The 56,187-nt window shown below is 61.1% G+C and carries 53 protein-coding genes and 1 other RNA gene (1 of these 54 only partly in view); 35 read left to right on the plus strand and 19 right to left on the minus strand.

The features are described from left to right. Positions 1–41: 41 nt before the first annotated feature. Positions 42–494, minus strand: a complete 453-nt coding sequence (locus U862_RS0119790; RefSeq protein ID WP_025111999.1) for an EVE domain-containing protein — start codon at positions 492–494, stop codon at positions 42–44. A 197-nt stretch (positions 495–691) separates the two neighbouring features. Here U862_RS0119790 and U862_RS30930 point away from each other — a divergent pair, with 197 nt between their 5' ends. Next, complete coding sequence (locus U862_RS30930; protein WP_003229308.1) at positions 692–847, plus strand: hypothetical protein; 156 nt, start codon at positions 692–694, stop codon at positions 845–847. Between the two features lie 35 nt (positions 848–882). Here U862_RS30930 and U862_RS0119800 read toward each other — a convergent pair whose 3' ends face one another. The 4 genes from U862_RS0119800 to U862_RS0119810 all read right to left on the minus strand — a co-directional run bounded on the left by U862_RS0119800 (position 883) and on the right by U862_RS0119810 (position 2,301). Then, complete coding sequence (locus tag U862_RS0119800; RefSeq protein WP_025112000.1) at positions 883–1,488, minus strand: 5-formyltetrahydrofolate cyclo-ligase; 606 nt, start codon at positions 1,486–1,488, stop codon at positions 883–885. A gap of 80 nt (positions 1,489–1,568) precedes the next feature. Beyond that, positions 1,569–1,747, minus strand: a non-coding RNA gene (gene ssrS / locus U862_RS29725) — 6S RNA. 30 nt (positions 1,748–1,777) lie between these two features. Beyond that, positions 1,778–2,095 (minus strand): cell division protein ZapA, encoded by a 318-nt coding sequence (locus U862_RS0119805; RefSeq protein ID WP_008055229.1) that lies wholly within the window; start codon positions 2,093–2,095, stop codon positions 1,778–1,780. Further along, positions 2,092–2,301 (minus strand): TIGR02449 family protein, encoded by a 210-nt coding sequence (locus U862_RS0119810; protein ID WP_025112001.1) that lies wholly within the window; start codon positions 2,299–2,301, stop codon positions 2,092–2,094. Before U862_RS0119810 ends, U862_RS0119805 begins: the two co-directional genes overlap by 4 nt. A gap of 130 nt (positions 2,302–2,431) precedes the next feature. Between U862_RS0119810 and U862_RS0119815 the strand changes: the two genes are divergently transcribed. The 9 genes from U862_RS0119815 (at position 2,432) to gcvH (ending at position 11,886) form a co-directional block, all read left to right on the plus strand. Beyond that, positions 2,432–3,001 carry a YecA family protein gene (locus tag U862_RS0119815; protein WP_025112002.1) on the plus strand — a complete coding sequence of 190 codons (570 nt, stop codon included), beginning with the start codon at positions 2,432–2,434 and terminating at the stop codon, positions 2,999–3,001. A 27-nt stretch (positions 3,002–3,028) separates the two neighbouring features. Beyond that, positions 3,029–4,363, plus strand: coding sequence for a Xaa-Pro aminopeptidase (pepP, locus tag U862_RS0119820; RefSeq protein WP_025112003.1), 1,335 nt, complete (start codon positions 3,029–3,031; stop codon positions 4,361–4,363). Next, positions 4,360–5,547 (plus strand): 2-octaprenyl-6-methoxyphenyl hydroxylase, encoded by a 1,188-nt coding sequence (ubiH, locus tag U862_RS0119825; protein ID WP_025112004.1) that lies wholly within the window; start codon positions 4,360–4,362, stop codon positions 5,545–5,547. Before pepP ends, ubiH begins: the two co-directional genes overlap by 4 nt. Next, positions 5,540–6,025: a DUF4442 domain-containing protein gene (locus tag U862_RS0119830; protein ID WP_025112005.1), complete on the plus strand. Its 486-nt coding sequence runs from the start codon at positions 5,540–5,542 to the stop codon at positions 6,023–6,025. Before ubiH ends, U862_RS0119830 begins: the two co-directional genes overlap by 8 nt. A 9-nt stretch (positions 6,026–6,034) precedes the next feature. Then, positions 6,035–7,252: a 2-octaprenyl-3-methyl-6-methoxy-1,4-benzoquinol hydroxylase gene (locus U862_RS0119835; protein WP_177327354.1), complete on the plus strand. Its 1,218-nt coding sequence runs from the start codon at positions 6,035–6,037 to the stop codon at positions 7,250–7,252. Between the two features lie 221 nt (positions 7,253–7,473). Beyond that, positions 7,474–8,478, plus strand: a complete 1,005-nt coding sequence (locus U862_RS0119840; RefSeq protein ID WP_025112007.1) for an extracellular solute-binding protein — start codon at positions 7,474–7,476, stop codon at positions 8,476–8,478. A 119-nt stretch (positions 8,479–8,597) separates the two neighbouring features. Then, positions 8,598–10,214: an iron ABC transporter permease gene (locus U862_RS0119845; protein WP_025112008.1), complete on the plus strand. Its 1,617-nt coding sequence runs from the start codon at positions 8,598–8,600 to the stop codon at positions 10,212–10,214. A 156-nt stretch (positions 10,215–10,370) separates the two neighbouring features. Beyond that, complete coding sequence (gene gcvT / locus U862_RS0119850; protein ID WP_025112009.1) at positions 10,371–11,453, plus strand: glycine cleavage system aminomethyltransferase GcvT; 1,083 nt, start codon at positions 10,371–10,373, stop codon at positions 11,451–11,453. A gap of 49 nt (positions 11,454–11,502) precedes the next feature. After that, complete coding sequence (gcvH, locus tag U862_RS0119855) at positions 11,503–11,886, plus strand: glycine cleavage system protein GcvH (RefSeq protein ID WP_025112010.1); 384 nt, start codon at positions 11,503–11,505, stop codon at positions 11,884–11,886. 54 nt (positions 11,887–11,940) lie between these two features. Here gcvH and U862_RS0119860 read toward each other — a convergent pair whose 3' ends face one another. Beyond that, positions 11,941–13,083 (minus strand): DegT/DnrJ/EryC1/StrS aminotransferase family protein, encoded by a 1,143-nt coding sequence (locus U862_RS0119860; RefSeq protein WP_025112011.1) that lies wholly within the window; start codon positions 13,081–13,083, stop codon positions 11,941–11,943. A 156-nt stretch (positions 13,084–13,239) separates the two neighbouring features. Between U862_RS0119860 and gcvP the strand changes: the two genes are divergently transcribed. Then, positions 13,240–16,113 carry an aminomethyl-transferring glycine dehydrogenase gene (gene gcvP / locus U862_RS0119865; RefSeq protein WP_025112012.1) on the plus strand — a complete coding sequence of 958 codons (2,874 nt, stop codon included), beginning with the start codon at positions 13,240–13,242 and terminating at the stop codon, positions 16,111–16,113. A gap of 175 nt (positions 16,114–16,288) precedes the next feature. Here gcvP and U862_RS0119870 read toward each other — a convergent pair whose 3' ends face one another. From U862_RS0119870 to U862_RS0119880, 3 genes are all read right to left on the minus strand, one after another. Beyond that, on the minus strand, positions 16,289–16,606 hold the full coding sequence (locus U862_RS0119870) for a DUF2388 domain-containing protein (RefSeq protein WP_025112013.1): 318 nt from the start codon (positions 16,604–16,606) through the stop codon (positions 16,289–16,291). Between the two features lie 70 nt (positions 16,607–16,676). Next, positions 16,677–18,461 (minus strand): GspE/PulE family protein, encoded by a 1,785-nt coding sequence (locus U862_RS0119875; protein ID WP_025112014.1) that lies wholly within the window; start codon positions 18,459–18,461, stop codon positions 16,677–16,679. Between the two features lie 90 nt (positions 18,462–18,551). After that, complete coding sequence (locus U862_RS0119880) at positions 18,552–18,890, minus strand: hypothetical protein (protein ID WP_025112015.1); 339 nt, start codon at positions 18,888–18,890, stop codon at positions 18,552–18,554. A 126-nt stretch (positions 18,891–19,016) separates the two neighbouring features. Here U862_RS0119880 and U862_RS0119885 point away from each other — a divergent pair, with 126 nt between their 5' ends. Continuing rightward, a complete protein-coding gene (locus U862_RS0119885; RefSeq protein ID WP_025112016.1) occupies positions 19,017–19,487 on the plus strand; it encodes an Lrp/AsnC family transcriptional regulator in 471 nt (156 codons plus the stop codon). A 99-nt stretch (positions 19,488–19,586) separates the two neighbouring features. Here the strand turns inward: U862_RS0119885 and U862_RS0119890 are convergent, their stop codons facing one another. Then, complete coding sequence (locus tag U862_RS0119890; protein WP_025112017.1) at positions 19,587–20,957, minus strand: inorganic triphosphatase; 1,371 nt, start codon at positions 20,955–20,957, stop codon at positions 19,587–19,589. 156 nt (positions 20,958–21,113) lie between these two features. On the opposite strand from U862_RS0119890, the gene argE reads away from it, so the two are divergent. Together argE and argA are read left to right on the plus strand one after the other, a co-directional pair. Beyond that, entirely contained in the window at positions 21,114–22,268 is a 1,155-nt protein-coding gene (gene argE / locus U862_RS0119895; protein WP_025112018.1) for an acetylornithine deacetylase, read from the plus strand. 266 nt (positions 22,269–22,534) lie between these two features. Continuing rightward, positions 22,535–23,836 (plus strand): amino-acid N-acetyltransferase, encoded by a 1,302-nt coding sequence (gene argA, locus U862_RS0119900; RefSeq protein WP_025112019.1) that lies wholly within the window; start codon positions 22,535–22,537, stop codon positions 23,834–23,836. Positions 23,837–23,886: 50 nt separating this feature from the next. Here argA and tauA read toward each other — a convergent pair whose 3' ends face one another. Then, a complete protein-coding gene (gene tauA / locus U862_RS0119905; RefSeq protein WP_029977741.1) occupies positions 23,887–24,879 on the minus strand; it encodes a taurine ABC transporter substrate-binding protein in 993 nt (330 codons plus the stop codon). Between the two features lie 366 nt (positions 24,880–25,245). On the opposite strand from tauA, the gene U862_RS0119910 reads away from it, so the two are divergent. From U862_RS0119910 to U862_RS0119945, 8 genes are all read left to right on the plus strand, one after another. Continuing rightward, entirely contained in the window at positions 25,246–26,571 is a 1,326-nt protein-coding gene (locus U862_RS0119910) for an OprD family porin (protein ID WP_025112021.1), read from the plus strand. A gap of 294 nt (positions 26,572–26,865) precedes the next feature. Further along, the gene (locus U862_RS0119915; RefSeq protein WP_025112022.1) at positions 26,866–27,504 is read left to right on the plus strand and encodes a peroxiredoxin; all 639 of its coding nucleotides are present in this window, start codon (positions 26,866–26,868) and stop codon (positions 27,502–27,504) included. A 323-nt stretch (positions 27,505–27,827) separates the two neighbouring features. After that, positions 27,828–28,421: an NADPH-dependent FMN reductase gene (ssuE, locus tag U862_RS0119920; protein ID WP_025112023.1), complete on the plus strand. Its 594-nt coding sequence runs from the start codon at positions 27,828–27,830 to the stop codon at positions 28,419–28,421. A gap of 88 nt (positions 28,422–28,509) precedes the next feature. Next, positions 28,510–29,505, plus strand: coding sequence for a sulfonate ABC transporter substrate-binding protein (locus tag U862_RS0119925; RefSeq protein WP_025112024.1), 996 nt, complete (start codon positions 28,510–28,512; stop codon positions 29,503–29,505). Positions 29,506–29,530: 25 nt separating this feature from the next. After that, entirely contained in the window at positions 29,531–30,679 is a 1,149-nt protein-coding gene (ssuD, locus tag U862_RS0119930) for an FMNH2-dependent alkanesulfonate monooxygenase (RefSeq protein WP_025112025.1), read from the plus strand. 8 nt (positions 30,680–30,687) lie between these two features. Beyond that, positions 30,688–31,470, plus strand: a complete 783-nt coding sequence (gene ssuC / locus U862_RS0119935; protein WP_025112026.1) for an aliphatic sulfonate ABC transporter permease SsuC — start codon at positions 30,688–30,690, stop codon at positions 31,468–31,470. Then, entirely contained in the window at positions 31,467–32,273 is an 807-nt protein-coding gene (ssuB, locus tag U862_RS0119940; protein ID WP_025112027.1) for an aliphatic sulfonates ABC transporter ATP-binding protein, read from the plus strand. The genes ssuC and ssuB overlap by 4 nt, the downstream gene beginning before the upstream one ends. A gap of 106 nt (positions 32,274–32,379) precedes the next feature. After that, complete coding sequence (locus tag U862_RS0119945) at positions 32,380–32,595, plus strand: molybdopterin-binding protein (RefSeq protein ID WP_003229256.1); 216 nt, start codon at positions 32,380–32,382, stop codon at positions 32,593–32,595. Between the two features lie 161 nt (positions 32,596–32,756). Here U862_RS0119945 and U862_RS0119950 read toward each other — a convergent pair whose 3' ends face one another. Beyond that, positions 32,757–33,389, minus strand: a complete 633-nt coding sequence (locus tag U862_RS0119950) for a TetR/AcrR family transcriptional regulator (protein ID WP_025112028.1) — start codon at positions 33,387–33,389, stop codon at positions 32,757–32,759. 248 nt (positions 33,390–33,637) lie between these two features. Then, positions 33,638–35,014: a glutamine synthetase family protein gene (locus tag U862_RS0119955; RefSeq protein ID WP_003229254.1), complete on the minus strand. Its 1,377-nt coding sequence runs from the start codon at positions 35,012–35,014 to the stop codon at positions 33,638–33,640. Between the two features lie 730 nt (positions 35,015–35,744). On the opposite strand from U862_RS0119955, the gene U862_RS0119960 reads away from it, so the two are divergent. The 7 genes from U862_RS0119960 to U862_RS0119990 all read left to right on the plus strand — a co-directional run bounded on the left by U862_RS0119960 (position 35,745) and on the right by U862_RS0119990 (position 44,104). Further along, the gene (locus U862_RS0119960) at positions 35,745–37,103 is read left to right on the plus strand and encodes a glutamine synthetase family protein (protein ID WP_025112029.1); all 1,359 of its coding nucleotides are present in this window, start codon (positions 35,745–35,747) and stop codon (positions 37,101–37,103) included. A gap of 56 nt (positions 37,104–37,159) precedes the next feature. Next, a complete protein-coding gene (locus U862_RS0119965; RefSeq protein WP_025112030.1) occupies positions 37,160–38,524 on the plus strand; it encodes an aspartate aminotransferase family protein in 1,365 nt (454 codons plus the stop codon). A gap of 171 nt (positions 38,525–38,695) precedes the next feature. Beyond that, positions 38,696–39,805: a polyamine ABC transporter substrate-binding protein gene (locus tag U862_RS0119970; RefSeq protein WP_025112031.1), complete on the plus strand. Its 1,110-nt coding sequence runs from the start codon at positions 38,696–38,698 to the stop codon at positions 39,803–39,805. 187 nt (positions 39,806–39,992) lie between these two features. Beyond that, positions 39,993–41,090: a polyamine ABC transporter substrate-binding protein gene (locus U862_RS0119975; protein WP_025112032.1), complete on the plus strand. Its 1,098-nt coding sequence runs from the start codon at positions 39,993–39,995 to the stop codon at positions 41,088–41,090. A gap of 67 nt (positions 41,091–41,157) precedes the next feature. Beyond that, the gene (locus U862_RS0119980) at positions 41,158–42,300 is read left to right on the plus strand and encodes an ABC transporter ATP-binding protein (protein WP_025112033.1); all 1,143 of its coding nucleotides are present in this window, start codon (positions 41,158–41,160) and stop codon (positions 42,298–42,300) included. 35 nt (positions 42,301–42,335) lie between these two features. Further along, positions 42,336–43,217 (plus strand): ABC transporter permease subunit, encoded by an 882-nt coding sequence (locus tag U862_RS0119985; RefSeq protein ID WP_174823756.1) that lies wholly within the window; start codon positions 42,336–42,338, stop codon positions 43,215–43,217. Next, positions 43,214–44,104, plus strand: coding sequence for an ABC transporter permease subunit (locus tag U862_RS0119990; RefSeq protein ID WP_025112035.1), 891 nt, complete (start codon positions 43,214–43,216; stop codon positions 44,102–44,104). The genes U862_RS0119985 and U862_RS0119990 overlap by 4 nt, the downstream gene beginning before the upstream one ends. Positions 44,105–44,255: 151 nt before the next feature. Here the strand turns inward: U862_RS0119990 and U862_RS0119995 are convergent, their stop codons facing one another. Next, positions 44,256–44,897 (minus strand): HD domain-containing protein, encoded by a 642-nt coding sequence (locus U862_RS0119995; RefSeq protein ID WP_025112036.1) that lies wholly within the window; start codon positions 44,895–44,897, stop codon positions 44,256–44,258. 313 nt (positions 44,898–45,210) lie between these two features. Between U862_RS0119995 and U862_RS0120000 the strand changes: the two genes are divergently transcribed. Beyond that, positions 45,211–46,176 carry a GlxA family transcriptional regulator gene (locus U862_RS0120000; RefSeq protein ID WP_025112037.1) on the plus strand — a complete coding sequence of 322 codons (966 nt, stop codon included), beginning with the start codon at positions 45,211–45,213 and terminating at the stop codon, positions 46,174–46,176. A gap of 114 nt (positions 46,177–46,290) precedes the next feature. Here the strand turns inward: U862_RS0120000 and U862_RS0120005 are convergent, their stop codons facing one another. After that, positions 46,291–48,702, minus strand: coding sequence for a penicillin acylase family protein (locus tag U862_RS0120005; protein WP_025112038.1), 2,412 nt, complete (start codon positions 48,700–48,702; stop codon positions 46,291–46,293). A gap of 102 nt (positions 48,703–48,804) precedes the next feature. Beyond that, the gene (locus U862_RS0120010; protein ID WP_025112039.1) at positions 48,805–49,383 is read right to left on the minus strand and encodes a DUF6436 domain-containing protein; all 579 of its coding nucleotides are present in this window, start codon (positions 49,381–49,383) and stop codon (positions 48,805–48,807) included. Positions 49,384–49,482: 99 nt separating this feature from the next. On the opposite strand from U862_RS0120010, the gene U862_RS0120015 reads away from it, so the two are divergent. Further along, a complete protein-coding gene (locus U862_RS0120015; protein WP_025112040.1) occupies positions 49,483–50,430 on the plus strand; it encodes an alpha/beta hydrolase in 948 nt (315 codons plus the stop codon). 107 nt (positions 50,431–50,537) lie between these two features. Here the strand turns inward: U862_RS0120015 and U862_RS0120020 are convergent, their stop codons facing one another. Next, positions 50,538–51,290, minus strand: coding sequence for a DUF2059 domain-containing protein (locus U862_RS0120020; protein WP_025112041.1), 753 nt, complete (start codon positions 51,288–51,290; stop codon positions 50,538–50,540). 108 nt (positions 51,291–51,398) lie between these two features. Between U862_RS0120020 and U862_RS0120025 the strand changes: the two genes are divergently transcribed. Next, complete coding sequence (locus U862_RS0120025; protein WP_025112042.1) at positions 51,399–52,031, plus strand: 2OG-Fe(II) oxygenase; 633 nt, start codon at positions 51,399–51,401, stop codon at positions 52,029–52,031. A 1-nt stretch (position 52,032) separates the two neighbouring features. Next, the gene (locus U862_RS0120030; RefSeq protein WP_025112043.1) at positions 52,033–52,518 is read left to right on the plus strand and encodes a DUF523 domain-containing protein; all 486 of its coding nucleotides are present in this window, start codon (positions 52,033–52,035) and stop codon (positions 52,516–52,518) included. A gap of 54 nt (positions 52,519–52,572) precedes the next feature. Here U862_RS0120030 and U862_RS0120035 read toward each other — a convergent pair whose 3' ends face one another. Next, positions 52,573–53,142 carry a transporter substrate-binding domain-containing protein gene (locus U862_RS0120035; RefSeq protein WP_025112044.1) on the minus strand — a complete coding sequence of 190 codons (570 nt, stop codon included), beginning with the start codon at positions 53,140–53,142 and terminating at the stop codon, positions 52,573–52,575. A 135-nt stretch (positions 53,143–53,277) separates the two neighbouring features. Between U862_RS0120035 and U862_RS0120040 the strand changes: the two genes are divergently transcribed. Then, positions 53,278–53,703, plus strand: coding sequence for a DUF4399 domain-containing protein (locus U862_RS0120040; RefSeq protein ID WP_025112045.1), 426 nt, complete (start codon positions 53,278–53,280; stop codon positions 53,701–53,703). A gap of 62 nt (positions 53,704–53,765) precedes the next feature. Here U862_RS0120040 and serA read toward each other — a convergent pair whose 3' ends face one another. Next, positions 53,766–54,995 carry a phosphoglycerate dehydrogenase gene (serA, locus tag U862_RS0120045; protein WP_025112046.1) on the minus strand — a complete coding sequence of 410 codons (1,230 nt, stop codon included), beginning with the start codon at positions 54,993–54,995 and terminating at the stop codon, positions 53,766–53,768. 206 nt (positions 54,996–55,201) lie between these two features. Here serA and U862_RS0120050 point away from each other — a divergent pair, with 206 nt between their 5' ends. Continuing rightward, a protein-coding gene (locus U862_RS0120050) for an FAD-binding oxidoreductase (protein WP_025112047.1) crosses the window boundary here: on the plus strand, positions 55,202–56,187 show its 5' portion. The gene runs 409 nt beyond the window's last position; only the first 986 of its 1,395 coding nucleotides appear in the window; it begins with the start codon at positions 55,202–55,204; its stop codon lies beyond the right edge, outside the window.

Raw genomic sequence — 56,187 nt, forward strand, 5'->3', positions numbered from 1 at the left:
CGGGCTGGCTCGCGAAAGCAATTGATCAGTCGCCCAATGAATCAGGGTTTGAGCGCGATCACTGCCGCCCACTGCTCTGCCGTTACCGGCATCACCGACAGCCGCGAACCCTTCTGCACCAATGGCATTTCCGCCAGCGCCGTCTGCTGCTTCAGATAATCCAGCTTCAACACCCGCACAAACGTCTCGACGTGCTCGACATCAATCGCGCTCCAGGCGTTTTTCTCCGGGGTAGCCTTCGGATCGAAGTAATGACTCTCCGGCTCCAGTGCGGTGGGATCCGGGTACGCCGCCTCGATAATTCTGCCGATTCCGGCAATTCCCGGCTCCGGGCAGCTGGAATGGTAGAAAAAGAACTCATCCCCCACCGCCATCGCCCGCAGGAAATTGCGTGCCTGATAGTTGCGAACCCCGTCCCAGCGCGCTGTGCCAAGTTTCTCCAGACCTTTGATCGAGAGTTCATCGGGCTCGGATTTCATCAGCCAGTAGGCCATGTCTTTTGCTCCTCAAGCGGTCATTGGGCAGGTTGTCGGGCAATTTTATGACAAACCGACGGTCGGTTGACGTCAGTGTTTGCGCCCGGGTTCACGTTGTCGCAAAATGCCGGCCTTTAAAGCTTGACGCTGCTGCACGGCCTACGAACGGAAACCGCTGCTGTCATCGTGATGATGTGCCTTGAGGGGGGCAATCGATGAAACGCAAACCGGATTTGCTATGGACTTTGGTTATTTTGTTCGGCCTGGGCGTCGTGACCACCGGTTATGCGCAAAGTCTGTGGACAAGCAAGACCGATGCTCCGGTTGAAGTCGCGCAACAGGTTCAGCAGTCGACCGCCTTCAAGCGCTGAAACGGCCTCTCCGACGCCGCTGATCTGCGCGGCGTCTAGTCTGCGAAATACCACGCCTTGTCCGTCACCGTGCCCTGCAACGGTACATCCCAGCTTGCCTGCGCCAGGCGTCCGACCTTCTGACATTCATGGGCCAGCCCCAACAGCGTCGGCTTGCGCCAGTTTTTGCGCCGGGCCAGGTACGCCAGGCTGCGGTCGTAGAAGCCACCGCCCATCCCCAGGCGTCCGCCGACATCGTCAAACCCCACCAGTGGCAGCAACACCAGATCCAGCGTCCAGATCTTGCGTTGGCGGGCCAGGTTGGCGCGCGGTTCGAGAATGCGGAAGCGATTGGGCTTGAGCTTGTCGGCGGGGCGAATGCGCTGGAAGACCATTTTGGTTCGCGGCCAGGCGCTGAGCACCGGCAGGTAGGTCGCCTTGCCGCGACGCTGGGCTTCGCGCAGCAGCAGGCGCGGATCGATTTCACCGTCGGTGGGCAGATACAGAGAAATGTGTTTCGCCCGGCGGAAGTGCGGGTCTTGTGCCAGTTGGCGGAACAGGCCTTTGGCGGCCTGACGTTGCTCGCTCGGCGTCAGCGCGCGGCGCGCCTCGCGTAGCAGGCGACGGAGTTGCGGGCGGGGCAGTAGCGCAGGTTCGGTCATGGTTCGGCTTCGGCAGATGAGGGCGAAAACGCACGCATAAAAAATCCGATGCCGGCAAAAACCGGCATCGGATTCGAATCAGGCTCCCCGGATGAACCGCTGTCAACTTAGCCCTTGAACCCGAAAGTTCAAGGTGGAGGATGCAGTAGACTTTAAGGCTTTCCGTCTGGCGGACATGCACACCAGCCCAACGTGCAACCTCCAGGGTAGTGCGAATCGGCTCAGGGACATCGTCAACTGGCAAGCACCCCAGGGAGTGCCGCGAGTATACCTCAAGCGGCCTGGCGAATCAGCCCTTGGTGACGTCCGGATCGGTGGCCAGCACCAGATCGACACGATCGAGCAAGTCGCGCACCTGTTCACGGGTCGAGCCGCTGGCCTGGATGTCCGGGCGCTCTTCTTTGTGCAAGAGGTCATGGGTGATGTTCAGCGCGGCCATCACGGCGATACGGTCGGCACCGATGACTTTGCCGCTGCTGCGAATCTCGCGCATCTTGCCGTCCAGATAGCGTGCGGCACTGACCAGATTGCTGCGTTCTTCCTGCGGGCAGATGATCGAATATTCTTTGTCGAGGATCTGCACGGTAACGCTATTGCTTGAACTCATGAGTCTTGCTCCAGGGCCTTGAGGCGCGAAATCATCGATTCGACCTTACGCCGGGCGATTTCGTTTTTTTCAATGAGGTGAGCGCGTTCCTCGCGCCAGGTCTTTTCCTGAGCTAGTAAGAGTGCGTTTTGACTCTTAAGTTGCTCCACTCGACTAATCAGCAGTTCGAGTCTGGCCATCAGCGCTTGCAGGTCGGTGTCTTCCATTGTGTCCACTGAGTCGGAGTCTGTCTGATGGGATAGCGGGCGGACAGCCTTTAATAGTCTTGGCGAGTCTGTCGATGTAGGATACAAGGCCTTCATTCTAGACATAGCGCCGTCTGGCGCCTAGCTGCCCATGACCATTGCGAATTCCCCGTACCAAGCCTTTGCCTCCCTGCTGACTGCCAGCGGCCACAACGTCTCGCCTGCCGAACTGCATGGCATGCTGCTCGGCCGCAGTTGCGCCGGCGCCGGCTTCGATAACGAAGGCTGGTTGATCGACGCCGCCGAACTGCTCGAAGGCGACATCCAGGACAACGTCCGTAACGCCCTGATCGGCCTGCAAGAGATGGTCAAGGGCGAGCTGACCGGTGACGACGTCACCGTCGTCACCGTCGTTCTGCTGCTGCCGACCGATGACGCCCCGCTGGCTGACCGCGCCGCTGCATTGGGCGAGTGGTGCCAGGGCTTTCTCAGCGGCTTCGGCCTGAACTGCCGCGACAGCAGCATGCTCAGCACTGATGCCACCGTAGTGTTGCAGGACCTTGCGGCCATCTCTCAGGTGCAAGATGCCCTGGAAGAATCCGAAGACGGCGAATCCGACTACATGGAAGTCATGGAGTACCTGCGCGTCGCGCCGCTGCTGCTGTTCTCGGAAACCAAGAAAGCCGACGTGCCGCCAGCCGCCAAGCCGTCGCTGCATTAATCGCGTGCCAGGGAAAGCCATCTGCCCATGACCCATATCCCCAAAGCGGAATACAGCCGTCGCCGCAAGGCCCTGATGGCGCAGATGGAACCCAACAGCATCGCGATCCTGCCCGCCGCCGCGGTAGCGATCCGCAACCGCGACGTCGAGCACGTCTACCGTCAGGACAGCGACTTCCAGTACCTCAGCGGATTCACCGAGCCACAAGCCGTCATCGTGTTGATGCCGGGGCGCGAGCATGGTGAGTACGTGCTGTTCTGCCGTGAACGTAATGCCGAACGCGAATTGTGGGACGGCCTGCGTGCAGGGCAGGAAGGTGCGATCCGTGATTACGGCGCCGATGACGCGTTCCCCATTACCGATATCGACGACATCCTGCCAGGCCTGATCGAAGGCCGCGACCGGGTGTATTCGGCAATGGGCAGCAACCCGGAATTCGATCGCCACCTGATGGACTGGATCAACGTGATCCGCTCCAAGGCGCACCTCGGCGCTCAGCCACCGAACGAATTCGTTGCCCTGGATCACCTGTTGCACGATATGCGTCTGTATAAATCGGCGGCAGAAGTGAAGGTGATGCGCGAAGCCGCACGGATTTCTGCTCAGGCTCATATCCGCGCGATGCAGGCCAGTCGGGCCGGGCTCCACGAGTACAGCCTCGAAGCCGAGCTCGATTACGAATTCCGCAAGGGCGGGGCGAAGATGCCGGCCTATGGTTCGATCGTCGCGGCGGGGCGCAACAGCTGCATCCTGCATTACCAGCAGAATGACGCGCTGCTCAAGGACGGCGATCTGGTGTTGATCGACGCCGGTTGCGAGATCGATTGCTACGCCAGCGACATCACCCGTACCTGGCCGGTCAACGGCAAGTTTTCCGCCGAGCAGAAAGCGATTTACGAGTTGGTGCTGGCCTCGCAGGAAGCCGCCTTTGCCGAAATCGCCCCGAACAAAAACTGGAATCAGGCGCACGAAGCCACGGTCAGGGTTATTACCACCGGCCTGGTCAAGCTCGGGATCCTGCAAGGCGAGGTCGACGAGCTGATCGCGAACGAAGCCTATAAAGCGTTTTACATGCACCGTGCCGGCCACTGGCTGGGCATGGATGTACACGACGTCGGCGAATACAAGGTCGGCGGCGAATGGCGCGTACTGGAGGTCGGCATGGCGCTGACCGTGGAGCCGGGCATCTACATCGCCCCGGACAACCAGAACGTAGCGAAGAAATGGCGCGGCATTGGCGTGCGCATCGAGGATGACGTGGTAGTGACCAAGAGCGGTTGTGAAATCCTGACCAGCGGCGTACCGAAAACCGTCGCCGAGATCGAAGCGCTGATGGCGCAAGCACGGACACACGCGGCATGAGTCGAGTCAATCTGGCAATCATCGGTGGCGGCCTGGTCGGCGCCAGTCTGGCGTTGGCCCTGCAGGCCGGGGCCAAGGCTTGCGGCTGGAAAATCGTGCTGATCGAACCGTTCGCCCCCGGTGACAGCTGGCAGCCGAGCTACGACGCCCGTTCGTCGGCGCTGTCCTTCGGTTCGCGGCAGATCTATCAGCGGTTGGGCGTGTGGCAGGAGATTTCCCGCCGCGCCGAGCCGATCAAACAGATTCACGTGTCCGACCGTGGCCGCTTCTCCACCGCCCGTCTATCGGCGATGGAAGAGGGCGTACCGGCCCTGGGTTACGTGGTGGAAAACGCCTGGCTTGGCCAGTGCCTGTGGCAGCACCTCGATAAAGAGGTGATCAGCTGGCGCTGCCCCGCGGAAGTCACGCGCATGGAGCCGCTGCCCGATGGCTATCGCCTGACCCTCAATGATGAAACCACCATCGAGTGTGATCTGGCGGTACTCGCCGATGGCGGCCGCTCCGGTCTGCGCGAGCAGTTGGGCATCAACGTGCGCAAGCGTCCGTACAACCAGAGTGCGCTGATCGCCAACATCACCCCGAGCGAAGCGCACAACGGCATGGCCTTCGAGCGCTTCACCGACGAAGGGCCGATGGCGCTGCTGCCGCTGCCGGACAACCGCTGCGCGCTGGTCTGGACCCGCCTGGGGATGGACGCGCAACGCCTGGCCGACCTCAGCGAACGCGACTTCCTCAGCGAACTGCAAGGCGTGTTCGGCTACCGTCTCGGCACCTTGAAACAGGTTGGGGCGCGGCATCTGTATCCGCTGACGCTGGTCGAGGCCGAGGAGCAAGTGCGCTCGCATCTGGCCGTGCTCGGCAACGCCGCGCACAGCCTGCACCCGATTGCCGGGCAGGGTTTCAACCTGTCGCTGCGCGACGCCGATGCCTTGGCCGCGGCGTTGCTCGCCAGTGACAAACCGCTGGGCGATTTCGCTACCTTGCAAGCGTATCGCGAGCGTCAGCGTCTGGATCAGGACCTTACCGTGGGCTTCTCCGATCAGGTCACACGGCTGTTCGGCAGCACCCAGCCGCTGGTCTCGCTGGGCCGCAACATCGGCTTGCTCGGCCTCGATCTGCTGCCACCGGCCAAGCGCTGGTTCGCCCGTCAGGCCATGGGGCTGGGAACACGCCCGGATGCTTAAGTGGTTGACCGCGAAATTCGGCAAGGCGCGACTGATGCGCTGGGTGATGACGTTCTACCCGCCATACCTGGGTGCCGGCGTGCGGGTACGACACATCAGCGATGACTTTCGCGACGTGCAGGTGTCGATGGGCCTGGGTTGGTACAACCGCAACTATGTCGGTACCCAGTTCGGCGGCAGTCTGTATTCGATGGTCGATCCGTTCTTCATGCTGATGCTCATGGAAAACCTCGGTTCGCGGTACATCGTCTGGGACAAGGCGGCCGATATCGATTTCATCGCGCCGGGCAAAGGCCCGGTGTTCGCCCGGTTCAACATCGACGACACCCTGCTCGACGAGATCCGTCGGCAGACCGCCAACGGCGAGAAATACCTGCCGCAATTGCAGGTCGACATTCATGACGGCGCCGGCAACCTCGTGGCGCGGGTCGGAAAAACCCTTTACGTGCGGCTCAAGCCGCAAGCGAGACAGGCTTAAAGCATGGAAATGCGCGCAGATCTGCTGATTGTCGGAGCTGGAATGGTCGGCAGCGCCCTCGCGTTGGCGTTGCAGGACAGCGGGCTCGAAGTCCTGCTGCTCGACGGCAGCCCGCTGAGCGTCAAACCGTTCGATGCCGCCGCGCCGTTCGAGCCACGGGTGAGCGCCTTGTCGGCGGCCAGCCAGCGGATTCTCGAGCGCCTCGGCGTGTGGGACGGCATCGCCAAGCGCCGCAGCAGCCCGTACACCGACATGCATGTGTGGGACGGCAGCGGCACCGGACAGATTCATTTCTCGGCGAGCAGTGTGCACGCCGAGGTGCTGGGACATATCGTCGAAAACCGTGTCGTGCAGGACGCCTTGCTCGATCGTTTGCACGACTGCGATCTGGGCATGCTGGCCAATGCGCGACTTGAGCAGATGCGTCGCTCCGGTGACGACTGGCTGCTGACCCTGGCGGATGGTCGTCAGTTGCGCGCGCCGCTGGTGATCGCTGCGGACGGTGCGAACTCGGCGGTGCGTCGCCTGACCGGTGTCGCCACCCGCGAGTGGGATTACCTGCACCACGCCATCGTCACCAGCGTACGCAGCAGCAAGCCGCACCGGATGACCGCGTGGCAGCGTTTCACCGATCACGGGCCGCTGGCGTTTTTGCCGCTGGAGCGTGACGGGCAGCAGGACTGGTGCTCGATCGTCTGGTCGACCACGCCGAGTGAAGCCGAACGCCTGATGGCGCTGGATGAAACTGCGTTCTGCCGTGAGCTGGAGCGTGCGTTCGAAGGCTGTCTTGGCGACGTCATCAGTGCCGACCCGCGACTGTGCGTGCCGCTGCGTCAACGGCATGCCAAACGCTACGTGGCCGAAGGCCTGGCGCTGATCGGCGATGCGGCGCACACCATTCACCCGTTGGCCGGGCAGGGCGTGAACCTGGGTTTCCTCGATGCGGCGGTGCTGGCTGAAGTGCTGTTGCAGGCAGCCGAGCGCGGCGAGCGACTGGCGGACGTGAAGGTGCTGAGCCGCTATGAACGTCGGCGCATGCCGCACAACCTGGCGCTGATGGCGGCGATGGAGGGCTTCGAGCGTTTGTTCCAGGCGGACCCATTGCCGGTGCGCTGGCTGCGCAATGCCGGGTTGAAGCTGGTGGAGCAGATGCCGGAGGCCAAGGCTCTCTTTGTTCGTGAAGCACTTGGCCTTACAGGCGACCTTCCGGCGCTCGCCAAACCCTGACATCTTCATTGAGGCTGATGACCTCCTCGCGAGCAGGCTTACTCCTGCATGGGAACGCATTCCGACTGTAGGGGTGAGCCTGCTCGCGATGGCGTCCGTCCATTCACCGCAGTTTCGGAACTGTGCAACATCTGGTAACTCCTTGGAAAAGAGTTCGATTGAGGTGGTAAATGTGAGTCCTTATCATTTGGCTCACATTTTCCGACCCAGAGATCACTCCCATGTTGGCACCCAAGCGTCTTCTGACCGCACTGGCCCTGACCCTGATCGGCAGCACCACCGCCCAGGCCGCCGACGAGGTGGTGGTCTACTCCTCGCGTATCGATGAACTGATCAAGCCGGTGTTCGACGCCTACACCGCGAAAACCGGGGTGAAGATCAAGTTCATCACCGACAAGGAAGCGCCGCTGATGCAGCGCATCAAGGCTGAAGGTGAAAACGCCACCGCCGACCTGCTGCTCACCGTCGATGCCGGCAACCTCTGGCAAGCCGAGCAGATGGGCATCCTGCAGCCGTTCACCTCGAAGACCATCGACGCCAACATTCCTCTGCAATATCGCTCCTCGACCCATGCCTGGACTGGCCTGAGCCTGCGCGCGCGGACCATCGCCTATTCCACCGAGCGCGTGAAACCGGGCGAGTTGACCACCTACGAAGCGCTGGCCGACAAGAACTGGGAAGGGCGCCTGTGCCTGCGCACGGCGAAGAAGGTCTACAACCAGTCGCTGACCGCGACCATGATCGAGGTGCACGGCGCCGAGAAGACCGAGAAGATCCTCAAGGGCTGGGTCAACAACCTGTCCACCGACGTGTTCTCCGACGACGTTGCGGTGCTGGAGGCGATCGACGCCGGTCAGTGTGATGTCGGCATCGTCAACACCTACTACTACGGTCGCCTGCACAAGCAGAAACCGGAGCTGCCGGTGAAACTGTTCTGGCCGAATCAGGCCGATCGCGGCGTGCACGTCAACCTGTCGGGCATCGGCCTGACCAAACACGCGCCGCACCCGGAAGCGGCCAAGGCGCTGGTGGAGTGGATGACCACGCCGGAGGCGCAGAAGATCTTCGCCGACGTGAACCAGGAATTCCCGGCCAACCCGGCGGTGAAACCTTCCGAGGAAGTGGCAGCGTGGGGCAAGTTCATTGCCGACACCTTGCCGGTGGAAGTGGCGGGCAAACGCCAGGCAGAGGCGATCCGGATGATGGATCGGGCGGGCTGGAACTGAGTCTCTTCCGATAGGCTCGACTGCTTCAAGATCCAGTCCCTCTCCCCAAGGGAGAGGGCAACAATCCCAACCTGAAATACTCAATCCAAGATCACCCCAATCCCTCCAGAGATTCAAAAGTGGCCCACCCCGCTCAACGCCGCTGGTACCCCATCGTCTGCGCCATCGCTGCGCTGGTGCTGTTGCCTCTGAGTGTTCTGCTGTTGTCGTGGCAAACCATCGATCAGCAGATCTGGTCGCACCTGTGGGAAACCCAGCTGCCGCGCCTGCTGGGCAACACTCTGACGCTGGTGCTTGGCGTGGGCGTCGGCGTGACGCTGCTCGGTGTCAGTCTGGCGTGGCTTACCAGCCTCTGCGAGTTTCCCGGCCGTCGCTGGCTCGACTGGGCGCTGATGCTGCCATTTGCCATTCCTGCCTATGTGCTGGCGTTCGTCTTCGTCGGTCTGCTGGACTTCGCCGGCCCCGTGCAAACCCTGCTGCGTGAGTGGTTCGGCAGCGGTTTGCGCCTGCCGCGAGTGCGCTCCACAGGCGGGGTGATTGTGGTGCTGGTGCTGGTGTTTTATCCCTACGTCTATCTGCTGGCGCGCACCGCATTTCTTGCGCAAGGCAAAGGCCTGATGGAAGCTGCGCGGGTGCTCGGCCAATCGCCCTGGCAGGCGTTCTGGCGGGTGGCGTTGCCAATGGCGCGTCCGGCGATTGGCGCCGGTGTGGCGCTGGCGCTGATGGAAACCCTGGCCGATTTCGGGGCGGTATCGGTGTTCAACTTCGACACCTTCACCACCGCGATCTACAAGACCTGGTACGGCTTCTTCAGTCTGCCCAGCGCGGCACAACTGGCGAGCCTGTTGTTGCTGGTGGTGATGCTGGTGCTCTACGGCGAGAGGCGTGCGCGCGGCGCCAACCGGGCGAGCAACGAGCGGCCGCGGGTGAAAGCGCTGTATCACTTGCGTGGATTCAAGGCCTTCGCGGCGACGAGCTGGTGTGGATTGGTGTTCGCCTGCGCCTTCGTCATTCCGCTGCTGCAACTGATCGTCTGGTTCTGGCAGCGCGGCCGTTTCGATCTGGATGAGCGCTACACCGGGCTGATCCTGCACACCTTGTATCTGGGCGGCATGGCGGCGCTGATTACCGTCAGCGTCGCGCTGCTGCTGGCGTTTGCCCGACGACTGGCGCCGACCCGGGCGATCCGTTCCGGCGTCAGCCTGGCCAATCTCGGTTATGCGCTGCCGGGTTCAGTCTTGGCGGTGTCGATCATGCTCGCCTTCAGCTACCTCGACCGCGAACTGGTGATTCCGCTTTCGGGCTGGCTCGGGGGCGCCGGCAAGCCGCTGCTGCTGGGCAGTCTGGCGGCTTTGTTGATGGCCTATCTGGTGCGCTTCATTGCCGTGGCCTACGGGCCGCTGGAAAACAGTCTGGCGCGTATACGGCCATCTTTGCCTGAAGCGGCACGGAGCCTGGGTGTCAGTGGGCCGCGACTGTTTTTCAAAGTGTATCTGCCGTTGTTGTTGCCCGGCACGCTGAGCGCCGCGTTGCTGGTGTTCGTCGATGTGCTCAAGGAAATGCCCGCGACCCTGTTGATGCGCCCGTTTGGCTGGGACACGCTGGCGGTGCGGATCTTTGAAATGACCAGCGAGGGCGAGTGGGCGCGTGCGTCGTTGCCGGCGTTGACCCTGGTGTTGGTCGGTTTATTGCCGGTCATCGGCCTGATCCGCCGCTCGGCGCATCGAAACACTTAGTAGTGAGTCCTGAATCATGCGGCTACAATGCGCGGCATTCGGTGCGGTTCGTCTGACAGACCCGTTCGCTGAAATCGGCTGAAAGCCTTCTATTTCGCGGCTTTCACCCCGTACAGCGGCTGTCCGCACCTTCGCCACGCCCGGAAGGAGAAACCCATGGGACAGCGTACGCCTCTGTATGACCTGCATCTCGCCCTCGGCGCGAAAATGGTCGATTTTGGCGGTTGGGACATGCCACTGCATTACGGCTCGCAGGTCGAGGAGCACCACGAGGTGCGCCGCGATTGCGGGGTCTTCGATGTTTCCCACATGACCGTGATCGATGTCACCGGTGCCCAGGCCAAGGCCTGGCTGCAGCATTTGCTGGCCAATGACGTCGAGCGCCTGCACCGCCCCGGCCGCGCGCTCTACAGCACCATGCTCAACGAGCGCGGCGGCATCGTCGATGACATGCTCGTCTATCGCCTCGAAGACGGTTATCGGCTGGTGGTCAACGCCTCCACCCGTGATCAGGATCTGGCCTGGATGCAGGCGCACGTCGCCGGTTTCAAGGTCAACCTGCAGGAGCGCTCCGAGCTGGCGATGCTCGCCATTCAAGGCCCGCAGGCCCGGCACAAGATCGCCGAGCTGGTGACCCAGTCCCGCGCCGAACTGATCCAGCATCTCAAGCCGTTTGAAGCTCACGTCGATGGCGACTGGTTCATTGCGCGCACCGGTTACACCGGAGAGGACGGTCTGGAAATCGCTCTGCCGGCCGATCAGGCCCCGGGGTTCTTCAACGATCTGGTGGGCGCCGGCATTTCGCCGATCGGCCTCGGCGCCCGTGACACGTTGCGGGTGGAAGCCGGGATGAACCTCTACGGCCAGGACATTCATCAGGATGTCTCGCCGCTGGCGTCCAATATGGCCTGGAGCATTGCCTGGGAACCGGCCTCGCGGCAGTTTATCGGTCGTGCAGCGCTGGAAGCGGAAAAAGCCGCCGGTGTTGCGCACAAACTGGTGGGCCTGGTGCTTGAGGAACGCGGTGTTTTACGTGCTCATCAGGTGGTTCGTATCGCCGATGTTGGCGAAGGGGAGATCACCAGTGGTAGTTTCTCTCCTACGCTAAGCAAATCGATTGCCCTGGCGCGTGTACCGATGGCCACAGCCGACCGCGCCGAAGTGGAAATCCGTGGCAAGTGGTATCCGGTACGAGTGGTCAAGCCGACCTTCGTGCGCCATGGCAAAACCTTGATCTAACCTTTTCCGGCGGGCATGACCGCTGACAACTTTCTTGAGGACACCGAGCATGAGCAATATCCCCGCTGAACTGCGTTTTGCCGAAAGTCATGAGTGGGCACGTCTGGAAGCCGACGGCACCGTTACCGTGGGCATCAGCGATCACGCGCAGGAAGCGCTGGGCGATGTGGTGTTCGTTGAGTTGACTGAAGTGGGCAAGGTGTTCGAAGCCGGTGAAGCGGCCGGTGTGGTCGAGTCCGTGAAAGCGGCGTCCGACATCTACTCGCCGATCAGCGGTGAAGTGATCGCAATCAACGAAGCGCTGGCCGATGCGCCGGAAGACCTGAACAACGACCCGTACGGCGCATGGATCTTCAAGCTCAAGCCAAGCGATAAGGCCGAGCTGGACAATCTGCTCGACGCCGCCGCCTACAAGGCTGCCATCGGCGAGTAAGTGCCCGCTACACCGCAAAGCCCCGACCTGTCGGGGCTTTTTTGTGGGCGCCGATCAGGCGTCGCGCAACACCGCTTTCACCGCCGCCACCGAACGCTCGACGTCATCCTTGGTCATGGTAGTGAACATCGGCAACGACACAATCAGTCGCCCGACGCGCTCGGCCACCGGCAGCATGCCTTCCTGGAAACCGCGCTCGCGGTACAGGCTGAGCAAATGGATCGGCGGGTAGTGGTAACCGATGCCGATGCCTTTGGCCTGCATCTGCTCCATGAACGTGGCCCGTGCCGGCAAGCCGTCCTTGCGCTCTGGCAGCACCAGCTGGAACAGGTGCCAGTTGCTGTGGGTGAAATCCGCTGGCGGCAGCTGGGCGCCATAGGTCGCTTCAAAGTCATCGCCAAAACATGTGAAGTAGTGACGGGCCAGTTCTTGGCGATGGGCGGTCAGCGTCTCGATGTGGGCAAACTGTCCCAGGCCGATGGTCGCGGCGACGTCGGTCATGTTGAATTTGCCGCCGAGCACATCGACATCGAGGCCGTCGAAGCCGTTGCGGGTCACGCCTTGCAGACGATACTTCTCCGCCAGCCGCGCTTCTTCCGGGGTGTTCAGCACCAGGCAGCCGCCCTCGGAGCAGGTCACGTTCTTGTTGGCCTGAAAGCTGAACGACACGAAATCGCCGGTGGCGCCGATGCGTTGACCCTTCCAGCTCGAACCCAGCGCCTGGGCGGCGTCTTCGACAATGCGCAGATTATGTTGGCGGGCAATGGCGTACAGCCGATCCATGTCTACTGGCAAGCCGGCGAGGTACACCGGAATCACCGCTTTGGTGCGCGGGGTGATCGCCGCTTCCAGCTGGTCCAGGTCGATGTTGCGGGTCACCGGGTCGATGTCAGCAAACACCGGCGTGGCGCCGACTTCCAGAATCACGTTGGCAGTGGCGACCCAGGAGATCGGCGTGGTGATCACTTCATCACCCGGCCCGATGCCGGCGATGCGCAAGGCGATTTCCATGGTGCAGGTGCCGGAGTTGAACGTGCGCACCGGGCGCCCGCCGAAGTATTCCGACAGCTGTGCTTCGAAGGCCTGGACCTTCGGCCCGCTGGTGATCCAGCCGGAGCGCAGCACATCGCCGACGGCGGCAATCGTGGCTTCATCAATGACAGGTTTGGAAAACGGCAGGAACGGCAGTTGGCTCATGAGGATTCGATCATCCGAAAGTTGGACGCCTGATGCAGGCGCTACAGCATGCCCCGGAACGCCCTGTGCCGCCAAGCCGTGCGCGTCGGTATCGGCTGCTATGCTGGTTTGACCGTGTTGCATTGACGCCGAGCGCCAGTCAAGAGAGAGCCCGTCATGTCCCAGTTGCCATCCTTGAGCCAGTTACGCGACCCTGAAGCCTTCCTGCGCCGCCATTTGGGGCCCGACGCTGCCGAACAGCAGGCGATGCTCGACAGCCTCGGTCTCGGCAGCCGGGTCGAACTGATCGAGCAGACGGTGCCGCCGGGCATTCGCCTGAACCGGGCGCTGGATTTGCCGCCGGCCCTCGACGAACAGGCGGCGCTGGCCAGGCTGCGCGGTTATGCCGAGCAGAACCAGGTGTGGACCAGTCTGATCGGCATGGGCTACCACGGCACGCTGACGCCGACGGTCATCCTGCGCAACGTGCTGGAAAATCCCGGCTGGTACACCGCGTACACCCCGTACCAACCGGAGATCGCCCAGGGCCGTCTTGAAGCGTTGCTGAATTTTCAGCAACTGACCATCGACCTCACCGGGCTTGAACTGGCCAACGCCTCGTTGCTCGACGAAGCCACCGCTGCGGCGGAAGCCATGGCGTTGGCCAAGCGTGTGGCGAAGTCCAGGAGCAATCTGTTTTTCGTCGACGAGAACTGTCATCCGCAGACCATCTCCGTGGTGCAGACCCGCGCCGAAGGTTTCGGCTTTGAACTGATCATCGACGCTGTGGATAACCTGAAACAGCACCAGGTGTTTGGCGCACTGCTGCAGTATCCCGACACCCACGGCGAGATCCGCGATCTGCGCCCGGTCATCGATCAACTGCACGCGCAGCAGGCGCTGGCCTGTGTGGCGGCGGACCTGCTGAGCCTGTTGCTGCTGACGCCGCCGGGTGAACTGGGCGCGGACGTGGTGTTCGGTTCGTCCCAGCGCTTTGGTGTGCCGATGGGTTACGGCGGCCCGCATGCGGCGTTTTTTGCCAGCCGCGACGAATACAAACGGGCGATCCCGGGGCGGATCATCGGCGTCTCGAAGGACGCTCGCGGCAACGTCGCGTTGCGCATGGCCCTGCAAACCCGCGAGCAACACATTCGCCGGGAGAAGGCCAATTCGAACATCTGTACCGCGCAGGTGCTGCTGGCCAACATCGCCAGTTTCTACGCGGTGTATCACGGGCCTGAAGGCTTGAAACGGATCGCCCAGCGGGTACATCGGCTGACCTGCATTCTGGCTGCGGGCCTTGAGCGCCACGGCCTCCAACGGGTCAACGGGCAGTTTTTCGACACCCTGACCCTCGACGTGGGTGGCGCGCAGAGCGCGATCATCGACAGCGCCAAGGCTGCGCAGATCAACCTGCGGATTCTTGGCCGGGGCCGAGTGGGCTTGAGCCTCGACGAGACTTGCGATGAAAACACGGTAGCGAAACTGTTCGATGTGCTGCTCGGCGCCGATCATGGGTTGAACGTCGACGAAATGGATGCAGAAACGCTGGTTTCAGGCATCCCCGACTCCCTCCAGCGCAAGACGCCTTACCTGCTTCATCCGGTGTTCAACGCGCATCACAGCGAAACCGAGATGCTGCGCTACCTCAAGCAATTGGAGAACAAGGATCTGGCGCTCAACCAGTCGATGATCCCGCTGGGCTCCTGCACCATGAAACTCAATGCCACCAGCGAAATGATCCCGATCACCTGGCCGCAGTTCGCCAACCTGCACCCGTTTGCGCCTCGGGAGCAGGCGATCGGTTACACCTTGATGATCGAAGAGCTGGAGCGCTGGTTGTGTGCGATCACCGGGTTTGATGCGATCTGCATGCAGCCTAACTCCGGCGCTCAGGGCGAGTACGCCGGGCTGCTGGCGATTCGCAAATATCACGAGAGCCGGCATCAGGGCGCACGGGACATCTGCCTGATTCCGTCTTCGGCCCACGGCACCAACCCGGCTTCGGCACAGATGGCGGGGATGCGCGTGGTGATCGTCGAGTGCGACGAGGCTGGCAACGTCGATCTGGATGACCTGAAAACCAAGGCTGCCGAGGCGGGGGACAAGTTGTCGTGCCTGATGGCGACCTATCCTTCGACCCACGGCGTGTACGAGGAAGGCATCAGCGAAATCTGCGAAGTTATCCACAAGCACGGCGGGCAGGTGTACATGGACGGCGCCAACCTCAATGCGCAGGTCGGGCTGGCGCGGCCGGCGGACATCGGCGCCGACGTGTCACACATGAACCTGCACAAGACCTTTTGCATTCCGCATGGCGGCGGCGGGCCGGGCATGGGGCCGATCGGCATTCGTGCGCATCTGGCGCCGTTCGTCGCCAATCACCCGGTGGTGCCGATCGACGGCCCGCTGCCGCAGAACGGTGCGGTCAGCGCGGCGCCGTGGGGCAGCGCGAGCATTTTGCCGATCAGCTGGATGTACATCGCGATGATGGGGCCGCAATTGGCGGACGCCAGCGAAGTGGCGATCCTGGCGGCGAATTATCTGGCGCAACACTTATCCGGCGCTTTCCCGGTGCTGTACACCGGGCGCAACGGACGGGTTGCCCATGAGTGCATTCTCGATCTACGGCCGTTGAAGGCGCAGACCGGGATCAGCGAAGAGGACGTCGCCAAGCGTCTGATGGACTACGGCTTCCATGCGCCAACCATGTCATTCCCGGTGCCGGGGACGCTGATGGTCGAGCCTACCGAGAGCGAGTCCAAGGCTGAGCTGGACCGGTTTATCGGCGCCATGTTGAGCATTCGTGCGGAAATCACCGAGGTGCAGAACGGCAACTGGCCGGCGGAAGACAATCCGCTCAAGCGTGCTCCGCATACGCTGGCGGATGTTACCGGGGTCTGGGAGCGGCCTTACAGCATCGAACAGGGCATCACTCCGGATGCGCACACAAAGGCGCATAAATACTGGCCGGCGGTGAACCGGGTCGACAATGTCTATGGGGATCGCAATCTGTTTTGCGCGTGTGTGCCGGTGGATGATTACCGCTGATTTCCAGGTTGAGTGGGAGCGAGCCTGCTCGCGAAGGCGTCGTGTCAGATGACATACCTGTATCTGACCCACCGTGTTCGCGAGCAGGCTCGCTCCCACAAAGTGATGTGGTGAATTCGACATTACGGGCAAAAAAATGCCGCTCATCTGAGCGGCATTTTTGTCGGCGCCAGGCTTACTCGGCTTCCACCGCGTTCTTCGCCAGAATCGCATTCGCCAGTTCCATGTCCGTGGCCTGCAGGCCCGGGTTGTCGGCGCGGACTTTCTGCATCGCTGCTTCCAGGTACGGCCCACGGATGCCGCCGTCGCTGGCGACGAAGCTGCCGGCATCGTCCTGCGCGGCAACGATCAGCTTGTGATCCTTGAAGGTCAGGTAGGTCGAACCGGTGGTGGCACCGGACGAGATGACGTTACGCCAAAAGCTGTCGGCCATCGCTGAACCAACGGGAAGGGACAGCAAGGCAAGGGTGGCGACAGCAAGTTTCAGACGCATGATTGAGTGACTCCTGGGGGGTTAACTACGGCGTTGGATTGCGATTTCCCCGATCCGGTTCCGTCGTGGCCTATTTCTGCTCGCTCTGCGGTGTTACCCGCAGCACTTCTTCAAGGGTAGTCAGCCCCGCCGCGACCTTCTGCGCACCCGACAGGCGCAGGCTGCGCATGCCTTCCTTGAAGGCTTGCCGGCGGATGGCGGTGAGGTCGGTGTCCGGGGTGATGAGTGCTTTGAGGCTGTCGCTCAGTTGCATGATTTCGTAGACCCCGGCGCGCCCGCGATAACCGGTGTCGCGGCACTCCAGGCAACCGATCGCGCGTTGCGCATTGCCCGGCAAGGGGGCTTGCCACGGGCGGGTCAGGGTTTGCCAGTCTTCCTCTTCCAGCGTCAGCGGCGCCTTGCAGTGCGGGCATAAAGTTCGCACCAGCCGCTGGGCCATGACCCCGAGCACCGTGGCCTTGATCAGATAATGCGGCACGCCTAGTTCGAGCAGGCGGCTGATCGCGCTGGGCGCATCGTTGGTGTGCAGGGTCGACAACACCAGGTGTCCGGTGAGCGCGGCCTGAATCGCCATTTCGGCAGTCTCCAGATCGCGGATCTCGCCGATCATGATGATGTCCGGGTCCTGTCGCATCAACGCGCGTACCCCGGCGGCGAAGCTCAGGTCGATGTTGTGCTGCACCTGCATCTGGTTGAACGCCGGCTCGACCATTTCGATCGGGTCTTCGATGGTGCAGAGGTTGATCTCCGGCGTCGCCAGCTTCTTCAGCGTGGTGTAGAGCGTGGTGGTCTTGCCTGAACCGGTCGGCCCGGTGACCAGAATGATGCCGTTGGGCTGACGGGTCATGTCCTGCCAGCGGCGCAGGTCGTCGGCGGAGAAGCCCAACTGATCGAAGTCCTTGAGCAGCACTTCCGGGTCAAAAATCCGCATGACCATTTTTTCGCCGAACGCGGTGGGCAGGGTCGACAGACGCAACTCGACCTCGCCACCGTCCGGAGTCTTGGTCTTGACCCGGCCGTCCTGGGGTTTACGCTTCTCGGCGACATTCATCCGCCCGAGGCTTTTCAGGCGGCTGACGATCGCCATCGTCACCTGCGGCGGGAATTGATAGACGTTGTGCAGCACGCCGTCGATGCGAAAACGCACCGTGCCCTGTTCGCGGCGCGGTTCGATGTGGATATCGCTGGCGCGCTGCTGGAAGGCGTACTGGAACAGCCAGTCGACGATGTTGACGATGTGTGCATCGTTGGCGTCCGGCTCCTGATCGCTGGCACCCAGGTTGAGCAGTTGCTCGAAGTTGCCGAGGTTGCCGCTGTGCTGGTCGGCACTGTTGGCGCCGCTGACCGATTTGGCGAGGCGGAAGAACTCGACGCTGAAGCGCTGGATGTCCACCGGGTTGGCGACCACCCGTTTGATCGGCAGCTTCAGCACGTGGGTCAGGTCAGCCTCCCAGCCGGTGACGTAGGGCTGGGCGCTGGCGACGACCACGGCATCGCGGTCGACCGCCACGGCAAGGATCTTGTGCCGCTGGGCAAACGCGTAAGACATCAGCGGAGTGATCGCGGCAACGTTGATCTTCAACGGGTCGATGCGCAGATACGGCTGGCCGGCCTGTTGGGCCAGCCACAGGGTCAGGCTTTCCAGGTCCAGGTGTTTGCCCGGACGGCTGAGGTCGTCCAGCTGCTGGCTGGCGATGAACTCCAGCGGATGTGGCTGGCCGTGGGTCGCGTGGCGGCGGCGGGCGTTGAGCGCCTGCTCCGCCGAGTCCTGGCTGATGAAACCCTGGGCGACCAGTTCACGCAGTACATCGTTGAGATCCAGCCAGCGGTCCTGAGTGGCAAGTTGAACGGACATGCGGGCTCCTTTTGAACGACAGTTCGCAAAGGATAGTCGTGGCCTCGCAGACCGTTGGGCCACTACCCGACAAAGCCGTTGCCGGATTTGTCAGCCCGCCGCTTGCGCGGGCGTATTCCACGCCGCGTCGGCGTTTTGCAGGTTCACCGAGCAGACGCTGATCAGGTTACGAAGTTTTTCCGCAATCACTTCGGCGCGATGCCAGCTCAGTCCGTCGATAGTCATATCGATCGACAGCAGATCGTCCAGGCGCTCGGCGTTGACCTGGACGGGCGTCAGAAATTGCAGCGCAAACAGATTCAGCACCCGCACCAAAAGATCCGGTTCAGCCTCGGCAAGAATCTGATATTGCGCCAGGCAATGGGCATTGCTCACGTTCCAGACGTCGGCGCGGGTCGGCGTGCTGTTCACGGCTTCAAGGTGCGGCATGGCAAGTCTCCAAAATCACTGGAGAAATTTTTACATTCGGTGTCGGGTATTTCTTGGCTAAAATCGGTGTTATTGGCGATCGATCGAAAAGATCAATTCGTAATATCTGGCATTTGAGGTTTTTCTATGCACAGCGAGCTGGACAGTTACGACCGCAGGATACTCGCTCTGCTGCAAGAGGACGCTTCGCTGTCCAGCGCACAGATCGCCGAACAGGTGGGCCTGTCGCAGTCGCCGTGCTGGCGGCGGATTCAGCGGATGAAGGAGGAGGGGATCATTCGTGGTCAGGTGACTTTGCTTGATCGCAAGAAGATCGGCCTGAACACGCAGATCTTCGCCGAGATCAAACTCAACGCCCACGGGCGTTCGAACTTCACCGAATTCACCGAGGCGATTCGTGGCTTTCCGGAGGTTTTGGAGTGTTATGTGCTGATGGGGGCGGTGGATTTTCTGTTGCGCATTGTCGCGGCGGATATCGAGGCGTATGAGCGGTTCTTCTTTGAGAAGCTGTCGCTGGTGCCGGGGATACAGGAAGTGAACTCGATTGTGGCGCTGTCGGAGATCAAGTCCACAACGAGCCTGCCAGTCATGCGTTGATTGTGCAGGCCGCTTCGTCGGATCGCCGCCCGGAGCCGGCGCGCTCCCACCGTTGGAATGCAATCCCCTGTGGGAGCGAGCCTGCTCGCGAAAGCTGTGTTACATGCGCAGCAGCATTTTCCAGGCACGATTCTGGTAAACCGCAATCGCCTGCTGCTTGCGCGCATCGAGCAGTTCGTCAGTGATCGTCGGCTCGTTTGCCAGTTGCGCCAGTTTGTTCAGCTCGCCGTACAGGCGATCCATTTCCGGGATCTCCAGCACGTTGCGCGCGTGGTGCAGCCAGACCTGGATGCGCTCGATGCGCGGCAGTTGCTCGGCCAGATCTTCCGGTTGCTGTTGATAACGCTGCAATTGCAGGGACGTAGCCTCTTCGCCCAACAGACGTGGCAACCAGCTGTGCAGTTGCGCGGCGCCCTGACGATTGCCACGAGTGTTGCGCTCGGCGGTCCAGGTGCGGGCCAGCAGCCAGCGCGACGCGGTCAGCGAGAACAGGCCCCAGCGCGGGTCTTCCAATTCTTCGAGGAACTGCTCCGGCGCCGCCTTGCGCACGTCTTCGTCTTCGATGCCGACCTGAACCAGCGGGCGCCAGTCTTCGAGCAATGCATCGAGTGCCACACGCAAGTCGTGCGTCGCAGGACGCGGTGCAGCCTGACCGAGGCTGCTAAGCAGGGCGCGCATTTCCGCGAGGTTCTCGACCCAGTCCAGCAGCAGGCGCCAGTGGCCGTTGAAACGGTATTGTTCAGCCAGACGCTGGCTGCTGCCGAGCAGGTGCCAGCAGAGCGCGGCGAAGGCGTCGTCCAGTTGGGTTTCCGGCGTCAGCTGCGGCGCTGGCAGGCTCAGCGAATAGCTGTTGGCGTCGTACAGACGGTAGCCGCGTTCGGCCTTACTGATGTCGCACGGCATCAGGGCCAGGGTTTCGGCCAGTTCAGCGGCCAGTTCCAGCAGTGCCGCCGGCTCGCCTTCGCGCAGTTCCAGTTCCAGCTCGCAGATTTCTTCTTTCTGTTTGCCGACCACTACGTGGCCGAGGTCCAGTGCGGCTTCGATGACCACCTTGGCCTTGCCGCGGCCCCAGGCGATTTCGGCGCGCTCGCGGACGAAGTCGGTGGTGAAGATCGGCTTCAGGGTTTTCTTGTCGAGCTCGGCCAGCGACTCGGGCCAGCATTCGCCGTCGAGTTTCTTCACGTCGAGCTTGGCTTTGGGCAACTTCCAGTCGTACTCGTTACGCTCGGACAGACCGGCAACGCTCTGGCCGCGGGTCTTGAGGGTCTGAATCACTTCGTCACCGTCCTTGCGCAGACGCAGGGCGACTTTGGCCTGGGCCAGATCGCGCTCGGGGGTGTCGAAGTACTGGTTCATCAACTCACGGCGTTCCCAGCCATTTTTGTTGCGTTTTTTCAGTAACGGGTGCTCGCGCAGGGCGGCGAGGGTTTCGCGGCTGACGCGGAGTTTGATTTCGGTTTCTTTCTGCATGGCCGGAAAATCCAGGATCGGGAGCGCAGCCGGGGGAATGTGTGGCTGCCAAGGCCGTGCAGTGTACAGGACTGATACGTCCTACGCCCTGCGGCGGTTTATTCCTGGCGCCGGATGGCTCTATGATGGACTTCAAATCGGGAGTTGGAGTCAGCGATGCCTTTGCCATCCATGCAAGACCAGTTCGCTGCACTGATCGCCGCACCTTCGGTCAGTTGCACCCAACCGAGTCTGGATCAGTCCAACCGGGCGGTGATCGATTTGCTCGCCGGTTGGCTGGGTGATCTGGGCTTCAGCTGCGATATCCAGCAGGTCAGCCCCGGTAAATTCAACCTGCTCGCCAGTTTCGGCAGCGGCCCCGGCGGCCTGGTCCTGGCCGGGCACAGCGATACCGTTCCTTATGACGATGCGCTGTGGCAGACCGATCCGCTGAAGCTCACCGAAGTCGACGGCCGCTGGGTCGGGCTGGGCAGTTGCGACATGAAGGGCTTTTTTGCCCTGATCATCGAAGCCGTGCAGCCACTGCTTGACCAGCCATTCAAGCAACCGCTGCTGATCCTCGCCACCTGTGATGAAGAAAGCTCGATGTCCGGTGCCCGGGCGCTGGCCGAGGCCGGTCGTCCGATTGGGCGCGCGGCGGTGATCGGCGAGCCGACCGGGCTCAAGCCGATCCGCATGCACAAAGGCATCATGATGGAGCGCATCGACATTCTCGGGCAGAGCGGCCATTCGTCGGATCCGCGCCTGGGCCACAGCGCCCTCGAAGCGATGCACGACGCCATCGGCGAACTGCGCGGCCTGCGCCTGTTGTGGCAGCGCGAGTTCAACAACCCGCAATTCAGCGTGCCGCAACCGACCATGAACTTCGGCTGCATCCATGGCGGTGACAACCCCAACCGCATTTGCGGCCAGTGTTCGCTGGAATTCGACCTGCGCCCGCTGCCGGGCATGGACCCCAAAGTCCTGCGTGCGGAGATTCTGCGCAAGCTCAATCCGGTGGCCGAGCGGCATCAGGTGAAGATCGATTACAAACCGTTGTTCCCGGAAGTGCCGTCGTTTGAGCAGGCCGAAGACGCCGAATTGGTGCGCATCGCTGAAAAGCTCACCGGTCACCGCGCCGAAGCAGTAGCGTTTGGCACCGAAGCGCCTTATCTTCAGCGCCTTGGCTGCGAAACCATCGTGCTCGGCCCCGGCGACATCGCCTGTGCACATCAGCCCGGCGAGTACCTTGAAATGTCACGTTTGCAGCCTACCGTGCAGCTATTGCGGCAGTTGATTGAACATTACTGCCTCACGACTGACGAACGTTGATGCCCCCTGTGGGAGCGGGCTTGCTCGCGAAGACGGAGTGTCAGGTCCATCCATGTCGATTGACACGACGCCTTCGCGAGCAAGCCTGTCCTCACAGGAGGGACTGTGTTTTGCCAGACCAAACGCTGTAAATTGCCAGCACCCCAACCCGTATTCATGAGGAGAGCGCGCGTGTCGCCAAGCCTGTTCCGACGATAACCATCAGCCCGCTGTGCGTTTTCCGTTTCGCCCTTTTTCCGGCTGCTATTTATTACAGGCCCAGGTTCATGCCCGAATACGTCAATTGGCTTCGTCACGCGTCCCCTTACATCAATGCCCACCGCGATTGCACCTTTGTCGTCATGCTGCCCGGCGACGGCGTGGAGCACCCGAACTTCGGCAACATCGTCCACGACCTCGTGCTGTTGCACAGCCTTGGCGTGCGTCTGGTGCTGGTCCATGGTTCGCGCCCGCAGATTGAAACCCGCCTCGCCGCCCGTGGCCTGACCCCGCACTACCACCACGGCATGCGCATCACCGATGCGGCGACGCTGGAGTGCGTGATCGACGCGGTTGGCCAGTTGCGCATCGCCATCGAAGCGCGGCTGTCGATGGACATGGCCTCGTCGCCAATGCAGGGCTCGCGCCTGCGGGTAGCCAGCGGCAACCTGGTCACGGCGCGGCCGATCGGCGTGCTGGAAGGTGTCGACTATCACCACACCGGCGAAGTGCGCCGGGTCGACCGCAAAGGCATCAATCGTCTGCTCGACGAGCGCTCGATCGTGCTGCTCTCGCCGTTGGGCTATTCGCCGACCGGTGAAATCTTCAACCTGGCCTGCGAAGACGTCGCCACCCGCGCCGCCATCGATCTGGGCGCTGACAAATTGCTGCTGTTTGGGGCCGACCTCGGTCTGATCGACGAGAACGGCAAACTGGTGCGCGAACTGCGTCCGCAACAGGTGCCGGCGCATCTGCAGCGTCTGGGCAGCAGCAACTATCAGGCAGAACTGTTGGATGCTGCCGCCGAGGCCTGCCGTGGCGGTGTCGCGCGTAGCCATATCGTCAGCTATGCCGAAGACGGCGCGCTGCTGACCGAACTGTTTACCCGTGACGGTGGCGGTACGCTGGTTGCGCAAGAGCAATTCGAACGGGTGCGCGAGGCGGCGATTGAAGACGTCGGCGGTTTGCTCGACTTGATCAGCCCGCTGGAAGAGCAGGGGATTCTGGTGCGTCGCTCGCGTGAAGTGCTGGAGCGTGAGATCGAGCAGTTCAGCGTGGTCGAGCGAGAAGGCATGATCATCGCCTGTGCGGCGCTGTATCAGATTGCCGATTCGGATGCCGGTGAACTGGCGTGCCTGGCGGTAAACCCTGAGTACCGGCATGGCGGTCGCGGTGATGAGTTGCTGGAACGCATCGAAACCCGGGCCCGGGCGCAAGGCCTGAAAACCCTGTTCGTCCTCACCACTCGCACCGCGCACTGGTTCCGCGAACGCGGTTTCGAGCCGAGCAGCGTCGAGCGCCTGCCTGCGGCGCGGGCGTCGCTTTACAACTATCAGCGCAACTCGAAAATCTTCGAAAAGACCCTCTGACAGCATGTGAGGACTTTTGTGGCGAGGGGATGAATCCCCTCACCACATATTCAATTGTTTTCGGTTACAAACTTTGCACTCACGTAAGGCGAGTAATCCGGCAGCACCGTCTCAACCTTGCCCTGTTCCTTCAAAAACTTCGCCGTTTCACCAATCGCCTTGGCCGTGCCGCCATCCAGCAGCGCGGCAGTTTGCTGCGCCTTGGCATCCGGGAAGGCCGAACCGGCCAGCAACTCCGGCACGTCTGCGGCATTGGCGCCGGTCAGTTTGGCGATTTTCTGCACCGGTTCCGAGTCTGCCGTCCAGCTGTCTTTATGGCTGGCGTAATCGGCAAACGCGTCTAGAGTGACCTTGGCAAATTTGGCCACCACCTCAGGATGTTTCTCGGCGTAGTCCTTGCGTGCGACCCAGACTTCAAAGGTCGGCGCGCCCCATTGGCCGACTTGTGCAGCATCGGTCAGGGTCTTGCCGGTCTTGCGGATTTCTCCCAATGCCGGCGACCAGACAAACGCGCCGTCAATGTCGCCGCGCTTCCACGCCGCGGCGATTTCCGCGGGCTGCAGGTTCACCACTTTGACTTTGCGGGTGTCCAGGCCCCAGTGCTTGAGTGCGCCGAGCAGGCTGTAGTGGGAGGTGGAGACAAAGGGTGTGGCGATGGTCTTGCCGACCAGATCCTGCGGGGTGTTGATCCCGCTGCCATTGCGTACCACCAAGGCTTCGGCGGCATTGATCTGCGCTGAAACAATGAACGCGACGATCGGCAGATTGCGCGAAGCAGCCGCTGCCAAAGGGCTGGAGCCAAGATTGCCGATCTGCACATCGCCCGATGCAATGGCTGTCACAACTTCCGGGCCACTATTGAAGCGTCGCCAGTCGATCTGCTGGCCGATGGTTTTCTCGTAGGTGCCATCAGCCTGAGGAACTTTGCTCGGGTCGATACCGGTTTGATAGCCAACAGTGAGGTTGGCGGCTTGGGCGGAGAAAGAAATTATTACCGACACACAAACTGTAACAAATTGACTAGATAGTGCCCGTTTGGCCATGATGGCGTCGCCTTTTGGATAGGGTTTGACGTGATTTGGAAACGTCAACGCTAATCGATCTAAAAATAGGCGAACAAATACCATTTAGTAATTAGCTTAGTAGCCGATATCCTGTGTTGCGCTGCAGGTGGCCACTACTGGGCCATATACTCAGATGATATAAAAAAGAATGAAATAATTCTTTTTGGGGTTATCAGGAAAGTCAGTACTGTGCAGGGACCCAAATACTGCGATTAGACCTTGGTCGTAGACACACAAGGTTACGATTGACTTGTCAGTCACGCTCTGGCGCTAATCGCGAACCTACGGATCCGGGCATTCGACCAGGACCAGGAACACAAGAATTAGAAACGAGAGGAGCTTTACATGAACAAGTCCACCTTGGCCCTGGCTGTGGCCGTAGGGGTTTTGGCGCAGCAGGCAGGCGCCGCCGGTTTCATCGAAGACAGCAAGGCCACTCTGGGCCTGCGCAACTTCTACATCAACACCGACAACCGTGACGGCACTGGCCCGAACAAGAACGAAGAGTGGGGCCAAGGCTTCGATCTGCGTTTCATCTCGGGTTACACCCAAGGCACCGTGCAGTTCGGTGTTGACGCGATCGGCCTGTACGGCGTGCGTCTGGATTCCAGCCCGGCCAAGAGCGGCAACGCCGCTGGTACGTCGTCGGGTGGCACTGTGTTCCCAAGCGACGGCAACAGCGCTGTGAATGACTTCGCCAGCCTGGGCGTGACCGGCAAGGTCAAGATCTCTCAGACCGAGCTGAAGGTCGGTACCCTGATGCCGAACAACCCGGTCATCAAGTACAACGACGGTCGTCTGCTGCCGCAAACTTTCCAGGGCGAAGCGATCACCTCGAACGAATTCAAGGACCTGACTCTGACTGCCGGTCAGGTTGAGGCCGTGAAAGGTCGTAACTCCAGCAACAACGAGAACATGTCGATTGCCGGCGCGAACGCTGGTTCGAACTACGACAAGGGCGTGTTCAGCAACAAGTTCTACTACGGTGGTGCTGACTACAAGATCAACAAAGATCTGACCGCTTCGTACTACTACGGCGAGCTGAAAGACTTCTACTCGCAGAACTTCCTGGGTCTGGTACACAACTGGGGCATCGGCCCGGGCGTACTGAAAAGCGACCTGCGTTACTACCGCAGCCGTGACAACGGTGCCAACGGCGATACTTCTGCCTACTACACCAGCGGTTACTACGGTGGCAAAACCGTCAAGGGCAAGGTCGACAACGACCTGTACAGCTACCTGGCACTGTACTCGGTTGAAGGTCACACCTTCGGTGCCGGCTACCAGTACACCAAGGGCGACAGCGATTTCCCTTGGCTGAACCAGGGTGACGGCTCGTCCAACAGCACCATCACCGACATGCAGATCCAGAAGTTCGCCCGTGCTGGCGAGCGTACCTGGCAGGCTCGCTACGGCTACGATTTCGCCAAGATCGGCGTTCCTGGTCTGACCGCCAACCTGATCTACCTGCGTGGCAACAACATCGACACCCCGCTGGGCGAAAAAACCGAGTGGGAACGTGACCTGACCGTTGGTTACGTGATCCCTGAAGGCCCGCTGAAAAACCTCGGCGTAGCCTGGAAAAACGCTATGTGGCGTACCGACCTGGCGAACACCCGTTCCCAGGACGAAAACCGCCTGATCGTCAGCTACTCGATCCCGCTGCTGTAATAGCGCGTTCAAGCTGCTGATGTAAAAAAGCCCCGTCCGGCACCGTGCCGGACGGGGCTTTTGCATTTTCGAGTCAGACTCACCCCCGTAAGCCCTTCCCGAAATTCCCCTCTTTGCAGCTACTCAAGGCCTTCTCGAACCTTGAGAGCGATGTTCGTCGTGATGCCGGCGAGCGTCCAGTGAACGATGTTTAATATTCCTTTAGATTCTAGATATCTAGTTATTTATTCTTTTTCATGATGGCGAATCCCGAGCTACAGTTGAGTTCTCCAACAACTCATCAGGAGCAGCACCATGAGCCTCAGACTCGGCGACATCGCCCCCGACTTCGAACAGGATTCCAGCGCCGGCAAGATTCGTTTCCACGAGTGGCTGGGCGATAGCTGGGGCGTGCTGTTCTCCCACCCGGCCGACTTCACCCCGGTGTGCACCACCGAGCTGGGCTTCACCGCCAAGCTCAAGGATGAGTTCAGCAAGCGCGGCGTCAAAGCCATTGCGCTGTCGGTCGATCCGGTGGACTCGCACCACAAGTGGATCGAGGACATCAACGAAACCCAGAATACGATCGTCAACTTCCCGATCCTGGCCGATGCCGACCGCAAGGTCTCCGATCTCTATGACCTGATCCACCCGAACGCCAGCGACACGCTGACCGTGCGTTCGCTGTTCGTGATTGATCCGAACAAGAAGATCCGCCTGACCATCACCTACCCGGCGAGCACCGGGCGCAACTTCCACGAGATCTTGCGGGTAATCGATTCGTTGCAGCTCACCGACAACTACAAGGTGGCTACACCCGCCAACTGGCAGGACGGTGAAGAGGTGGTGATCGTGCCGTCGCTCAAGGATGAAGACGAGATCAAGCGACGCTTCCCGAAAGGCTATCGCGCGGTGAAGCCGTATCTGCGCCTGACACCACAGCCGAACAAGTAAGGCAGTGAGATTTGCGGTGTAGCCGCCAGCGCTTTCGCGAGCAGGCTCGCTCCCACAGGGGGTTGCATTTCAAATGTGGGAGCGAGCCTGCTCGCGAAGGCGCTAGGCAGTACAAAACAGAATTCAGAACCACAAAGCAGGGGATTTCAGGCCGTTTCCACGGCCTGTTTTTTTGCCCGCTGAAAAGCAAATCCTATATCGCTTAAATGCATAACCAAATGAATAAATATGATTTATGGATATATAAATCAGCTGGTAAGGTCACTCCATCGAAGCGAGATCGCAACCTGCGAATCGCCTGTAACGCGCAAGGAATCGTCTGAATGCTGGTCGTCTCACTCGGTGGCAGTCCCAGCCAACGCTCCCGCTCTGGAGTGTTGCTGGAGCGCTCGCAACGCTGGTTGCAGGAGCAGGGGGTGGAAGTGGTGAGTTATCAGGTCAGGGACTTCCCGGCCGAAGACCTGCTCCACGCCCGCTTCGACAGCCCGAAGGTGCTCGACCTGCTGGCCCAGATTGAAAGCGCCGACGGTCTGCTGATTGCCACCCCGGTCTACAAAGCGTCGTTTTCCGGCGCGCTGAAGACCGTGCTGGACCTGCTGCCCGAGCGCGCCCTGAACCACAAGATTGTTTTGCCGATGGCCACCGGCGGCAGCATCGCCCACATGCTGGTGGTCGATTACGCCCTCAAACCGGTGCTGTCGGCGTTGAAAGCGCAGGAAATGCTGCAGGGCATTTTCGCCGAGGACAGCCAGATCGCGTACGGCGAAGGCAGTGCCCAGGCGCAACTGGCGCCGGCGCTGGAGCAGCGTCTGCATGAAGCGCTGGACCAGTTTGTCAGTGCCATGGCCCGCCGGCCGAAACCGCTGGAGCCGGGCTTGTTGAATGAACGTTTGTTGAGTGCTCGCTGGAGCATTTAAGCCTCATCGAAATTGAAGTACTGGCCTTACTCGCCCGCCAACGGGCAAGCAGGTGCAGCCACAACCCAACAGCAAAAAGGAGAGCGCTATGCGCACTGTACTTTTGCGTCGTGGTCTGGTCGCTCTGTTTGCTGCGGCTGTCACCTTCGGCGCCATCACTCAAGCTCAAGCGCTTTCTGCCCATGAAGGCGTGCTGCGGATCGGTTATCAGAAATACGGCACGCTGGTGCTGCTCAAAGCCAAAGGCACCCTGGAAAAGCGTCTGGCCGCTCAAGGCGTCGACGTGCAATGGACCGAATTCCCCGGTGGCCCGCAACTGCTTGAAGGCCTGAATGTCGGCTCGATCGACTTCGGCGTCACTGGCGAAACCCCGCCAGTGTTCGCCCAGGCCGCTGGCGCCGATCTGCTCTACGTCGCTTACGAGCCACCCGCACCGAACAGCGAAGCGATCCTCGTGCCGAAAGACTCGCCGATCAAATCGGTGGCGGATCTGAAAGGCAAGAAAATCGCCCTGAACAAAGGCTCCAACGTCCACTACCTGCTGGTGCGCGCGCTGGAAGATGCCGGCCTCAAATACACCGACATCCAGACCGTGTTCCTGCCGCCGGCCGATGCCCGCGCCGCATTCGAACGTGGCAGCGTCGACGCCTGGGTGATCTGGGACCCGTACCAGGCCGCCGCCGAGCAACAGCTGCAAGCGCACACCCTGCGCGACGGCAAAGGCATCGTCGACAACCACCAGTTCTATCTCGCGACCAAACCTTACGCAGAGAAAAATCCTCAGGTGATCAAGACCCTCGTGGAGGAAGTGCGCGCGGTCGGCGAGTGGTCCAAAGCCAACCCTGAAGACGTGACTCAACAGGTCGCGCCGCTGCTCGGCCTGCCGGCGGACATCACCCTGACCTCGGTGAAACGCCAAGGCTACGGTGCGCTGTTCCTGACCCCGGAAGTGGTCGCCGCGCAACAGAAAATCGCTGACACGTTCTTCCAGCTCAAGCTGATTCCCAAGCCGCTGAGCATCAAGGATGTGATCTGGACACCACCAGCCGCTGTGGCCCAAAGCTCGGTTACCCAAGCCCAGTAATTCGAATCCCCAAGGAGACCACTCCATGAGCCTCAACATCTTCTGGTTCCTGCCTACCCACGGCGACGGCCATTACCTTGGCACCGCCGAAGGCGCTCGCGCCGTCGACCACGGTTATCTGCAACAGGTCGCGCAAGCGGCGGATCGTCTGGGTTTCGGCGGTGTGCTGATTCCCACCGGGCGTTCCTGCGAAGACTCGTGGCTGGTGGCCGCGTCGCTGATCCCGGTGACTCAGCGTCTGAAGTTCCTCGTTGCCCTGCGCCCCGGGATCATTTCCCCGACGGTCGCGGCGCGGCAGGCGGCCACGCTGGATCGCCTGTCCGGCGGCCGTGCGCTGTTCAATCTGGTGACCGGCGGTGACCCGGAAGAGTTGGCCGGCGACGGTCTGTTCCTCAGTCACGAGGAGCGCTATCAGGCCTCGGTGGAATTCACCCGCATCTGGCGTCGGGTGCTGGAAGGTGAAACCGTTGATTACGACGGCCAACACATCAGCGTGAAAGGCGCCAAGCTGCTCTATCCACCGATCCAGCAACCGCGTCCGCCGTTGTACTTCGGTGGGTCGTCGGAAGCGGCGCAGGACCTGGCCGCCGAACAGGTCGAGATGGTCCTGACCTGGGGCGAGCCGCCCGCAGCGGTGGCCGAGAAGATTGAGCAGGTTCGCGCCAAAGCCGCCAAGCTCGGACGCACCGTACGCTTCGGCATTCGTCTGCATGTGATCGTCCGCGAAACCAACGCTGAAGCCTGGCAGGCGGCAGACCGACTGATCTCGCACCTGGATGACGACACCATTGCTCGCGCTCAAGCGTCGCTGGCGCGTTTCGATTCGGTTGGTCAGCAACGCATGGCCGCGCTGCACGGCGGCAGTCGCGACAATCTCGAAGTCAGCCCGAACCTGTGGGCTGGCGTCGGTCTGGTGCGCGGTGGTGCCGGCACGGCGCTGGTCGGCGATGGCCCGACTGTGGCGGCGCGCGTGAAGGAATACGCGGATCTCGGTATCGATACCTTCATCTTCTCCGGTTATCCACACCTCGAAGAGTCGTATCGGGTCGCCGAATTGCTGTTTCCGCACCTTGATGTCGAGCGCCCGGAACTGCCGAAAAGCGCCGGCTACGTCAGCCCGTTTGGCGAGATGGTCGCCAACGACATTCTTCCCAAAGCCGCGTCGCAGAGCTGAGGCGCGCCATGAAGAAAATCATCCACAACCTCGCGCCCTGGGCGTTGCCGGTGTTGTTGCTGGCGGTGTGGCAGTTGTCGGTGTCGGCCGGTTGGTTGTCGACGCGGATCCTGCCGGCGCCGGTGGCGGTGATCGAGGCCGGTGTCAGTCTGGTGCGCAGTGGCGAGATCTGGACGCACCTGGCAATCAGCGGCTGGCGCGCGGCGCTGGGCTTCACCATCGGCGGCAGCATCGGTCTGGCGCTGGGCTTCATCACCGGCCTGTCGAAGTGGGGCGAACGCTTGCTCGACAGCTCGGTGCAGATGATCCGCAACGTGCCGCACCTGGCGCTGATTCCATTGGTGATCCTGTGGTTCGGCATCGACGAGTCGGCGAAGATTTTCCTGGTGGCGTTGGGCACCTTGTTCCCGATCTACCTCAACACGTACCACGGCATCCGCAACGTCGACCCGGCGCTGGTAGAGATGGCGCGCAGTTATGGCTTGAGTGGTTTCAGCCTGTTCTGGCAGGTGATTCTGCCGGGCGCGCTGCCTTCGATTCTGGTCGGTGTGCGCTTCGCGCTGGGCTTCATGTGGCTGACGCTGATCGTTGCCGAAACCATTTCCGCCAGCTCCGGCATTGGATACCTGGCAATGAATGCCCGCGAGTTTTTGCAGACCGACGTGGTGGTGCTGGCGATCCTGCTTTACGCGGTGCTCGGCAAACTCGCTGACCTCGCTGCCCGTGGACTTGAGCGCGTCTGGCTGCGCTGGCATCCGGCCTATCAGGTTGCCAAGGGAGGTGCGGCATGACTGCTCAACAACCTCCACGCCTGCTGCGCGGAATTCCGCTGGTGGTGCGCAACCTGCAGAAAACCTTCGGTGCGCGGCAGGTGCTGCGCAACATCGACCTGCACATTCCGGCGGGGCAATTCGTCGCGGTGGTCGGGCGCAGCGGTTGCGGCAAGAGCACCTTGCTGCGTTTGCTCGCCGGCCTCGACCAACCGACTGGCGGCGACCTGCTGGCCGGCGCCGCAGCGCTGAGTGATGCGCGGGAAGACACCCGGCTGATGTTTCAGGAAGCACGGCTGCTGCCGTGGAAAAAGATCATCGACAACGTCGGTCTCGGCCTCAAGGGCAACTGGCGTCCGCAGGCCCTGCAAGCGCTGGAATCGGTCGGTCTGGCCGATCGCGCCAACGAGTGGCCGGCCGCCTTGTCCGGTGGGCAGAAGCAGCGCGTGGCCTTGGCCCGGGCGCTGATCCACCAACCGCGCCTGCTGCTGCTCGACGAGCCGCTGGGTGCGCTGGACGCCCTGACCCGGATCGAGATGCAGCAACTGATTGAGCGTTTGTGGCAGCAGCACGGCTTCACGGTGCTGCTGGTGACCCACGATGTCAGCGAAGCGGTGGCGATTGCCGACCGAGTGATTCTGATCGAGGACGGCGAAGTCGGTCTCGATCTGCACGTGGAGCTGCCGCGCCCTCGGGTGCGTGGTTCGCACCGACTGGCGGCGCTGGAAACCGAAGTGCTCAACCGTGTTCTGTCCCTGCCCGGTGAACCGCCCGAGCCGGAACCTGTTTCACCCCTGCCTACGCAATTGCGTTGGGCGCAATGAAGCAGCTTCGAGCGTCAAGCGACAAGCCTCAAGTAAAAGCGCTGTGCTTTTGCTTGCCGCTTGAAACTTGCAACTTGCAGCTTATTTCGACCCCAGGAGAAATATCATGACTATCAAAGCCATCAACGTGCGCAACCAGTTCAAAGGCTCGATCAAAGAGATCGTTCTCGGCGACGTGCTGTCGGAAATCGACGTGCAGACCGCCTCCGGTATCGTCACTTCGGTGATCACCACCCGTTCGGTCAAGGAGCTGGAACTGGTGGTGGGCAGCGAGGTGATCGCCTTTGTGAAATCCACCGAGGTGTCGATCGCCAAGTTGTAAGCCTGTGGAAAAAAACAAACCCCGGAGGGCGTGAGCCCTTCGGGGTTTTTTGTGCCTGACTGGACATCGGCGGCGCGGCCTTCGCGAGCAGGCTCGCTCCCACAGGGAACCGCATTCCAAATGGGGGAGCGGGCTTGCTCGCGAAGAGGCCGGTCAGGACGCTAAAGAATTCTCTTGGGTAAATATGGCGGCAGATACAGGCCGATATAAGCATCAAACACCCGCATCCCTTCCTCCGCCATGCGCGGCGTGATCTGGCCATGCTGCTGCACCGAGCGCGCATACACGCGGTCACCCAGTTCCATCGCCAGCGCAAACACATCGACATCGTTCGGCAGTCGCGGCAATTCGAAGTGGTGGTCGAACAGCTTGTGCATCAGGTCGCCCAGTTCGATGTCGTGCTGCCGGTCGGCCTGGGTCACTTCGGTCAGGCCATGCTGGGCGAGGATCAACTGGCGGGCGGCGGCGTCTTCGTCATAGATCTCCAGCATCCGCTCCTCGACCAGCCGCGACAGGTCGCGCCAGTCGCGCAGGGCATCGTGGTCGATCGGCGCTTGCAGGCAGGCGCGAAACGCCGCATGCACGTCGGCGGTCAGCGCTTCGAGCAGCGCCGGCACACTGGCGAAGAAGTGGTACACGGAGGAGGGCGGAATCTGCGCGCGTTCGGCCACGCTGTAGATCGACAGGCTGGCCACGCCCTCCGCGGCCAGCAGCGTGCGCGCGGCGTCGAGTATCGAATCGATTCGCGCCTGGCTGCGGGCACGGGGTTTGCGGACGGGGGCGGGACGCGTCATGGAAGTCTCCTGCGGGGCAGCGGGCATTGTACGAGCCGAGCCGTGTGTTGTCTGCCAGGACGCCTTCGGGAGCAAGCCCCCTTCCACAGTTGATCTCTATCTACAAAAAATCCCTGTTCGCTGTAGACGCCTGTGGGAGGGGGCTTGCTCCCAAACCGCCGAAAACGGCCATTCAGATCAGAATTGCGCCATAAAAAAACGCCGCGGGCTGCAATAGCCAACGGCGTTGTTTCTGACACGACAACCGCTTACACAGTATGCAGATACCAGTTGTACTCGAGGTCGGAGATGGAGTGTTCGAACTCCTCCAGCTCGCTCTCTTTACAGGCGACGAAGATATCGATGTATTTCGGATCGATGTACTTGGCCATCACCTCGCTGTCGTCCAGCTCACGCAGGGCGTCGCGCAAGTTGTTCGGCAGGCTTTGTTCGTTCTGCTCGTAGCTGTTGCCTTCGACCGGAGCGCCCGGTTCGATCTTGTTCACCAGGCCGTGATGCACACCGGCCAGGACCGAAGCCATCAGCAGGTACGGGTTGGCGTCGGCGCCGGCTACGCGGTGTTCGATTCGCACGGCATCGGCAGAGCCGGTCGGTACGCGGATCGCCACGGTGCGGTTGTCCAGGCCCCAGCACGGCGAGTTCGGCACATAGAACTGCGCGCCGAAACGACGGTAAGAGTTGACGTTCGGGCAGAGGAAAGCCATCTGCGCCGGCAGGGTCTCGAGCACACCGCCGATCGCGTGACGCAGCGCGGCGTTCTGCTCGGGATCCTCGCTTGCAAAGATGTTCTTGCCATCTTTGTCGAGCACCGAGATGTGGACATGCAGACCGTTACCTGCCTGACCCGGGTACGGCTTGGCCATGAAGGTGGTGTCCATTTCATGGTCGTAGGCGATGTTCTTGATCAGACGCTTGAGCAGTACCGCGTAGTCGCAAGCCTTGATCGGGTCGGCGACGTGGTGCAGGTTCACTTCGAACTGCGCCGGGGCACTTTCCTTGACGATGGCGTCGGCCGGGATGCCTTGCTCTTTGGCACCTTCCAGAATGTCCTGGAGGCAGTCGACGTATTCGTCGAGGTCGTCGATCAGGTAAACCTGAGTCGAGTGCGGACGTTTGCCGGAGATCGGCGAGCGTGGTGGCTGCGGACGGCCGTTCACGTTTTCCTGGTCGATCAGGTAGAACTCGAGTTCGAATGCGGCGCAGATGGTCAAGCCCAGCTCGTCAAACTTTGCAACAACTTGACGGAGCACTTCGCGCGGATCGGCGAAGAACGGGTCACCTTCGAGTTCGTGCATGGTCATCAACAGTTGCGCGGTAGGACGCTTCTGCCATGGCTCGTTGCACAGGGTGTCGGGGATTGGATAGCAGATCCGGTCGGCGTCGCCGATGTCCAGACCCAGGCCGGTGCTTTCCACCGTAGAGCCATTGATATCCAGAGCAAATAGAGAGGCCGGCAGGTTGATGCCTTTCTCGTAAACCTTGTGGAGGCTGGTGCGTTCGATGCGCTTGCCGCGCACCACACCATTCATATCCGCAATCAGAAGGTCAACGTACAGAACCTCAGGATGTTCCTTAAGGAACGCGTTCGCTTCGTTAAGCTGAACGGCACGCGGGGGTACCGACATGATGCAACACCTTTGTTGTTAAAAATATCAATCATTGATCTTTTCTGGTTTCAGTCAACCCGAACGGCATGCCGAAGTCAAGCGAGGCCTTTTTTGCCCTAAAAAAGCGCTGCAAGGGCATTTATGGGGCACTTTGGGGCGGTTTTGCTCCCTTTGGACGCTTGGCACCCGCGGGCTTGAGCAGGCCGTGTTGTATTTTTTACGGGGGTGTTGTGTAAAAAAATGAACAAGGCTAAGCTCGGATCAAACCCATAACAGCAATAATACCGGGGTGCTTCATGTCTCGCCTGCCGTTAATCGGCATCACCGACTGCTCGCAACAGTCCGGTCTGCATGCTCAACACATCAGTGGCGACAAATCCGTCCGTAGCGCAGCCAGCAAGGCTCGCGGTCTGTCGACGATGTTCTCGTCGGCAGCAGCCAGAACGGCAGCGTCCGTTATTCTGGACGTACGGCCAAGCATCCTGTTTATGGCGTCTCCTTCCAATATAGATCTCTTTGAGTCCCAAAGCCTGTGCCGCTTGACAAGCCGTGCTCGTGATTCTGCACGCCTTGAATGTGCACAGGAAATGCAACGCCAGCGTAAAGGGCAGGTAAGCTCCTCTTTCATTGTCTATGCGCGGTGCCAGGCGTAAGCCGGCACTGCGCGCAAGCAAGCCCCCTTTAACGCGACGCCACGGCGTCAAACTTTGCCTGACACGATGTCAGGAGACTCAGCCCAGAGGCATTTATGAGTAACAACCTCGACCAGCTCACCGATTGGTTGAAAGACCACAAGATCACAGAAGTCGAATGCATGATCGGCGACCTGACCGGTATCACCCGGGGCAAGATCTCGCCGACCAACAAGTTCATCGCCGAAAAAGGCATGCGCCTTCCGGAAAGCGTGCTGTTGCAGACCGTGACCGGCGACTACGTCGAAGACGACATCTATTACGAACTGCTCGACCCGGCCGACATCGACATGATCTGCCGCCCCGACCAGAACGCCGTGTATCTGGTGCCATGGGCCATCGAGCCGACCGCCCAGGTGATCCACGACACCTACGACAAGCAAGGCAACCCGATCGAGCTGTCGCCGCGCAACGTCCTCAAGAAAGTCCTGAAACTCTATGCCGACAAGGGCTGGCAGCCGATCGTGGCGCCGGAAATGGAGTTCTACCTGACCAAGCGCAGTGACGACCCTGACTATCCGTTGCAGCCGCCGATTGGCCGTTCGGGCCGTCCGGAAATCGGTCGTCAGTCGTTCTCCATCGAAGCGGCGAACGAATTCGACCCGCTGTTCGAAGACGTCTACGACTGGTGCGAACTGCAGGAACTGGACCTCGACACGCTGATCCACGAGGACGGCACGGCGCAGATGGAAATCAACTTCCGTCACGGTGACGCCCTGTCGCTGGCCGACCAGATCCTGGTGTTCAAGCGCACCATGCGTGAAGCCGCGCTCAAGCACGACGTGGCCGCAACCTTCATGGCCAAGCCGATGACCGGTGAGCCGGGCAGTGCGATGCACTTGCACCAGAGCATCATCGACATCGAGACCGGCAAGAACGTGTTCTCCAATGAAGACGGGACCATGAGCCAGCTGTTCCTGCACCACATCGGTGGCCTGCAGAAACTGATCCCGGAGTTGCTGCCGCTGTTCGCGCCGAACGTCAACTCGTTCCGCCGCTTCCTGCCGGATACCTCGGCGCCGGTGAACGTGGAATGGGGCGAAGAGAACCGCACCGTGGGCCTGCGCGTACCGGATGCCGGCCCGCAGAACCGCCGCGTGGAAAACCGCCTGCCGGGCGCCGACGCCAACCCGTACCTGGCGATCGCCGCGAGCCTGCTCTGCGGTTACATCGGCATGGTCGAGGGGCTCAACCCGAGCGCACCGGTGGTCGGTCGTGGCTATGAACGCCGCAACCTGCGCCTGCCGCTGACCATCGAGGACGCCCTGGAGCGCATGGAAAACAGCACCACCGTCGAGAAATACCTCGGCAAGACTTTCATCACAGGCTACGTCGCGGTCAAGCGGGCCGAGCATGAAAACTTCAAGCGCGTGATCAGTTCCTGGGAGCGTGAGTACCTGCTCTTCGCCGTCTGATACGCCGGGCGCGGCTGTCAGCAGCCGCGCCTTCACCGATAACAAGGAGAATTGGCATGACCAGCAACAACCCGCAAACCCGTGAGTGGCAAGCCTTGAGCAGCGATCACCACCTGGCCCCGTTCAGTGACTTCAAGCAGCTGAAAGAGAAGGGTCCACGGATCATCACCAACGCCAAGGGCGTGTACCTGTGGGACAGCGAGGGCAACAAGATCCTCGATGGCATGGCGGGTCTGTGGTGCGTGGCGATCGGTTATGGCCGCGATGAGCTGGCTGACGCAGCCGCGAAGCAAATGCGCGAACTGCCTTACTACAACCTGTTCTTCCAGACCGCGCACCCGCCGGCGCTGGAACTGGCCAAGGCCATCGCCGACGTTGCGCCGCAAGGCATGAACCACGTGTTCTTCACCGGTTCCGGCTCCGAAGGCAACGACACCATGCTGCGTATGGTTCGTCACTACTGGGCGATCAAGGGCCAGCCGAACAAGAAAGTCATCATCAGCCGCAAGAACGGTTATCACGGTTCGACCGTGGCCGGCGCGAGCCTGGGTGGCATGACTTATATGCACGAACAGGGCGACTTGCCGATTCCGGGTATCGTCCACATCGCGCAGCCGTACTGGTTCGCCGAGGGCGGTGACATGTCGCCGGAAGAGTTCGGCATCTGGGCGGCCAATCAGCTGGAAGAGAAGATTCTCGAAGTCGGCGTGGACAACGTCGGTGCCTTTATTGCCGAGCCGATCCAGGGTGCCGGCGGCGTGATCATTCCGCCAGACAGCTACTGGCCGCGCATCAAGGAAATCCTCGCCAAGTACGACATCCTGTTCGTGGCGGACGAAGTGATCTGCGGTTTCGGCCGCACCGGTCAGTGGTTCGGTTCCGATTTCTACGACCTGAAGCCAGACATGATGACCATCGCCAAAGGCCTGACGTCCGGTTACATCCCGATGGGTGGCCTGATCGTGCGCGACGAAGTGGTGAAGGTGCTCAACGAAGGCGGCGATTTCAACCACGGCTTCACCTACTCCGGGCATCCGGTGGCGGCAGCGGTGGGTCTGGAAAACATCCGGATTCTGCGCGATGAGAAAATTATCGAGAACGCGCACAACGAAACGGCACCGTATTTGCAGAAACGTTTGCGCGAACTCAACGACCACCCGTTGGTGGGTGAAGTGCGCGGCGTCGGTTTGCTGGGGGCGATCGAGCTGGTGCAGGACAAGGCCACTCGCAAGCGTTACGAGGGCAAGGGTGTGGGCATGATCTGCCGGCAGTTCTGCTTCGATAATGGCCTGATCATGCGCGCCGTGGGCGACACCATGATCATTGCGCCGCCGCTGGTGATCAGCAAGGCGGAGATCGATGAGCTGGTTACAAAGGCACGCAAGTGCCTGGACCTGACCCTCAGTGCATTGCAGGCCTAAGTGCTAGGCTTCGAGCGGGGGAGCTGCGGCGCTCTCGCTCGAAGGTGTCAGAAAGGTTGGCCTTTTCTTGAAAGACCGCCTCCGATCTTGCCAGACTAGCCGCGGTTCCAGTTGTCGGGGTTCGGCCGCTGAACAAAGTGGTTCAAAAAAGAAAAATTTGGAGCATGACGCATGAAGGCATTAGGTAAAAAGCTTGCTGGCAAGACTCTTCTCGCTTTGTCCGTCGCGGGCATGATGGCGGGCGCGGTTCACGCGGACGACAAAGTACTGCACGTCTACAACTGGTCCGACTACATCGCTCCGGACACCATCGCCAACTTCGAGAAAGAGTCCGGGATCAAAGTCGTCTACGACGTATTCGACAGCAACGAAACCCTGGAAGCCAAGCTGCTGGCAGGCAAGTCCGGTTATGACGTGGTTGTGCCGTCGAACAACTTCCTGGCCAAGCAGATCAAGGCTGGCGTTTACCAGGAACTGGACCAGTCCAAGCTGCCTAACTGGAAAAACCTCAACCAGGACCTGCTCAAGGCCGTGTCGGTCAGCGACCCGGGCAACAAGCACGCCTTCCCGTACATGTGGGGCTCGATCGGCATCGGTTACAACCCGGAGAAGGTCAAGGCTGCACTGGGCGTCGACACCATCGACTCGTGGGACGTGCTGCTCAAGCCGGAAAACATCGCCAAGCTCAAGGGCTGCGGTGTGAGCTTCCTCGATTCGCCGACTGAAATGCTCCCGGTCGCGCTGCACTACCTGGGCCTGCCTACCGACACCCAGAAGAAAGAAGACATCAAGAAAGCCGAGGACCTGTTCCTCAAGATTCGTCCTTCGATCACCTACTTCCACTCCTCCAAGTACATCTCGGACCTGGCCAACGGCAACATCTGCGTAGCGGTCGGCTACTCGGGTGACGTGCAGCAGGCCAAGTCCCGTGCCGCCGAGGCCGGTGACAAGGTCAAAGTCAGCTACGCCATTCCGAAGGAAGGCGCTGGCAGCTTCTTCGACATGGTCGCCATCCCCAAGGATGCCGAAAACGTTGAAGGCGCCTACAAATTCATGACCTTCCTGCAGAAGCCTGAAGTCATGGCCGGCATCACCAACGCCGTACGTTTCCCGAACGGTAACGCCGCTGCAACGCCACTGGTGAATAAAGACATCACCAGCGATCCAGGCATCTACCCGCCAGCCGACGTGCAGGCCAAGCTGTATGCGATCGCCGATTTGCCAGCGGCTACCCAGCGTGAAATGACTCGCAGCTGGACCAAGATCAAATCCGGCAAATAAGCCGGTTTGACGCAGCAACCGCTGGCCGTCGTCCCCGCGAAGGCGGCCAGCGGATCAATTAAATGACAGGAAGTTTTGCAGGAACGGTTTTTCGAGGGTAAGTTGCGCGCCGGTTTGGTTGCCGGGCAGCGATGGCTGTCATGTAACGCGGGGCAACTTGGGCCCAACTAATTTAGAGGACCTCCACTTGCCTATTTTTTCTTCTTTGCGCAAAGCCCTGCTGGCCACTGCCGGCCTGACGATCGCTGTCGGAGCCCAGGCCGCCGGTACGGTGCATATTTATAACTGGTCGGATTACATCGGCGAGACCACCCTGGCCGACTTCGAGAAAGCCACCGGGATCAAACCGGTCTACGACGTGTTCGACTCCAACGAAACCCTGGAAGGCAAGTTGCTGGCCGGGCGGACCGGTTACGACGTGGTCGTGCCGTCGAACCACTTCCTCGGCAAGCAGATCAAGGCGGGCGCGTTCCAGAAGCTCGACAAGGCGCAGCTGCCGAACTATTCGAACCTCGATCCAGTGCTGCTCAAGCGTCTGGAGCAGAACGATCCGGGCAACCTCTACGCCGTACCGTACCTGTGGGGCACCAACGGCATCGGCTACAACGTCGAGAAAGTCAAAGCCGTGCTCGGTATCGACAAGATCGATTCCTGGAGCGTGCTGTTCGAGCCGGAGAACATCAAGAAGCTGCACAGCTGCGGCGTAGCGTTCCTCGATTCGGCGGATGAAATGATGCCGACCGTGCTCAACTACATGGGCCTGAACGCCAACAGCACCAATCCCAAGGATTACGAAAAGGCCACGGCCAAGTTGCTCGCCGTGCGTCCTTACGTGACCTACTTCCACTCTTCGAAATACATCGGTGATCTGGCCAACGGCGACATCTGCGTGGCCATCGGCTTCTCCGGCGACATCTTCCAGGCCAAGCACCGTGCCGAAGAAGCCAAGAAGGGCGTGAACATCGCCTACTCGATCCCCAAAGAAGGCGGCGCGCTGTGGTTCGACATGCTGGCGATTCCCAAGGACTCGTCCAACGTCAAGGAAGCGCACGCCTTCATCAACTATTTGCTGAAACCTGAGGTGATCGCCCAGGTCAGTGATTACGTCGGTTACGCCAACCCCAACCCGGGTTCGGACAAGCTGATGGAACAGTCCATCCGCACCGATGAAGCGGTTTATCCACCGCAAGCAGTCCTCGACAAGACCTACGTGTCGACCGAGTTGCCACCCAATATTCAGCGTTTGATGACCCGCAGCTGGACCAAGGTCAAGTCGGGCAAATAAGGCACAAACTATCCTGGGTTCGTCCGCATAGGGCGAACTGCACTGTTTTTTTCTGGGAGTTTCGTAAATGGCAGTTGCCTCCGGCGCCTATAAGAAAGCCCTCGAGGGCGACCAGACACCTAAACAGGTGTTGGTCAAAATCGACCGGGTCACGAAGAAGTTCGACGAGACGATTGCCGTGGACGATGTGTCCCTGGAAATCAAGAAAGGCGAGATCTTCGCCCTGCTCGGCGGTTCGGGATCGGGCAAATCCACTCTGCTGCGGATGCTGGCAGGGTTCGAACGGCCCACGGAGGGGCGCATTTTCCTCGACGGCGTCGACATCACCGACATGCCGCCGTACGAGCGACCGATCAACATGATGTTCCAGTCGTACGCCTTGTTCCCGCACATGACCGTGGCGCAGAACATCGCCTTCGGCCTCAAGCAGGACAAGATCCCGACGGCTGAAGTCGATGCCCGCGTGGCCGAAATGCTCAAACTGGTGCAGATGAGCCAGTACGCCAAGCGCAAGCCGCATCAACTGTCTGGCGGTCAGCGTCAGCGGGTGGCCCTGGCGCGTTCGCTGGCCAAGCGGCCGAAGCTGCTGCTGCTCGACGAACCGATGGGCGCACTGGACAAGAAACTGCGTTCGCAGATGCAGCTGGAGCTGGTGGAGATCATCGAGCGCGTGGGTGTGACCTGCGTGATGGTGACCCACGACCAGGAAGAGGCCATGACCATGGCCGAGCGCATCGCGATCATGCACCTGGGCTGGATCGCCCAGATCGGCAGCCCGATCGACATCTATGAAACCCCGACCAGCCGTCTGGTCTGCGAATTCATCGGCAACGTGAACATCTTCGAAGGAGAAGTGATCGACGACGCCGAAGGCCACGCGACCATCACCTGCAAGGACCTCGACCGGCAGATCTACGTCGGCCATGGCATCAGCACTTCGGTGCAGGACAAATCGGTCACCTACGCGATCCGTCCGGAGAAGCTGCTGGTCACCGCCGAAATGCCGACCTGCGAGTACAACTGGTCGAGCGGCAAGGTGCATGACATCGCCTACCTGGGCGGTCACTCGGTGTTCTACGTTGAACTGCCGAGCGGCAAACTGGTGCAGTCGTTCGTTGCCAACGCCGAACGTCGCGGCGCGCGTCCGACCTGGGGCGATCAGGTTTACGTGTGGTGGGAAGACGACAGCGGCGTGGTACTTCGCTCATGAACATGCGCAAATTCAAACGCCGCCTCAATCGAATAATTCCCGGTGGCCGCCAGCTGGTCATCGGGGTTCCCTTCATCTGGCTGTTCCTGTTCTTCATGCTGCCGTTCTTCATCGTCCTGAAGATCAGCTTCGCCGAAGCCGACGTGGCCATCCCGCCGTACACCGAGATCTACACCTTCGCCGAGCAGAAGCTGCAACTGCTGCTGAATCTGGGCAACTACGCGATGCTCGGCGACGACGAGTTGTACATCGCCGCCTACCTCGGCTCGCTGAAGATGGCTTTTTTCAGCACGCTGCTGTGCCTGCTGATCGGCTACCCGATGGCCTACGCCATTGCCAGTGCGCGTAAAGAGCTGCAGACGGTGCTGGTGCTGCTGATCATGATGCCGACCTGGACCGCCATCCTGATCCGCGTTTACGCGTGGATGGGCATCCTCAGCAACAACGGCCTGCTCAACGGGTTCCTGATGAGCATGGGCTTCATCGACGAGCCGCTGCAGATCCTCAACACCAACCTTGCGGTGTACATCGGCGTGGTTTATTCGTACCTGCCGTTCATGATCCTGCCGCTGTACGCCAACCTTGTGAAGCACGATCACAGCTTGCTGGAAGCCGCTTCCGACCTCGGTTCGAGCACCTTCAACAGCTTCTGGAAAATCACCATTCCGCTGTCCAAGAACGGGATCATTGCCGGCTGCATGCTGGTGTTCATCCCGGTGGTGGGCGAGTTCGTGATCCCGGAACTGCTCGGTGGTCCGGAAACCCTGATGATCGGTAAAGTGCTCTGGCAAGAATTCTTCAACAACCGTGACTGGCCGGTGGCGTCCGCGCTGGCGGTAGTGATGCTGGCGATCCTGATTGTGCCGATCATTCTGTTCAACCGCAGTCAGGCCAAGGAAATGGAGGGTAAAGAATGAAGCGCTTCCGTTTCTCCAGCCTGATGCTGGTCCTGGGTTTGTTGTTCATCTACCTGCCGATGCTGATCCTGGTGATTTACTCGTTCAACGCCTCCAAGCTGGTGACGGTGTGGGGTGGCTGGTCGATCAAGTGGTACGTCGGCCTGCTCGACAACACCCAGCTGATGGGTTCGGTGGTGCGCTCGCTGGAAATCGCCTGTTACACCGCGGTTGCCGCGGTGGCGTTGGGTACGCTGGCGGCATTCGTGCTGACCCGGATCACCCGCTTCAAGGGCCGCACGCTGTTCGGCGGGCTGGTGACGGCGCCGTTGGTGATGCCGGAAGTGATCACCGGTCTGTCGCTGTTGCTGCTGTTCGTGGCCATGGCGCAGATGATCGGCTGGCCGCAGGAGCGTGGCATCGTCACTATCTGGATTGCCCACACGACGTTCTGTGCGGCGTACGTGGCGGTGGTGGTGTCGGCGCGCTTGCGTGAGCTGGACCTGTCGATCGAAGAGGCGGCCATGGACCTCGGTGCTCGGCCGTGGAAAGTGTTCTTCCTGATCACCATCCCGATGATTGCGCCTTCGCTGGCGGCGGGCGGCATGATGTCTTTCGCCCTGTCGCTGGACGACCTGGTATTGGCGAGCTTCGTCTCCGGTCCGGGTTCGACCACCCTGCCGATGGAAGTGTTCTCGGCGGTACGTCTGGGCGTGAAGCCGGAGATCAACGCCGTGGCCAGTCTGATCCTGCTGGCAGTGTCGATCGTGACCTTCATGGTCTGGTTCTTCAGCCGCCGTGCCGAAGAAGCGCGCAAGAAAGCCATCCAGCAAGCCATCGAAGAAGGCGCAGCCGATTCGTGGAAGCAACCGGACGTGCGCCGCGCACCTGCGCCGGAAGCGGCTTAAAGCAACACCGGGTTGGCCCCTTGCTCAAGGCCAACCCGATTCCAGACCTGTGGGAGCGAGCCTGCTCGCGAATGAGGATTGTCAGTCGATATCAATTTGACTGACATACCGCTTTCGCGAGCAGGTTCGCTCCCACAGGTTTTTGCGCTGCTCAGGCGCTCCAGGGCGATTTGCGGATGACCTCAACGAAGTTCATCGGCTTGAACCCCGGCTCCTGATCCATCAGCACATCGGTCTTCACATTGCCGAAGGTCGTCTGCGGACGATGGCGCAAGCCGTCGGCAAATGCGCAGATGATGCATTCCTTGAAACCTTCCCCACGTGGATGCGCATGCACTACGGCCTCGCGCTGGGTGCTGCTGAACGCCGCGTAGTCCATGCCCAGCACGTCCATCTCGACGCCTGCGGTCACCAGCGCCACGGTCGGCCGCAAATGCTTGGGCACACCGGGTGTGGTGTGCAGGGCAATCGACAGCCACACTTGTTCGATGTCGTCATCGCTCAGCCCGTATGGCTTGAGAAACGCCGCTGCCGCATTGGCGCCATCCACTTCAAAACGTTCGTCGTCACTGCGATAGCCTTGTACCAGCCCGAGGTCGTGGAACATCGCGCCGACGTACAGCAACTCCGGATTGTAGGCCAGTTGCTGGCGCTCACCGCTCAGTGCGCCGAACAGGAACACCCGACGCGAGTGGTGGTAGAGCAGATCGGATTCGATGTCGCGAATGTACTCGGTGGTGGCCCGGGCCAACGCGCTGTCAGGGATTTTGATGCCGGCAATGGTGCTGCTCATCTGCTAGTCCTCGTCGAAAACGCCGTCGTGGCGCCGATGGACAAAGTCTGTTCCTCAAGGCACTAAACGGACAATCAACGCATGGCTGTGATCCTTGCCAATCGACCTGCAAATCGTGCCAAACCTCGCTTGTTGGGCGTGGATTGGCTAGGGTTGGCCCGATCAACAAGACAGGCACGGTCCATGTGGGAGCGGGCTTGCTCGCGAAAGGGCCATTACATTCAACTTATCTGTTGAATGACACACCGCTTTCGCGAGCAAGCCCGCTCCAACAGGTTTTTTGTTTGCCGCAGGCATTGAGGACGTTTGAGTCATGAACAAAATCGTCGCCATCGTGGTGTTCCCCGGCGTGCAGGCGCTGGATGTCAGCGGGCCGATGGATGTGTTCGCCGAGGCCAACCGGTTTCTGCCGACCGAGGATCACTATCGGCTGGAAGTGATCGGTGTCGAGCAGGGCCAGATAGCTTGTTCCAATGGTTTGAACCTCACTGCTCATCGGCATTTCAGCGACGCGCTCGACGCTTATGACTTGCTGTTGGTAGCCGGCGGCCCGCAGTTGCCGTTCATGGATTTTGGCCGGGTCTTCGACGCCTGGCTGCGTGAGGCCAGCGCTCGCGCACGGCGTTTCGGATCGATCTGCAACGGCGCGTTCATGCTGGCGCGGGCGGGGCTGCTGGAAGGGCGCACCGTGACCACCCACTGGAACGACGCTCAGGCCCTGGCGCAGTTGTGTCCATCGACCCGGGTCGAGGCCGATCGCTTGTATGTCGAAGATGGCGTGCTCTACACCTCGGCCGGGGTTACGGCAGGGATCGATCTGTCGCTGTACCTGCTGGCTCGCGATCACGGCGCTGAAGTGGCGCTGAGCGTGGCCAAGCGGCTGGTGGTGTTCACGCAGCGCTCGGGCGGGCAGTCGCAGTTCAGCCCGTTCCTCACGCCGCATGCGGAGCCGACCTCGGCGGTGGCGATGGTGCAGCTGTATGTGCTGGCCAATCTCACCGGCGACCTGACGATTGCCGACCTGGCGAATGCGGCGAACATGAGCGCGCGTAACTTCTCCCGGGTGTTCGCTCGCGAGGCCCGGGTCACCCCGGCCGAGTTCGTCGAGCGGGCGCGGGTGGATGCGGCGCGGGTGATGCTCGAAAGCACCGCGGCGCCGCTTAAGACGGTGGCGTATCAGTGCGGGTTTCGCGATGCGCAGCACATGCGCAGTGTGTTCAATCGAAGGTTGGGCGTGACGCCGCAGCAGTTTCGGCTGAATTTTGCTGTGCTGCTCTGAAGGTTTCCGTGTTGCTGATGGCCCTTTCGCGAGCAAGCCCGCTCCCACCGGTGGCACGCGGTCTTGTGTGGGAGCGGGCTTGCTCGCGAAGGCGTCCGCCTGAACAACATCGGATTATTGAGCAGCCCGCGCCGGCAACAGTTTCAAGGTACTGCGGGTATTGGCCGTCACTTCTTCCTCGCTGAAGTGCGCCTGCACATACATCCCCTCGACGTACTCCTCGGCCTGATCGTCATAGTGGCTGTCGAACGGCACGCCGCTCTGGCCAACCGGGTTGATGGTCAGGCTGTGCGCCGGGTCGGCGAAGTCGATCAGTCGCCGCGTTGACGGGCCGTACGTCACCGGCCAAGGCGCCGGACCGAGTTTGGCCGAGAGGTTGTTCGGCACTTCATGACTGCCCGGCGCTGCAAACGGGCCGACGTTGAAAATCTTGTCCAGTGGCTTCTGTTGCCCCAGCGGATGGCCGTGGGTCAGGGTGTGCGCGGTGCCCCATTGCCAGTCGGACGGGTTGTCGCCGAGGGTCTGTTTGAGGTGCGCCATGCTCGCCTGCCACGCCACTTTCACGATGTCGGCGCGGGTTTCCTTGTTCGGTGTGTTGCGGTTGTCCCACCACGGTGAATCTGCGTTCGCCGCGAGGCGCGGCAGGGCGGCGTCGATCACCCGGGTCGACAGCAGCGTTTCAAAGAAATCGTTGCCCAGTTCATCACGCATGGCCGCATCGGCGAGGTCGTAGAGGAACTGGTTGAATACCGTCGCGCTGACCGAATCCAGCGGATAGTCGCCTGGCCACTGCGCCAGTTGCTCGACCAGTTTCAGTTGTGCCGGATCGCTCACCACCTCCCGCAATACTGGCAGCAATGGCGCCAGGGTGCGCGGGCCGTAGGCAGTGGTGGTGCCCAGTTGCAGCTTCTGGTTGGCTTCGTTGCTCCACTTCACGTTTTTGTCGCTGAGCTGGCGGTTGAGCTGCTGGCCGCGATCAGCCAGGTTGTAGTAACCGGGGATTTCCATTCCGGTCGGCGACAGCGGCTGGAAGTTGGCCGAGACGATGTAGCCGCGCGCCGGGTTTTCTTCCTGCGGGTTGGCGCTGAACGGGTAGTAGCCGTCCTTGTCCGCCTGATTGCTGCTGCCGTCGAGAATGAAGTCCGGCTTCACCCCGACAGGGCGTTTGGGCAGCAGCGCCGAAGCCCACCAGGCGATGTCGCCCTTGACGTTTGCATAGACGATGTTCAGCCCCGGCGCCTGGACCTTGGCCGCTGCGGCGCGGGCCTTGGCCAGGGTGTCGGCGCGGTTGAGCTGGTAGAAGCCTTCAAGGATCGGATTTGGCGTTTCGAGGAACGCCCACCACATGGCGATCGGGGTCTTGCCGGCAGCCGTGCCGAGGGCGTCGTTGACGATCGGACCGTGGGGTGACTGGCGCAGAGTGAGTGTCACCGGCGCCTGGCCTTTCACCGCAATCTGCTGCTCGGTGCTGACCAGATCGGTCCACTGGCCGTGGTACCAGACCTGATTCGGGTTGTCCGGGTTGACCTTCTCGGCAATCAGATCCAGGTCGTCATTCTGGAACATGGTCAGGCTCCAGCCGAAATCCAGGTTGTGGCCGAGGAAGGCGAACGGCACCAGCGCCTGATGGTGACCGTAGAGTTCAAAGCCCGGCGCTGACAGTTGCGCCTCGTACCACACCGACGGCACCGAGAAGCGAATGTGCGGATCGCCGGCCAGCAGCGGTTTGCCGCTCTGGCTGCGGCTACCGGCGATCACCCAGGCGTTGCTGCCTTCGAATTGCGGCAGGCCGTTTTCGATCAGCGCCTGTTCGCTGAGACGGGCAAGGGCGTTGAGGTCTTTCCAGTCGCCGGCGGCGAGGGCGGGCGCCGGGTTGGCGCGACCTTTGGCAAGCACGCCTTTGGGTTGCCAGTCGAGGTCGAAGACGTTGAGGTAATCGGCGCCGAGTTGATCGCGCACGTAGGTCAGCAGCGGCTCGGTGCGAAACGCGGCGGCGAAGCTGTAAGCCATGTAACCGGCGACACTGATGCTGTCTTGCGCTGTGAACGGCCGTTTGGGGATGCCCAGCACATCGAACTCCACCGGCGCGGCGTGGCTGTCCTGATATTGGTTGATGCCGTCCAGATAGGCTTGCAGGGCCTTCCACGCCGGTGACTGCTTGTCGAGACTGGCGACATAGCTGGCCGCGCGTTCGCGGATGCGCAGGCTGCGGAACAGCTTGTCGGTGTCGAGCAGCTTCGGCCCGAGCACTTCGGCCAGCTCGCCGCGGGCGAGGCGGCGCATGGCTTCCATCTGGAACAGTCGGTCTTGAGCATGCACGTAGCCGAGGGCGCGATACAGATCGGTTTCGTTTTCGGCGCGGATGTGCGGCACCCCGCGTTCGTCGTAGCGCACGGTCACCGCACCCTGCAGGTTGCGCAGATCCACCTGGCCCTGACGCGTCGGTTGTTTGCTGTAGAGGTAACCGCCGACCCCGGCGAGCAGGACAACGATGAGCAAGGCAAGAACGGTGAAGACGCGTTTCATGGTGACTCCTTGTGCATGCGGGATTGCCGCCCGTCGGGCTGCAAACAATTAGCACAGACCTTCCGTGCCGTGCATCGCTGTCCTCGAAAAGTCCGGAATGCCTTACTGCGCCACCACCGGCCACGGGCAATAACAGCCGACCGCCAGGGTGTGCGTGGCGTTGACCGGGCGATCTTCCGTCAGGGCATTGAGGATCGGTTCGATAAAACTGTTGCTGGAGTTGCAGGTCAGCCCTTCGCTGTAAGGCCCGAAGTACGCCAGCTTGCCGCTGCGGTCCCAGATCGCCACGGCGGGGCTTGCGGGAATCTGTTCGGAGCCGGGCAGTACGGCGATGGTTTTCAGGTTGCTCAGGGTCGCGGGTAATTGACCGTGGGAGCCGGCGCGCTGCACGGCGAAGAATTCCACACCGCGCGCGCCGAACTGTTCGACCATCTCGGTCAGGTGCTGCTGATTACCGACGTTGCACGGGCAGGCCGGGTCCCAGAAGTGCACCAGGCGAATGTTGCCGGGGCCGGCGAGATCATCCGGCAGGCGCAGCGGATCACCGGAAAACACTGCCGTGTGCTGGCTGAAGGCACGCAGGTAGCGGCCCTGAAACCAGTCGTACGCCGCCCACAGCACCCCGGCGCACACAAGCGCGAGCAGGCTGGCAAACAGTGCGGTGCGGTAGGGCGAACGCATGGTTTTTCGATCCTCGAAGGGCCGCTAGCTTGCCATGCTTGCCGCAACAGATGAATATCGCAGGCCGATAAAGTCTGTTTACCGCTTTGGAATACCCGCATGCCTGACACTTTCGATGCCGATCATTTACGCGCCAGCCTCAAGCCTTTGGCCCAGTGGCAGCCGTTGTCGGACGAGGCCAAGGCATATCAGCGGTTCTACCAGACCGACTTCCCCGAGCGTGATGTCTGGCGCGGCATGGGGCGCTTTGAAGTGGATGGCTATGAGCTGGTCAGCCACTGCTGGTGGCCGGAGAAGGTCAAGGGCACGCTGTTTCTGCTGCACGGTTTTTACGACCACACAGGGCTGTATCGGCATGTGATCGAGTGGGCGCTGGATCAGGATTTCGCGGTGATCGCCTGCGACTTGCCGGGGCACGGTCTGTCGAGCGGCCCCCGGGCAAGTATCCGCGATTTCTCTGAATATCAGGACGCCTTGCAAGCCTTGTTCGCCGAAGCCAATTCGATCGCCCTGCCGCAGCCCTGGCACCTGTGCGGGCAAAGCACGGGCGGCGCGATCGTCGTCGACCATGTGCTCAACCATGGCGAACACAGTCCGGCGCAAGGCCAGTTGATCCTGTTGGCGCCGCTGGTGCGTCCGCGCGCGTGGGGCTGGTCGCAGCTCAGTTATTACCTGCTCAGGCCTTTCGTGCGGGGCGTTACCCGGCGCTTCAGCGAGAATTCCAATGACCCGGCATTCCTGCCGTTCCTGCAGGCCGACCCGTTACAACCCAAACGCTTGCCGACCGCGTGGGTCGGTGCCCTGTCGCGCTGGATCATCCGTGTGGAACACGCGAAAAAAAGTCCGCGACGGCCACTGATTATTCAGGGGCAGGCGGACATGACCGTGGACTGGCAGCACAATTTGCAGGTGATGAAATGGAAGTTCGACCGGCCGCAGATTCTGTTGCTGCCAGAGGCGCGGCATCATCTGGCGAATGAGACGCTGGAAATGCGCGAGGAGTATTTCGAGTTTCTGAACAAGCGGATCAGAGGGCGGAATCTCTAGGGCCTTTTGAGGGCCTCTTCGCGAGCAGGCTCGCTCCCACAGGGGGAATGCATTCCAGCATGTGGGAGCGGGCTTGCTCGCGAAGGCGGCCTGTCAGGCGATAAAGATCACTGGCCAAGGCTTGAAGCGCTTTGCCCCACCGCCAGCCCCGCGCGAATCGCCGCGAGTGCCGCCTGGTAATACGCCTTGCCCTCGGTAGATTCGGCAAACGTCGCGAACTGCTCCAGTTCGTCATCCGACAGATCACGGTAAACGTAGAGCAGGGTGTTGTTCATGTCGGCGCCGATCTGATCCATCAGGCGCTGGCGCTGGCCGTTCAACATGCCTTGCGCCTGACCGCCGCCGAGCAGGCCCGGAATCATCGAACTCAAGCTGTCTGCCGCCACGCCGGCAATCGCCAGGCTGACTTCGGCGCCGGCCTCGCGTGCCGGCAGCGCTTGCGCCAGATGGCCGATGATCAGCAGGCGGCTGTCGCTGGCCTGCATCTTCGGCAGGCCCTTGGCGTTCTTCGCCAACTGATCGCGGCGGGTCGCCAGCAACTCGGCGGCGACGATCTTGCGGCCCAGTGGCGACTGGAAAAAGGTCAGCGCCGGTTGTGGATCGGCAAGGTGCTGGCGCAGTTGCGCTTCGGCACGCTGATCCATGGCCTGGGGGGCGAAGCGCTGGTTGCTGTTGTTGACCAGGGCTTGAAACACCGCAGGCGGCAGGTTGTTCTGATAGCGCTGCTGCGCGGCACTCAGGGCGTCATTGAAATGCGCACGTTGATCTGGCCAGCCGGCGATCTTGTACAGCTGATCGTGGCCGTCCGCCCAGGCGGGCAAAACGCAGAACATCAACAGTGAAAAAAGCAAACGGCGCATAGGGACTCCTGTCAGCAGCGGACTATTCTCCGTGCGGTGCCGGTACTTGTCGAGAATTCGTGGCAAGCCGCTGCGTGGCTCTGTCGGATTTCTTGCCGCAGGCATACTATGCGCGCCATGCAAATATCCTCTGAACACCCGCTGCTGTTACGCATCGTCGACGACCTGGCCGAACATGGCTGGTCGCAGCAGAACATTTTCCTGCCCGCGGGTTTGACCCGTGAGCTGGCGGCCGAGTGCCGCAAACGTGAGGCCGAGGGTGAGCTGGCGCCGGCGGCGGTGGGCCGTGGGCCATTTTCGGAGATTCGCGAGGGCATTCGCGGCGACCACATCCAGTGGATCGACCCGGGGCAGGCCGAGGCCAGCGACCGTTATCTGAACCTGATGGACAGCCTGCGCGAGGCGCTCAATCGCGGGTTGTTCCTGGGGCTGGAAGATTTCGAGTGTCACTTCGCCCTCTATCCGCCGGGCGCGTTTTACCGCAAGCACGTCGACCGCTTCCGCGATGATGACCGGCGTATGGTTTCGGCGGTGGTCTACCTCAATGACGCGTGGCTGCCGGAAGACGGCGGTCAGTTGCGCATGTACCTGGGGGAAGACCGGGTTCATGACGTGCAGCCCACTGGCGGCTGTCTGGTGGTATTCCTCTCCGGTGAAGTGCCGCATGAAGTGCTGCCGGCAAACCGCGAGCGCCTGTCGCTGACCGGCTGGTTCCGCCGCCGTGGCAACGAGCCGTTCTGATATGCAGAAGATTCTGGTCAGCCGCTGCTTGTTGGGCCACCGCGTGCGTTACGACGGCGGAGCCAGCGGGCCATTCGATCTGCTGGAGCAGTGGATCGCTGAAGGGCGGGTGGTGCCGTTGTGTCCGGAAGTCGCCGGAGGCTTGCCGACCCCGCGTGCCGCAGCGGAAATTCCGGGTGGGCAGGGCGTCGAAGTGCTTGATGGCACGGCGGCGGTGATCACCAGCGAAGGCGAGGACGTCAGCGCGCAGTTTCTCGATGGCGCGCGGCAGGCGCTGGCACTGGTGCAGAAACATGGCATCCGTGTGGCGGTGCTCAAGGCCAACAGTCCTTCCTGCGGGAACTTGCTGACCTATGACGGGACGTTCAGTGGGGTGAAGGTCACCGGCGAAGGCGTAACGGCCGCGTTGCTCAAACGGCATGGGGTGCAAGTGTTCAGTGAACTCGAACTACCGCAGGCCGCAATGGCCCTGACTCAACCCGACTAAAAACCACCCACAAACCCATGTGGGAGCAAGCCCCCTCCCACAAGGGGTGTGTGTTCATTTGGGGTCGGTGAGCCACTTTTGCGACAACGCCGCCAACCGCCCATCCGCCTTGATCCGCTGCAGCGCACCTGCAAGGCTGGCCTGAAACGCCGGATTACCCTTCTGAAACGGAATCGCCAACTCCACCGGTGTCGCCGCTTTCGGTTTCTCTTCAGTCAACGCCTGCACCAGCACCATCGGCCGTGGCTGTTCGTCCTTCTTCGCCCACAGCTGCGAATCGACTTTGCCGTAGGACTCGCTGAAATCGAAACGATCCTTGAGTTCAGGTGTCAGTGCTATGTGATTGAGCGCAACGTCGTACTTGCCGCTTTCCACGCCCTGGAGCAAGTCTGCTTCGTCAGTGACGATGAAGTCGGCGCGTACATCCAGCTCGTTGGCCAGTTGTTGCCCCAGCTCGACCTCGAACCCCGTGAGTGTGTCGCCGTCCTTGAAATTGAAGGGCGGTGTATTAGCCTCAAGGGCGATGCGCAATTCGCCACGGTCGTTGACGTCATCAATCAGTTCGGCGTGAGCCAATGGGCTCAAAAGGGGTAGTAGGCAGATCAGGCCAGGCAGAAAACGCATGGTCACTCCTTTGAAATCATTATGGCGACGCTCTGAGTCAGGCTCGCTTTGCTATGGTTGTCGAGTGCCTTCGACAACGAATGGTCATGAAGTTGTCATGACCGCGCGGATTTTACGGAAAAACTGGAGAAGAAAATGAAAAGCTTTATGTCACGTGCAGCGTTGGCCGGTGTGCTGATGGGTGTTTCGGTGTTGGCCAGTGCGGCCACCCCGGCCCCGAAAGGCGCCGAAGTGTTCATCGTTTCTCCCGAGGACGGGGCCACGGTTTCGCAAACCTTCACCGTCAAGTTCGGAACCAAGGACGTCGCACTGGCACCCGCCGGTGATGCCACTCCGAATACCGGCCACCATCATCTGCTGATCGACGCCAAGGACATTGTTCCGGCAGGCGCCGTGGTACCGACCGACGCCAATCACATGCATTTTGGCAAGGCTCAGACCTTCGCGGAAATCAAACTGGCCCCGGGCAAGCACACCTTGCAGCTGGAGCTGGGTGACAAAAATCACATGGCATTCGATCCACCTGTCGTCTCGAAGAAAATCACCGTCAACGTCGAATAAACGTTTCGGCGTGCATGAAAAAGGGAGCCCGAAGGCTCCCTTTTTTGTCGCTCAACGCAGGATTAGAACAGCACGCGGCTACGGATGGTGCCGTTGACGTGTTGCAGCTTCTCTTGCGCCAGCTCCGAGTACTCGGCGTCGACGTCGATCACCACGTAACCGACTTTCTCGTTGGTCTGCAGGAACTGACCGGAGATGTTGATGCCGTTTTCGGCGAAGACCTTGTTGATCTCGCTCATCACACCCGGGATGTTCTCGTGGATGTGCAGCAGGCGGTGCTTGCCAGGGTGAGCCGGCAGGGCTACTTCCGGGAAGTTCACCGACGAAACGGACGTGCCGTTGTCGCTGTACTTGACCAGTTTTTCCGCCACTTCCAGACCGATGTTGGCCTGCGCTTCAGCGGTGGAGCCGCCGATGTGCGGGGTCAGGATCACGTTGTCCAGGCCACGCAGCGGGCTTTCGAACTCTTCGTCGTTGGAGCGTGGCTCCACCGGGAATACGTCGATCGCTGCGCCGATCAGGTGCTTGTCCTTGATCGCGTCCGCCAGGGCGTCCAGTTCGACCACGGTGCCGCGCGCGGCGTTGATCAGGATGCCGCCCTTCTTGATGGCGCGGATTTCCTTCTCGCCGATCATCCACTGGGTCGCAGCGGTTTCCGGAACGTGCAGGGTGACGATGTCGGACATGCCCAGCAGTTCGTGCAGGTTGCCGACCTGAGTGGCGTTGCCCAGCGGCAGCTTGGTCACGGTGTCGTAGAAGAACACCTGCATGCCCAGACCTTCAGCCAGAACCGACAGCTGCGTACCGATCGAGCCGTAACCGACGATGCCCAGTTTCTTGCCACGGATCTCGAAGGAGTTGGCTGCGGACTTGATCCAGCCGCCACGGTGGCAGGAAGCGTTTTTCTCAGGGATGCCACGCAGCAGCAGGATCGCTTCGGCCAGCACCAGTTCCGCTACGGAACGGGTGTTGGAGTACGGCGCGTTGAACACGGCAATACCGCGCTCACGGGCAGCACTCAGGTCAACCTGGTTGGTGCCGATGCAGAAACAGCCGACTGCCACCAGCTTCTTCGCGTGATCGAAGATCTCTTCGGTCAGTTGGGTGCGCGAACGAATGCCGATGAAGTGAGCGTCAGCGATCTTTTCCTTGAGCTGGGCTTCCGGCAAGGAACCTGTCAGGTATTCGATGCTGGTGTAGCCCGCCGCCTTGAGGACGTCGACAGCCGATTGGTGGACGCCTTCGAGAAGAAGGAACTTGATCTTGCTCTTATCGAGAGAAGTCTTGCTCATCTGCGTAAACCTGTATCCCGGAGAAAAATGGCAGGGAGGGGAGCAGCCTGGAGCTGACCCAAACGGCAGGAAAGCCGTCACCGCAGAACTGGCCTTGGGCACTGGCCTGCGGGGTCGGTATGCTAGCATAGCCTCCCCGCTAAACACTCATTCCTGCGACGTGAAGCGTTCTCAGGATGACCATGAATTGTTCGAGAGTTCTGTCGATGACCAATCCTGCCCTGATTGATGAACTGAAGACCCTGGTCGAGCCTGGCAAGGTCCTGACCGACGCCGACTCCCTGAACGCGTACGGCAAGGATTGGACCAAGCACTTCGCCCCGGCGCCGAGCGCCATTGTATTTCCCAAGACCATCGAGCAGGTGCAGGCGATTGTCCGTTGGGCCAACGCCCACAAAGTGGCGCTGGTGCCATCCGGCGGGCGAACCGGTCTTTCTGCGGCCGCCGTGGCCGCCCATGGCGAAGTGGTCGTCTCGTTCGACTACATGAACCAGATTCTCGACGTGAACCTCACCGATCGCACGGCTGTTTGTCAGCCGGGCGTGGTCACCGAACATTTGCAGAACGTCGCTGAAGAGAAGGGCCTGTACTACCCGGTAGACTTCGCTTCTGCCGGTTCCAGTCAGATTGGCGGCAATATCGGCACCAATGCCGGCGGAATCAAGGTGATTCGCTACGGCATGACCCGCAACTGGGTGGCGGGCATGAAAGTCGTCACCGGCAAGGGCGACGTGCTGGAACTGAACAAAGACCTGATCAAGAACGCCACCGGTTACGACCTGCGCCAGCTGTTCATCGGCGCTGAAGGCACCCTCGGTTTCGTCGTCGAAGCGACCATGCGCCTTGATCGCGCACCGAAAAACCTCACCGCGATGGTCCTTGGCACCGCCGATTTCGACTCGATCATGCCGGTGCTGCACGCCTTCCAGGGCAAGCTCGACCTGACTGCGTTCGAATTCTTTTCCGACAAAGCCCTGGCCAAAGTCATGGGCCGTGGCGACGTGCCGGCGCCGTTCGAAACCGACTGCCCGTTCTACGCGCTGCTGGAATTCGAAGCGACCACCGAAGAAGTGGCCAACAGCGCCTTGGAAACCTTCGAGCACTGCGTCGAACAGGGTTGGGTGCTGGATGGCGTGATGAGCCAGAGCGAAACCCAGCTGCAAAACCTGTGGAAGCTGCGCGAGTACATCTC

This window comes from Pseudomonas sp. H1h (genome assembly GCF_000633255.1).
GTDB lineage: Bacteria > Pseudomonadota > Gammaproteobacteria > Pseudomonadales > Pseudomonadaceae > Aquipseudomonas.

Coding starts and splice junctions, on each gene's coding strand:
- U862_RS0119800 (WP_025112000.1), bottom strand. CDS start 1,488: ATGACCGAACCTGCGCTACTGCCCCGCCCGCAACTCCGTCGCCTGCTA.
- U862_RS0119860 (WP_025112011.1), bottom strand. CDS start 13,083: ATGAGCCAACTGCCGTTCCTGCCGTTTTCCAAACCTGTCATTGATGAA.
- U862_RS0119830 (WP_025112005.1), top strand. CDS start 5,540: ATGCTTAAGTGGTTGACCGCGAAATTCGGCAAGGCGCGACTGATGCGC.
- U862_RS0119810 (WP_025112001.1), bottom strand. CDS start 2,301: ATGGAAGACACCGACCTGCAAGCGCTGATGGCCAGACTCGAACTGCTG.
- U862_RS0120020 (WP_025112041.1), bottom strand. CDS start 51,290: ATGCGCCGTTTGCTTTTTTCACTGTTGATGTTCTGCGTTTTGCCCGCC.
- U862_RS0119880 (WP_025112015.1), bottom strand. CDS start 18,890: ATGCCGCACCTTGAAGCCGTGAACAGCACGCCGACCCGCGCCGACGTC.
- U862_RS0119915 (WP_025112022.1), top strand. CDS start 26,866: ATGAGCCTCAGACTCGGCGACATCGCCCCCGACTTCGAACAGGATTCC.
- U862_RS0120040 (WP_025112045.1), top strand. CDS start 53,278: ATGAAAAGCTTTATGTCACGTGCAGCGTTGGCCGGTGTGCTGATGGGT.
- U862_RS0119945 (WP_003229256.1), top strand. CDS start 32,380: ATGACTATCAAAGCCATCAACGTGCGCAACCAGTTCAAAGGCTCGATC.
- U862_RS0119950 (WP_025112028.1), bottom strand. CDS start 33,389: ATGACGCGTCCCGCCCCCGTCCGCAAACCCCGTGCCCGCAGCCAGGCG.
- U862_RS0120030 (WP_025112043.1), top strand. CDS start 52,033: ATGCAGAAGATTCTGGTCAGCCGCTGCTTGTTGGGCCACCGCGTGCGT.
- U862_RS0119960 (WP_025112029.1), top strand. CDS start 35,745: ATGAGTAACAACCTCGACCAGCTCACCGATTGGTTGAAAGACCACAAG.
- U862_RS0119970 (WP_025112031.1), top strand. CDS start 38,696: ATGAAGGCATTAGGTAAAAAGCTTGCTGGCAAGACTCTTCTCGCTTTG.
- argE (WP_025112018.1), top strand. CDS start 21,114: ATGCCTTTGCCATCCATGCAAGACCAGTTCGCTGCACTGATCGCCGCA.
- U862_RS30930 (WP_003229308.1), top strand. CDS start 692: ATGAAACGCAAACCGGATTTGCTATGGACTTTGGTTATTTTGTTCGGC.
- U862_RS0119925 (WP_025112024.1), top strand. CDS start 28,510: ATGCGCACTGTACTTTTGCGTCGTGGTCTGGTCGCTCTGTTTGCTGCG.
- ssuB (WP_025112027.1), top strand. CDS start 31,467: ATGACTGCTCAACAACCTCCACGCCTGCTGCGCGGAATTCCGCTGGTG.
- U862_RS0119910 (WP_025112021.1), top strand. CDS start 25,246: ATGAACAAGTCCACCTTGGCCCTGGCTGTGGCCGTAGGGGTTTTGGCG.
- U862_RS0119955 (WP_003229254.1), bottom strand. CDS start 35,014: ATGTCGGTACCCCCGCGTGCCGTTCAGCTTAACGAAGCGAACGCGTTC.
- U862_RS0120025 (WP_025112042.1), top strand. CDS start 51,399: ATGCGCGCCATGCAAATATCCTCTGAACACCCGCTGCTGTTACGCATC.
- argA (WP_025112019.1), top strand. CDS start 22,535: ATGCCCGAATACGTCAATTGGCTTCGTCACGCGTCCCCTTACATCAAT.
- U862_RS0119805 (WP_008055229.1), bottom strand. CDS start 2,095: ATGAGTTCAAGCAATAGCGTTACCGTGCAGATCCTCGACAAAGAATAT.
- gcvT (WP_025112009.1), top strand. CDS start 10,371: ATGGGACAGCGTACGCCTCTGTATGACCTGCATCTCGCCCTCGGCGCG.
- U862_RS0119990 (WP_025112035.1), top strand. CDS start 43,214: ATGAAGCGCTTCCGTTTCTCCAGCCTGATGCTGGTCCTGGGTTTGTTG.
- ssuD (WP_025112025.1), top strand. CDS start 29,531: ATGAGCCTCAACATCTTCTGGTTCCTGCCTACCCACGGCGACGGCCAT.
- gcvP (WP_025112012.1), top strand. CDS start 13,240: ATGTCCCAGTTGCCATCCTTGAGCCAGTTACGCGACCCTGAAGCCTTC.
- U862_RS0120035 (WP_025112044.1), bottom strand. CDS start 53,142: ATGCGTTTTCTGCCTGGCCTGATCTGCCTACTACCCCTTTTGAGCCCA.
- U862_RS0120000 (WP_025112037.1), top strand. CDS start 45,211: ATGAACAAAATCGTCGCCATCGTGGTGTTCCCCGGCGTGCAGGCGCTG.
- U862_RS0119875 (WP_025112014.1), bottom strand. CDS start 18,461: ATGTCCGTTCAACTTGCCACTCAGGACCGCTGGCTGGATCTCAACGAT.
- U862_RS0119835 (WP_177327354.1), top strand. CDS start 6,035: ATGCGCGCAGATCTGCTGATTGTCGGAGCTGGAATGGTCGGCAGCGCC.
- U862_RS0119815 (WP_025112002.1), top strand. CDS start 2,432: ATGACCATTGCGAATTCCCCGTACCAAGCCTTTGCCTCCCTGCTGACT.
- U862_RS0120010 (WP_025112039.1), bottom strand. CDS start 49,383: ATGCGTTCGCCCTACCGCACCGCACTGTTTGCCAGCCTGCTCGCGCTT.
- serA (WP_025112046.1), bottom strand. CDS start 54,995: ATGAGCAAGACTTCTCTCGATAAGAGCAAGATCAAGTTCCTTCTTCTC.
- ssuC (WP_025112026.1), top strand. CDS start 30,688: ATGAAGAAAATCATCCACAACCTCGCGCCCTGGGCGTTGCCGGTGTTG.
- U862_RS0119965 (WP_025112030.1), top strand. CDS start 37,160: ATGACCAGCAACAACCCGCAAACCCGTGAGTGGCAAGCCTTGAGCAGC.
- U862_RS0119870 (WP_025112013.1), bottom strand. CDS start 16,606: ATGCGTCTGAAACTTGCTGTCGCCACCCTTGCCTTGCTGTCCCTTCCC.
- U862_RS0119885 (WP_025112016.1), top strand. CDS start 19,017: ATGCACAGCGAGCTGGACAGTTACGACCGCAGGATACTCGCTCTGCTG.
- U862_RS0119995 (WP_025112036.1), bottom strand. CDS start 44,897: ATGAGCAGCACCATTGCCGGCATCAAAATCCCTGACAGCGCGTTGGCC.
- U862_RS0120015 (WP_025112040.1), top strand. CDS start 49,483: ATGCCTGACACTTTCGATGCCGATCATTTACGCGCCAGCCTCAAGCCT.
- U862_RS0119890 (WP_025112017.1), bottom strand. CDS start 20,957: ATGCAGAAAGAAACCGAAATCAAACTCCGCGTCAGCCGCGAAACCCTC.
- ssuE (WP_025112023.1), top strand. CDS start 27,828: ATGCTGGTCGTCTCACTCGGTGGCAGTCCCAGCCAACGCTCCCGCTCT.
- U862_RS0119840 (WP_025112007.1), top strand. CDS start 7,474: ATGTTGGCACCCAAGCGTCTTCTGACCGCACTGGCCCTGACCCTGATC.
- U862_RS0119790 (WP_025111999.1), bottom strand. CDS start 494: ATGGCCTACTGGCTGATGAAATCCGAGCCCGATGAACTCTCGATCAAA.
- gcvH (WP_025112010.1), top strand. CDS start 11,503: ATGAGCAATATCCCCGCTGAACTGCGTTTTGCCGAAAGTCATGAGTGG.
- U862_RS0120005 (WP_025112038.1), bottom strand. CDS start 48,702: ATGAAACGCGTCTTCACCGTTCTTGCCTTGCTCATCGTTGTCCTGCTC.
- ubiH (WP_025112004.1), top strand. CDS start 4,360: ATGAGTCGAGTCAATCTGGCAATCATCGGTGGCGGCCTGGTCGGCGCC.
- U862_RS0119980 (WP_025112033.1), top strand. CDS start 41,158: ATGGCAGTTGCCTCCGGCGCCTATAAGAAAGCCCTCGAGGGCGACCAG.
- tauA (WP_029977741.1), bottom strand. CDS start 24,879: ATGGCCAAACGGGCACTATCTAGTCAATTTGTTACAGTTTGTGTGTCG.
- pepP (WP_025112003.1), top strand. CDS start 3,029: ATGACCCATATCCCCAAAGCGGAATACAGCCGTCGCCGCAAGGCCCTG.